The organism is Paenibacillus sp. FSL K6-2524 (genome assembly GCF_038005525.1).
Classification (GTDB): Bacteria; Bacillota; Bacilli; order Paenibacillales; family Paenibacillaceae; genus Fontibacillus; species Fontibacillus anaericanus.
In genome coordinates this window covers 917,501-975,171 of record NZ_JBBOSP010000001.1, presented here as the reverse complement: position 1 = coordinate 975,171, position 57,671 = coordinate 917,501, and the positions used below count along the sequence as shown (strand labels likewise).

Sequence of the window (57,671 nt, the reverse complement as noted above, 5' to 3'; positions counted from 1 at the left end):
GCAAATGCGTATAATTATGAATACCAATTTGATGTCCTTCCTGATGAATACGTCTTGTAAGCTCGGGATTCTGCTCAGCTTTACTTCCGAGCACGAAGAAGGTCCCTTTTACTCCCTGACGTTTAAGTACATCTAGCAGTTTGGGGGTATGTAAGGGATCCGGACCATCATCGAAAGTAAAAGCAACCTGGCGAGCAGATCGGCCTCTAATTGTGACACCTAATCCCCATATCCGCGTGATTAGGTAAGGTATGAACATATATATAATAATAAAAAGGGTCAGCGAGACGACTATAATTCGACTCATACCAAAGCCTCCTTACGGTAACGAGTCAATAAGGATTGCCTAGTCATCAATAGCATTTTCGGCACAAGCTTCTGGACATTTTGTTGCATACGCTGCTTCCCTCCAGGATGCAGAACTCTAAGTAATAACCGCAGGTAATACGTCGAGAATATACGGAATCCTTTGGATTCGAGCGGATGCAGCTCAAATCCAAGACCATGGATAATCCCACGATGGAGCAGGGTAATACCCGTTAATGCCTTTACATGAGCAAGTTCAGGATCTGTTTCCATAGCTACGCTAATCTGTTTCATAGACTTCCGCAGCATCCGTGCCGTTGATAATGCTGCACGATCGGGACCTAGCTCCTTCGAAAACTTCAAAACCTGACGGTTATCCAGATGGAGCTCTCCTACCCAATCACCGGAATGAACCCACTCCCCATCATGACATTCCACACTTTTCCCGTGATGGCGCCTGACAACTAGCTTACAAATGCCATATTTTTTACACGAAGCACTCCGAAATTTCGTAAACCATTCAAATACAGCTTCCCAAGTCATCCAAATGGATTGCATACTTTTTTTTGAAATAGATTTTAATAGATCCATAGATGGTAGTCACGTCTTTCTATTCAGATTAGTCCCATGTACCTGTCTCATGTAACCTCTGCCATCATTGTATGTAATGAATCTATCATTTATCTTTCTTCGTTCTTACTTATTTCTTAAGTTTGAAAAATAATGTTATCGCTATTTCCAACTCAGCCCCTAAGAGAAAACTAAACCTGCTGCATTAATTTCTTAAGCTTCGCTCTTGTAGAGGTTTCCGGAGCGGGTGTATAAATACTGCATCTTAAATCTGTACCACCATGAACCTGTAACGAAGTGAGCTGGAAGAGCATCTTTCTTGCCTTGGCATGTCTGAACTCAAGTAATACTTCCGGTGCTGAACTGACCTTGCTTTGATCCCACAAGCGATTAAAATCAGGATGCGTTTCTTTCATTTCACTAAGAAACTCTTCATACCATTTATCCTCTACGTATTGTCCGTAATATGCTCGGAATATTGCTAGAAATCCGCTCGCGAACTGCTCCCAATTCACAGCTAATCGCTGAAATTCCTTTCTCGTGAATAATAGAGAAATCATGTTTCTCTGCTCGGGTGGCACTTGCTCGAAGTCCAGAAACACATGAGAAGCCGCTTCATTCCATCCGACAATTTGGCACCTGCGATCGGAAACAATCGTGGGGCAGTAGGTAAGTTCTTGAAGAATAATCCTTAAGGCGGGACTGATTTCAGGAAGCTCTTCTTTAAGAAGACTTACGCCAGAAGTTGTCTCCAATGCTAAGGAAAATAAATACTTTCGCTCGTCGGGAGACAATTGCAGCGCCCTAGCCACGTTATCCAAGACGGACGATGATACCTTGATGTCCCTCCCTTGCTCTAACCAGGTGTACCAGGTATGACTAACGCCAGCTAATTGTGCGACTTCCTCTCTTCTTAGTCCAGGTGTCCTTCTTCGCCCCCCTTCGGGTAAACCAACGGACTCGGGAGTCAGTTTAGCTCTCTGCGTCTTTAAAAATTGTGATAATTCTTGAAGTCTGAGTTGAGAATTCATGGTTACACAACCTTACGTATGATTATCATGTTATAAATTATACTAGGATAAACAACAACTTGTAATAGGATATCCAGCATGACATGATAAGTATAGATTGTTATTTAAGGACGATCAAGGAGGCAATGACCATGGAAAGAGTTGTAATAACAGGAATGGGTGCGATAACCCCACTCGGGAATAATGTCGAGACCTTCTGGACTCGGTTAGCTCGGGGAGATTCGGGTATTTCTTATATTGATACTTTTGATACAACTCACTTTAAGGTTAAAATAGCCGGTATCGTAAGAGATTTTGATGCCGATAAACTATTCGGTTCTAAAGAAGCAAGACGGCTGGATCGATTCAGCCAATTTGCCTTAGCTGCTGCGGATCAGGCTTTAATCGACTCCGGGATCAACTTAGATCAAATAGATAAAGAACGATTAGGTGTTTACGTTGGGTCTGGAATCGGTGGAATACAAACGTTAATAGATCAACATCAGCTGTTAAACGACCGAGGGCCTGATCGGGTAAGTCCTACCTTGGTGCCGATGATGATATCCAATATGGCTGCGGCCTTAATTAGTATTAAACTGGGGGCATTAGGCTCATCCTTATCTCCAGTAACAGCTTGTTCCATTGGCAATACAGCTATTGGAGAAGCATTCTATCAAATTCAAGCTGGAAGGGCCGACGTCCTATTCGCAGGAGGATCGGATGCAGCAGTAACTGAAATATCACTTGCTAGTTTCACAAAAGCAACGGCATTATCGACTAGAAACGACGAACCTGAGAAAGCTAGCCGGCCATTTGATGCCGGACGGGACGGGTTTGTTATGGCGGAAGGTTCAGGAATTCTCGTTCTGGAATCGTTATCCCACGCCTTACGTCGAAAAGCTAGAATATATGCGGAGGTTATCGGTTACGGAGCTAGCTCTGACGCCTATCATATGGTGGCAACTCATCCTGAAGGTCATGGGGCATACCGCGCAATGAAATTGGCGCTGAAGGAAGCGTCCATCGAGCCAAACCAAGTGGACGTCATAAGTGCTCATGCTACTAGCACAGAGGTCGGAGATAAGTCGGAAACTGCAGCGATCAAGAAGCTTTTTGGCCAAGATGCCTATCGTATTCCTGTAACAGCTAATAAGTCGATGACGGGACATATGTTTGGTGCCGCAGGAGGCGTAGAGGCAATTGCCCTGGTAAAAAGCTTACAAACGGGGATTATTCCTCCTACCATTAATCAGCAGGAGCAAGAAGCGGAATGTGATTTGGACTACGTTCCCAATGTAGCTAGAACAGCCGATCTGACGATCGGCATGTCCAACTCTTTTGGGTTCGGCGGTCATAACGCAGTTATCGTGCTGAAAAAGTACAGTGAATAGGCTGAAGCTCATCCCCATCGAACTAGGGAATCACGTTATGTAGGCAAGCAAAAAGCTATTGATGGCAGGGAACATTCCCTGCTATCAATAGCTTCTTTTTACTTTAATGAATCTGTAATTACAAATTTATTTGATTATTTAAAAGTTATAGATTCTATGATTTTATCCACTTCAGCTTTGCTCTCATCATCAAAATGAGTAATAATAAAACTAAAAGCATACCCCTCAATGATGGCGGTGTAGTAGTTCTGAGTAACTACCAATTCGCCAGCGTCAAACCAGCACTCTAAGACAGCCATATCTTTACCACCAATTTTGACGGTGGATATCTCTTTAAACTCATAAGGGATCCCAGTATCTATCAGCGTTTTTTTCGTAGGTTCGAGATACTCCTTCCCCGCCTTCATACCTGGGACCTTCTCCGCAACAACCGTAACAGAAGGACTCGGATCCGGTCCATTCAGCGGATATTGCGAAACCAGTAGTAGATTTAATGTTTTGGCTTTAGAAAGTTCCAATTGTAACTTCTTAGTTTCATCTTCTCCAGCAATCATTTCTTGACCGGCATTCGCAATTTCATTCATTCCGGCTGCATCTTGAACTTCCCAATCTGTAGGAAAGGATAACGATACACCAAAATAATCATTAGTATAAGAACCACTTTCAGTTACCCCTAGGCTTACTTCTTTACCCTTGCCCCCGCATGCTGTTACCATTACTAAAGTTAGTATCATTATAACCGTCATAACTCCAAGCTTTTTCTTAGACATATTACCCTCCTGATACTTTTTTCCATACCAGAAAAGCTTATCATAACCTCCTTATATTTCCACCTATATAAAACTATAGGTTGTTATTACAAGGTTATTATTACAAAATGGAGTAACGACTTGCTATTGAAACGGCTTCAGTGCTGGACTGAACACCCAATTTGTCGAATATGATTTTCTTATGATGATTGACTGTACATTCTTTGATGTTGAGCTTTATTGCGATTGCCTTTACCGTTAATCCCTGCGAAATTAACCTCAGAACCTTTAACTGTCGTTCTGTTAATTTTATCGCATACTGTTCAAACAATTGGGCACTATGCTGCTCTTGGTAACTACTCAACATATGGGCCGGTATTAGCTTGGCAATGGCAACTAGCTCACTTTTCATATCTGCATTAATGGTGGACACATCGAGGTAGCCTATATTTTTCCGTCCGATATTTAACGGAGTAGAGAAGCAATGCCAGTCCTTAAAATAGGGACTTCCATGTTCTTCTGGCGGTAAATAGACCGGAGCATTATGCTTTATTGCTTCTGAAATTGCATTAACTCCACAACTTTTCTCCGAAAAATACATACCTAAGTCGATGGGTGAACCACTCATCGTATTTGCTAGATTCTGGCTGTAATCCATCGACAATAGAACGCCCTCTGTATTCGTAAGTAAGAACAGATATGGACCTGAAAGATGATCCTTGATGTTCGATATGCAATTCTGAAAGACCGTAATTAACAGTGAGTCTCTAATACGAATCCGTTCAAACTGCTGTTTCGATGCAAACGAACCTGTTAAGCTGAAACTTTCTCCTAAATGGTCTTCCCTCCATTGTTGAGGTAGAGCCCTTATCGCCTCAGGCATTACAGTTATCCTCCTTGGTGTATCTGTCTTTCGGGAAATAAATGAATACCCTTTCTTTATTTATCGGAGAATCATGGGAATATTTAAATTCGCTTATCTAAGCGTTCAAATTATAGGGAGGAATACGATTTGAAAATTGATAAAACAGAAACATGGGTCAGGGAATCACTACCCGATCCGCTAGGTGTCTCAGGGTTGGGTGGATGGTTAGTTCTGATTCAGATTGGCTTATATATTACAATCATCAGGTTAGTTGTTGTATTTTTTCAGTTTATATTGCCCATGTTTAGTTCTGGCGCATGGGAAGTGCTTACTTCACAAAATTCGATGGCTTATCATGCATTATGGGGGCCCATTATCATCTTTGAAACGGTGTACAATATCATATTTTTATTTTTTGCCGTATACATATTGATTCAATTGTATCAGAAGAAATCTATCTTCCCTCGTCTAATGATTATTTTCTATATCGCTAGTCTTTTGGCTGTCACTATTGATATTATTCTAATGTATCAAATTCCATTAGCTCAGCAGAATAGCGACGTTAGTTCTTTTAATGAGCTTTTCCGTTCTATATTCACATGCGCCATCTGGATTCCCTATTTCATCAAATCTACAAGAGTCAAAAATACGTTTACCAAATAAAATGCACTCAAACATTAATATGAAATCTTCTTGAAAATCATTTGATCGAAAATAGTAATAGATCGAGCAACATGTATCGTTGCACTAACGTCGATACTATTGAGGTGAGATGATGAGCAAAAGAAGAATAATGCTAGTCTCCTATATACTTTTACTGGTCGCAATTGTACTTGGATGTTCCAAGTCTGCTACAACAGAGGGACTATTCTCAGAACCTCCGGATGTTGTGGGATTCATTGATGAGAAAGAAATTCTGTTCATTAAAGGTTCTTACCATTGGGATCACGCTATTGCTGATGCCCCGAGTCCAGATAATTTGGTAAAAGACACAGCCGTTTATGTAGTAAAACCAAATTCAGAGCTAACATTAACATTCAAAGGTGAAGAACCTCAAGAGATCTCAGCTGGGCTCTGGGTAAATCAAAATTTCACGCCATTACCTAGAGTAAAAGATACAATCCTCCTTCCAGATAAGCCTGGAATATATGTACTGTCTATTGGAGCGAAATGGTCAGGCGACGATCGTGGTAGTTATGCTGCTGCTATCGAGGTAATAGACTAAGGGGAATAAATCCGTGGAATCACAACACGAAAAGGCCACATTGGAAGTGGCCATTTCGTGTTTTTTGGTATATTCATTCCTACTTCATTAGCTGATCACCTTCGCGCCATTAGTTCAACCCTTGTCATAGATTGCTCTCGCGCGAAGCCTTAGTTGAAACGACCGCTGCATTGCGCTTATCAAAGACGAAGATCGCAATCACAAGCAAAGCGATAAGCATCATTAGGGAATCAGCAGCTAAACTCGGTACCAGATGATCGGCGAATTGCTGAGGGGACTCCATCGAGGCTCCCGTTCCAAAGATAATTCCACTGATGGCGATACCAAATACAGATCCGAGCTGACGCGTCGTATTGCTTACCCCACTCGCTTCCCCTGCGGAATCTTCTGGAACAGAAGCTAGTAGTCCATGCGACAACGGCGTAAAGCTAAGCCCCATGCCTGCCCCAGCCAGCATCATGGGCACAAGCACATCTGTAAAAGGAAATACCGGACCCTTAATAGAGACCATAAGTGCCAACCAACTTAGACCTACTCCCTGTAACAGCAATCCAGTCATCAGTACCCTTTTTGATCCAAATCTCCCTATCGCCATTCCAGCAAAAGGTGCTGCTAACATGGTCATAATCGTCCAAGCCATCTCCCGAACTCCTGCCTCAAGAGGACTGTAACCTTGTGCCTGTTGAAGAAATAATGTCAGCATAAAAATCGCACCAAAGACGCTCGCATTCATCCAAAATCCCGCCAAAATATATGATGTGTACGTTTTGTTGCGAAACAAATCAAACTGTACGGTTGGGCTAGTTCTTCTTTTTTCCCAATAATAAAATAGAACCAGAAGCAGAAGACCAACCAATAACGACATAATTACCAAGGGATCTCCCCAGCCAAGTGGTCTACTTTTTTCCAAGCCAAAAACCAGACCAAACAACCCCGTAGTCAGCAGAATAACACCCAAAGGATCCAGTGGCTTGCGTACTCCACGAGACTCTTTGATCCAGCTCAAACCCAAAAGCAGTGCAATCAGTCCAACTGGTAAATTGATATAGAAGATCATTTGCCAAGGTGCTCCTTCCATGACCAGACCTCCAACCAGTGGGCCTACACTAAGCCCTAACCCGGAAATACCTGACCATAACCCGATCGCTAGCGCCCTTTTTGCAGGAGGAAATGCCGCGTTAACAAGTGTGAGCTAAGCGGTACGATCGCTGCTCCTCCAATCCCCTGAATCGTGCGGAACACAATGAGTGCGGATGAGGAAGTACTTAGTCCGGAGAATAAAGATCCTATTGTAAAAACTGCCACCCCAGCTAAGAACACTTTTTTCCTCCCAATAGATTCACCCAATATGCTAAAGGGGATAATTAGAACAGCAAAGGCAAGGGTATAAGCATTCATAAACCATTCTAAATCCGACAACGAAGCCCCTAGATCCTTCTGAATGGAAGGGAGTGATACTCCCAGAATTAAACTGTCCAGCATGGCCATGAACAAGGCGATACAGGTAATAACAAGTAGACGCACTCTGGCTGAGGTTGACATTTTAAACTCCTCCTCTAATTTATTTATTGATAAATAAATATAATATATAGAAAACCGCACTACGGCATAAGCTGCGGTAATTCCAAAACTGCTGAAAGAGAAATGACCAATCCATAAGCGAGGAACATACTGGCTTCGTGAGAGCTATTGTTGATTCCAGCTAATTCGAACCTATTTCTCATAGTTTCATGAAGCTGGGCATATTTTTCTCTGGCAAACTCTTTGACCTTTGGCTCTGGTGTGGCAGAACATTGCATAAGCAACAGCATCTCGTTACGCTGAGTTTCCATGAGCTCAACGAAGACATCCCCCATCGCTGCACATAACTGTTCTGCTGGGGCTTCTACCTGATTGAAGGCATATTCCATTCGGTTATATGCACGCTCCAACACAGCTAAATACAGCTGTTCTTTGGTTTTAAAGAAATGAAATACATAAGGTTGAGTGACGCCTACGGCCTCTGCAATATAGGCGGTTGTTGTTTTGTAATAGCCTTGAGTGGCAAATAAAGCAGCAGCACTCTCCATAATTTGTTCTTTGCGGTTTGCTGGTATTTCTTCTTTAATACTCAATGGAATAATTCTCCTTACATTTATTTATTACTCAATAAATAACATACATTTAGATCTCAGTCAATAACCAAGCGATTACAAACATACAAACGGAACCTCTGTCATAAATTATTTGAATGCGGATGTAGAATTATGCTTGTAACATTCCAAATGAGAGGAGATGATCTCATGGAAAACCAACCTGGGACTCAGACTAAGAACGGGAATGTACCTCAACCTATAAGGAGTGATGGAGCCGGGGCGACGGATTTGGGTCCACGGGACGTCATGCGGGATATTGAAAACCCTAACATGCTGGTTCCACCAATTACAGATGCTGGCTTGATCCCTAACTTAAAATTTTCGTTCTCTGATACCCACATGCAGTTAAATCACGGTGGTTGGTCAAGAGAGATTACAATTAGAGAGCTACCGATTGCAACCACACTTGCAGGCGTTAATATGCGCTTGACTCCTGGAGGGGTGCGCGAACTCCATTGGCATCAGCAAGCAGAATGGGCTTATATGCTCTTAGGAAGTGCACGGATTACATCAGTTGATCAAGAGGGGCGAAATTTTATTGCTGATGTTGGGCCGGGTGATCTTTGGTACTTTCCAGCTGGATTACCCCATTCAATTCAGGGGTTAGAAGAAGGTTGTGAATTTCTGCTCGTCTTCGATGATGGTCATTTCTCTGATCTAAATACCTTATCTATCTCCGATTGGTTCGCACATACGCCCAAAGATGTGCTGGCAGCCAACTTCGGCGTTCCTGAGAGTGCTTTTAACAACATTCCCTCGGATCAGGTCTATATTTTTCAAGATAATATTCCCGGCTCAATAGAAAGTCAGAAAGTTCAATCCCCTTACGGTACCATCCCGCAAAGTTTTAAGCATCAGTTACTGGCGCAGACACCTATTCGAACACCAGGCGGAAGCGTGCGGATTGTGGACTCTACTAACTTTCCTATTTCTAAAACTATCGCAGCAGCACTTGTTGAGATTGAACCCGGTGCTATGAGAGAACTTCATTGGCATCCAAATAATGACGAGTGGCAATATTACCTTACTGGCCAAGGACGTATGACAGTATTTGCAGGAAACGGCACTGCCCGCACTTTTGATTATAGAGCTGGTGATGTTGGTTATGTCCCTTTTGCCTTGGGTCACTATATTCAAAATACCGGTGATGAAACCTTGTGGTTCTTGGAGATGTTCAAGAGCGATCGATTTGTCGATGTATCATTAAACCAATGGATGGCACTTACTCCCCGTGATCTAGTTCAGGACAATTTACATGTCGGACCAGAATTGCTAGATGCACTACGTAAAGAGAAATGGCCTGTCGTTAAATATACAAATGACACTAGTAACAAGTAAGCTCTAATGCCTTTTCCTTTTCCACATTGGCTCCGTCAGAACGTTGAGGTCGTGAATATCACGGCCTCTTTGCTGTATAGCTAAATAGGTAAGGCCTATGCTATTCTTTATACGGATTTTGACGGATCATCTGAATGAAGTTCATTGCGGAAGCAGATAATGGCTCGTTTTTACGAGTACAGATGGCAATTGTATTTTTCAGATGGATCCCTTCAACATATACTCGGCATAATTCTCCACGTTCTACATATTCGCGCACAACTATTGAAGAGACAAAGTTTGCACCATATCCGGCAATAACTGCTGTAATAGCTTCGTGTAGCCCATTGAACTGCAATGAAATTGTAGGTGCGGGTGAATTGTATGTACGGCATAACGATAGTAATCTCTCTCGCGTTGAACTCCCCTCTTCACGCATGACAAAGGGTTCCTTCATCATTTCAGGTAAAGAAACCTGCTGATTCGCATATCGATGATTAGGAGCAACTACAAACCATAACTCATCCTGAAACAACTCTTCTATCTCAATTGTATCCTGATATTCTGCTGGTAGTCCCCCATAAATTGCAATATCAACATCTACATTTAGAAGCTGGTTCAAAGCATCGCTTGAATTGGTCGTGGTAATCATCATTTCAACCTGTTCATATTGCTGTTTAAACTTTGCAATCCACGTGGGTATAAGGAAATGAGCGGGTAAATACGTTGCTGCTAATCGAATACACCCGTTTGTGCCATTCCGGTATTCTTGAGCGAATTGTTCGATTTGCTGTTCTACTGCGAAGAGCCTTTTAGCAAGCAAGGAGATCTCCTCACCCGCATCGGTTAAAGCTATTCCTCTTCCATGAGGCTTAAGTAAAGTTAGCGAAAGTTCTTTTTCAAATTTCTTAATCTGAGCAGTTATAGCAGGCTGACTTATATTTAATAATTCTGAGGCACGTGTCACACTCCCGGTAGAGGAAATCACATAGAATAAGCGTAATGCATGTAGATTCATTAGATTATCTCCTTCCGTTTAATTCATATATTAAATATATGAATTATTAATTAACATATATTATATTTATTATTTTAACTCATTTACAATATAACCAGAAGATAACAATCAATGAGGAGAAGTGATAAATATGAATTTAACAAATACGTGGAATATGGTCGATCAATATATTATAGAACGTCTGATTCCCCATGATTCTGTTCTGGAGCAAGTATTAGCTGCAAATCAACAGGCAGGTTTACCACCTTATGATGTCTCTCCTAATCAAGGGAAGTTATTAAACCTATTTGCTCAAATGCAAGGTTCACAACGAATTCTGGAGATTGGTACATTGGGCGGATATAGTACAATTTGGTTGGCAAGAGCACTCCCATTAGGCGGACAATTAGTCACATTGGAACTTGACCCCGTTCATGCGCAGGTAGCAAAGGCTAATATATCTCTTGCTCAACTAGATGATATTGTAGACCTTCGAGTAGGGGATGCTTTAGATGAATTGGCTCAGATGGACTTCGAGGGAGTTGCACCTTTTGATTTTATATTTATCGATGCTGACAAACCTAATAATCCAAACTATTTGAAATGGGCACTTCATTTCTCCCATCCTGGAACTGTTATAATTGGAGATAATGTCATTCGTGATGGAGAGGTCATTAATGAAAATAATCAGGACCCCCGTGTAGAAGGGGTAAGGAAGTTTTATGATCTGTTGGCTGATGAATCTAGAATCACAGCTACTGCCATTCAGACAGTAGGTAGTAAAGGTTATGATGGTTTTGTATTAGGTATTGTAACTAGCTAAAGAAGTCCAATTATTTACCTGTCAATAGAGAGCATGGAATGACAGGAGCGACAAACGTGGGCATGATAGTATGAATTCAAGAGGAGATGGCAAACATGGAATGGCTTATCCGAATGAAGGAAGCTTTGGACTATATGGAGAGCAAGATGGAAGAGCCTTTGAATATTGACGATATCGCAAAGGTCGCTTATTCCTCCCCTTTCCATTTCCAGCGCATGTTCAACATGCTAACTGGAGTAACGGTCGCAGACTATATCCGCAGACGAAGATTGACGTTAGCCGCACAAGAGCTAGCCATCTCTAAAGTCAAAGTGCTCGATGTAGCACTGAAGTATGGATATGACTCTCCCGAGTCTTTCGCTAAGGCGTTCCGTAAGGCACATGGAATGGCACCTTCTAGTGCGCGAGAGCCAGGGATTCAACTCAAAGCTTTTCCCCGCCTCTCCTTCCATCTATCATTGAAGGGAGATAAGGAAATGGATTACAGAATCGTAGAAAAGGAAGACTTTACTGTTATCGGCAAATCAATTCAAGTTACAACTAGAGACGGGGAGAATTTACGCAAAATCCCCCAACTCTGGTTGGATGCAAACGAGGATGGTACGTCCGATAAGCTAATCGAAATTGGAGTAGACAAGGATCTACTCGGCATCTGTGCAGAAATGGATTATCCCAATGAGATGTTTTCATATTGGATCGCCGTAGAAGGACGTCCTGGAACCGACCCGCAGGGGTATGCAACTACCGTCATTCCTGCTGCAACATGGGCCGTATTTACCTCAGTAGGACCGATGCCGCATGCTATTCAAAGTGTGTGGTCACGGATCTTTCAGGAGTGGTTCCCAAGTTCGGGATACGAGCATACGGGCGGACCGGAGTTTGAACTTTATCTACCGGGCAATCCAGGCGCTGAGGATTATCAATGTGAAGTATGGGTTCCGATTAAGAAAAAATAAACCCATTCTGGCTTAAGCTTAACCTAGATACCCGTGCTTGATGTGGCGTGAATGCGTGAATATCTGGAGTGTGGATATGTCGATATGTGGATATCGGATGTGTGGATATGAGGATATCTGGATATGTGGATGTGTCGATATGAAGATATGGATGTGTGGATATCTGAATATGTGGATACTTGAATGCAAAATAACAGGAATTCATCCAGTTAATATGACTATTTATCAACAGTGGATAACTTGTCTGGAATTTCTCCATCTAATTTGACACTTTGACCCCATAGTGATGGATATCGGTTGAATTAACTGGAGTTAATCCATTTAAACGAGAATTAATGGGTTTCACCTAGCAACTTAACTGGAGTATTTCCATGTAAGTGTAGTCTGCAGCGGACTCTGGCAGTATCTATGTTACTATCCATTCAGTCAGTAGTATCCGTGCTACGGACTTCACTTGGTCAGGCACGATTATGTCCCCAGTCCAGTCAGTAGGTTTAACCCGCTATGCAAAAAAAGACAGGTCAAGTGGCAACTTTGACCTGTCTTTTTGCTTTTATTCTCCCAGTAAATATGGATTCGGTTGATGAAAAAAATTTGGAGTCACGAGCCGATCATCGAATGTGCTGTGAAATATATCGGTGGTTGCCGGGGATAACGGCGGAATAAGCCATGACCAGCGTCCGGTAACATCACGGGCTTCCTTTTTTTCATTCTTCTGAAAAGCTCCAAATTGTTGAGCCGCCGTATGGTGATCAACAATACTGACTCCGCATTCCCGAAATGAGTGCAGAACGGCGACATTTAATTCGACCAACGCCCGATCTTTCCACAACGAAACGTTTGAGGTCGTATCTAATCCCATTGCTATAGCCAAGCGAGGAAGTAAGTTGTAGCGGAACTCATCCGCCAAGTTACGTGCGCCAATTTCTGTTCCCATATACCAACCGTTAAAAGGAGCGGCAACATAGGATGTACCACCAATCTCAAGTCGCATATCAGAAATAATCGGAACGGCATACCATTTCACTTCCTCCCCACGAAACAGATCCAACTCGGGATGGCATATCGGAACTTCTAACACAATCTCTTTCGGGAGGTCAAAGACTCGCGGTTCTCTACTGCTGCATTGAATAACTAAAGGAAGCAGATCAAACGATGTCCCTTCCCCTTTCCAGCCAAGTGATTCACATACTTTCGTGAAACGAACAGACGAAGGATCTCCGATCACATTCCCACCTGGCATTTCATATCCCGCATAACGAAGCAATTGGTGATTCCAGATTGAAATCGGCTCGCCTCCTAGGGCAGCTTGCTTAAATATTGTAATAGTGGGCCGAATTTCCCCGCCATTGGTGGCAAATTCAATATGGCGCAGCAATGCTTGAAAAATCATTTCCTCACCATCCAAATCACGAGCATCGAATACATGGAGCCGGTTCCAGAACAATCGACCGATGCAACGATTGGAGTTACGCCAAGCCATTTTAGCTCCGTGCACAAGTTCCTCGTAGGTATGAGTATATGAACCATTTCGGTTGATTTCATCACTGACCTGCTGAACCCGAAATTCCGTATCGTCTGCGGTTTGTCCTAACTCATGGTAGCAACTACGGATGAACAATTCCGCTTCTTGTTGCAGTTGGTTCTCGTTATGATGTATTTCCCTATCCATATTGTGTCTGCCTCCATTGAAATTACGAGCCGCTGTCATATGTATGTTACTTCGGAGCGTCTTTTATAGGCTATTGGATATCGGTAGTCAAGTCAATGTCTGACCCGTATCGATACAGAACGGTCGTGCGATTCTCGCTCTATCTTTCAAATTTTAACTTAATGGATTGACAGTATATAACAGCAACCATATAATACTTATAATACCCAGCAGATAAGTTGGTTTATTAATTGAATTAAATCGAATTAATTTCATACATACTCAAGGAGGATTATAATATGGCTACTGTTCAAACTTTCAAAGCAACTGCGCATTTACAAGATGGAGTTCAAGTCAAAACAAGTTCCAGACACTTCGAGCTGACTATTGATGAGCCAAAAAGTTTAGGTGGAACGGATACCGGTATGAATCCCGTCGAAGTTCTGCTTGCCTCGTTAGGAGCATGTCAGTCTATTGTAGCTAGAGTCTATGCACCTAAGTTTGGTGTTAAACTCGATGATTTTCAAGTGGATGTTGAAGGCGATCTTGACCTAGATGGTTTTTTCAATAAATCTGACGTTCGCCCAGGGTATTCTGATATTCGTTATACATTCCGCATTAAAACGGATTCGCCGAAAGAAAAAGTCGAGGAATTTGTACACTTCTTAGAAAGTAAGTGCCCGGTTGGAGATACTATCGCAAACCCCGTGAATCTTAAATTAGCAAACATTATTATTGAAAATTAATCCCCCCCTTTGCTCGCAAAATAAAAAGAAGACCGGAATCCCCCTCAGTGCACAAACTGAGAAATTCAGGTCTTCTTTCTATTTACCTTTAACAGAACTAGCCGCAATACCTTCAACGAGCATACTCTACTTTTCCACTCACTCTAAATCAGGAATGGCTCTTATATATAAAGTAATCAAAATCAGCGTGCTCACTTTGTCCGGATGTATCCTGGCACTGCATACCAACGAACGCGCCTGTAAAGAAACCCCCGCCTTGAATATAATCGTCAGATAACTTATATGAATGGAAAGTAACAGGAATGATCGTCCAATCTTCTCCGTCAAATGAATAAGAATAATGATACACGTCACTCTCTACATCGACCCGTAAATACACGTATTCTACATCCTCCGGTATCACAATTTCATTCCCTTGAAGCGGTTGTATATATGTGAAATTATCACAAGCCACAAGTTCAAGGATTCTCCCTTTATCTTCATTCCACGTAATCTGACAAGATGTCCAGTTCTGAGTGTTATAGTAATTCACTAGCCCTGCCGATTGCTGAAAAGTTGTTGGGTTAAAGGTAAGTTTGGTTTCTGCAGTGAAATTAAAATGCTGCCAGCGTCTTGCTACGAAAGCTTGTGTAAACTTCGAAGTTAGTGATTCTTTCCCGTAAAGTCTTAGGTGTCCAGGATTATCACTTAGTGAGACAATATGCTCCCCGAGTGGAATCCGTAAGCTTTGAAAGTGTGAGTTAAGCGTATCCGAATTAAAATCATCCTTCTCTGGAAAACCCGGTTCCCACTGTACTTCTGCAATCTGTGGTCCTTCAATCTCAAGTGAAGGGTAATTACCTCCCACCACATAAGGCCAATCATTTCTCCACTCCAAACGTTGGATTGCTGTTTCCCTGCCTAGCGGACAATAACCCCGAGGGCCTAACAAGGCTTGCCCCTCTCTTGACAGCGGTCGACCCGTTAAGTGGACCAAGAACCATTCATTCGTATGTGTCTTCACAATCGATGCATGACCTGCCTTTTGCAACGGAATCCGAGGTGAAGGCCATGCAGTTATCAGCGGATTTTCTGGATGTACTTCGTAAGGTCCACGCAAATTCTTAGAACGAGCTATCGTAGCCGCATGCTCATAACTTGTACCGCCTTCTGCGGTCAGCAAGTAATAATAACCGTTGATTTGATATAAATGAGGGGCTTCTGTCACCCTTAAATCTGTTCCTTTGAAAATAATCTCCGGTTTGCCGATTAATCGTTGTTCGCTGGCACTATACTCTTGAAGTACAATCCCATAAAAACTATGGTTATCAACGCGATGATCCCATAGCATGTTGACTAAATATTTATGACCATCTTCATCATGGAACAGCGATGGATCAAATCCGGAGCTATTCAAATAGATCGGCTCTGACCACTCACCATCAATGGTATCGCATGTCACGAGATAATTATGACCATCCTTCCATGGTCCATCTACAACTTTGATGTCGGAATAGATGAGCCAGAACATATCATTGTTATAGGAAAGCTGAGGTGCCCACACTCCGCCAGAGTCCGGGTTGCCCATCATATTTAGTTGGCTTATTCTATTAAGTGGTCTCGCAATCAACCTCCAGTTTTTGAGGTCCTTAGAATGATAAATTTGTACACCAGGAAACCATTCAAAGGTCGATACAGCAATATAATAGTCTTCCCCTACACGACAAATGCTAGGATCTGGATTAAAACCTGTCAAAATCGGATTTTGAATAGTAGTCATTTTTTCTACTCCTTCATGAATGTAATTGAATTAACTTCCTGGTTTATTTACCCTTATTCCAAATATATAAGTGCAATCTTTCATGGTATTATAATTACATAATATCAACGATTCTACTCTGATCCCATATCCATACCACGATAGATTTTACCCAAATCAATCGAAATATTGATTTAACTTTCAATCTCATAAAAGGAGTTAGTCATTATGGAAGATATACCTGAGCATATGAGAAAAAAGTATTTACTCCCCGACATGGATTCAACTTTCCGATTATTTGCTGCACATTGGCATGCTGTTGACCGAAATTGGAAGTATCCTATTCATAAGCATCCACTTTTTGAAGTGAATTTAGTACTATCGGGAACACAGGAAATGATCGTCAATCAAACAAGCTATATACAAAATCCAGGGGATATCATGCTGCTAGGTCCGGGTGATGTCCATGAAAGTAAAGCGATTGGTAAGGAGAATATGACCTATTATTGTCTGCATTTTGATGTGGATGAACGGGTCCTCCGCGAACTTCTCTGTCGTAATAAAACATACTTTCACGCTTCGAATAGCGACTTAGCGACTGCGATTCAGCCTGCTTTAGATAAGTTGATCAAATTAACAAAAGATGAGGCAGCCCAGCGGGTTGAATCTCGCATGATGATCCTATCTGCTCTGTTCGAGCTCTTCGCTGGGATCAGTGGCACACTTTCCAAACGGGACAGTAGCGAGACCGTCCCTCGTATGTCCCAAGTAGCGTCACAAATTGCTGCAAGACTTGAACTTGCTGTCGATCAAACTGAGGATGAACGCTTAGAAGGACAAGATATTGAGACAATTGAGTCTATTGCCGCAGAGGTCGGATACAGCATGTCTTCCGTTAATCGGATGTTTACCTCTGTCTACGGCGTGTCACCTCGTCAATATATGTCTACATTAATGCTGAAGAAATCCAAATTGCTGCTGATGGACCCTGAGCTGACGATAGAAACGATCTCCGCAAAGCTTGGTTACAACAATATCGCCCATTTCAGCAGACAATTTAAGCGGTGGACCGGAGAATCACCGAGCAGCTTTCGCGGTCGCTTTTATAAGTAGCTAACTAGGATTCTTCCTCGATCATAGTCGACTCAGTTGCACAAGTTAAAATTCATGTTACAATGGTTTTAATTGTGAATCCTTAGGAGGTATCTATTTAGACATCATGTGGACCTAATTCCGTGTCGCTCATGTAATTCGATATGACGACGATTGATGCTCTGCCTGTGCGCGGAGCGGAATAGGAAACGTGTGTCTAAAGGAGAATACTCCTTTTCCGCCAGTATCAGCCCTTATTTAGGTTGCTGAGCACTGCGGATCCCCACACCCTCTTTGCCTTTATGGCTCTTTAAGAGGTGGATTTTTTCTTATTTCCGCATACCCAACGCCACAGGTGCAGCCTGTGGTTTTTTTGTTGTCTACGAGTTACAAGTCCCTCATTGCAGATTGTAAACTAAACGCAAAGTGGTGATTTTTATGACAATAATAAACTGTCGCGGTGTTAAAAAAACATTTGGCGAAATGATCGCTCTTAAGAATATTCATCTTGATATCGCAAGTGGTGATCGAATAGGTTTGGTAGGTATAAATGGCGCTGGAAAAACAACACTGGCTAACATCTTATTTGGTAGCATCCAACCAGATGAAGGTAGCGTTACCTATCACCGTCAGCAGATGAAGGTGGGTTATCTGTTGCAATCCACTTCTTATACGGTCAATACATTTTACAATATGATTAGTGACAACGATGAATTCAGCGCGGGGAGCGAATTTCTTGAACTAACTAGCCATCTCGGATTAAAAAAGGTCCATGAGTGGAATTCAGAACGTTTAAGCGGATTAAGTGGTGGGGAGAAAACGAAGCTTGCCATCGCCCATATTTGGGCCTCTCAGCCTGACTTCCTCATACTAGATGAACCTACAAATCATTTGGATTTTGAGGGCGTCGAATGGCTGATTAACGAACTAAAAACTTATAACGGTACAACGTTGATCATTTCCCATGATCGTTATTTCCTAGATCAATCTGTAGAGCGAATCCTTGAAATTGAAGAAGGGGTCTCGACAAACTATCCCGGTAATTATACATTTTATCGCGAAGAGAAAAATCGAAGACTTCAAAGCCAAATTCACCAATATGAAGAACAAAGAAAGTACGAACAAAAGATTGAAACGGAGATCGAGCGACTTAAAAACTGGTCATCCAAAGCCCATCGTGAATCGACCAAAAAGGCAGATAAACACGTTGGATTTAAAGAGTACTATAGAGTCAAAGCGAAGAAAATGGATAACCAGGTCAAGTCGCGAATCAAACGTCTGGAGAAAATTGAAATCGAAGGTGTTAAAAAACCGAAAGAAGAAACCAAAGTATCCTTTGACTGGGATAAACCAGTGAAGCGTGGTAGACGTATTATTGAGGCAGGGCTGATTAGTAAAGCCTACGCTGATAGAATTCTGTTTCGTGACAGTTCCTTTTACATCCAACGTGGGGAGAAAATCGGGCTACTTGGACCCAACGGTTCCGGTAAAACGACACTAATTCAAATGATCCTTGGTAAGGAGTCCGTCGATTCGGGAAAGCTGTGGGTTAGTCCAACCGCTAATATTTCCTACTTAACTCAGGACGTTACGGATTTGAACCCCGAGCGTTCGGTACTAAATCTTATTGAGGAGTCGCATCCCCTTCGTGATCAGTCTAGCAAAGCCCGTACATTGCTCGCAGGTATGGGATTTAATGAAGTTATGTTGAAGAAACCGATTAAGCAGTTAAGTCTCGGCGAACGGACACGGGTTAAGCTGGCTCAATTAATTATGCAAGAGCAAGATTTGCTCATTCTCGATGAGCCGACGAATCATCTTGATCTTGCCACTAGGGAACAATTAGAGAAGACCTTGTCTTCTTACAGCGGCACCCTGCTCCTTGTATCCCATGACAGATACTTTCTTGAGCAAACCTGTGACAAAATGCTCGTATTTTCGAATGGGAAGATACAAAAGGTTGAGGTTGGCTTTGAGGAATATAAGGCACAAGCAGATCAGAAGAAAACGGCAGTCAAAGACAACAAGGAAGAGTTAAATGAACAACGAATGATTATTGAAAATCGAATCGCCTACTTACTTGGTGAGATAAGTAAATTCAAGCCAGGAGATTCCTCGTACGAATCCTTGGATCAAGAGTTTAAGCAACTGATTAAGCAAAAACAGCAGTTGTTAGAGCGGTAAATGGTTTAGGTTGTGTTGCCGTACTTATTTTCGTGCATAAAATAGGGCAAAATCATGATATTTGTAGATACAATCTGACTCGGTAAACCCAGCCTCAAGCAACCATTGGAGTTGATCGTTTACAGATGCATTTCGGTCTAGCTTTCTTCGTTCTATTGCGGATTCTACGACTTCAGTAGTTAGGCCATTCCGGCGAATGGTATCCTCCCATTGCTCCTTATAATAAAGATCGAAATAAGGTGAGGAACCGGAGGCCTGATCCGCATTAACGAAGATCCCGCCCTCCGTTAGGAGATTAGATACATTGAGAAACAGTGTTCTTTTATCCTGATGGGATAAGTGATGTATAGCTAACGAAGAAATGACAACGTCATACTTCTGCCCCTCAAAATTATAAGTCGCAAAGTCTGCTGTAATATACTGAACGTGAGAATCATCTCTGAATCTGTGACGAGCCCCTTTCAACATCTCTTCACTCAGATCTATTAAGGTTAACGACGCTTCCGGGTATTTCTGACGCACATACGATGAGAAAAGTCCTGTTCCCGCCCCTAAGTCTAATATTCGCGGGGCCTGCTGCTCTGTGTTGACTACAGATACCGCCATGCTGTAGAAATCATCGAAACACGGTATTAGCTGCCGACGCTGAAGGTCATAATTTTGTGCTACAGCATCAAACTGTCTCTTTAATAAGTCGCTCATCTCATCTCCACCATTCTTTGAAAATAGAGTTATTCCCTATATTACTGTTGTTATAGAATAAACAGAAATATACAAAACGTATGATCTCAATAGGATTTACCTATACAAGCACAAAAAAGGAGTGGCACATACGCTTAGGTATGCACCACTCCTTTTGTTTCTTCACATCATCATTATTTCTGGTGTTCCACCTTAACTCGTTTAATAAAGAAAGAACAGATCAGACCCACAATAGCGACACACATTCCGAAGATAAATGCGCCTTGCACCCCATGTGTGAATGCCGGAAGTAGATTTGCTGGATCTTCTGGGTTCGTAACACCACGCAGATAGCTCTTCTGACCTGCTGCCATAACACTAACGGCAAGCGCCGTGCCAATTGCACCAGCCACTTGTTGTAATGTGTTCATAATGGCCGTACCATCAGGATATAATTCACGAGGAAGCTGATTAATCCCGTTGGTTTGCGATGGCATGAAAATCATAGAAACCCCTATCATCAGTGTACTATGCAGTACAATTATGAATGCGTTGGTTGAGGTTACTGAAATACTGGAGAAGAACCACATCGCGACAGTAACAATGATTAGACCTGGGATAGCCAGCCACTTTGGTCCATATTTATCGAACAAACGTCCCATGATCGGTGACATAATCCCATTAATAATACCACCTGGTAGTAAGAGCAGTCCCGCTTTGAACGCTGTATACCCTAGCCCTGTAATCAAATACATAGGAAGAATCAACATAGACGATAGAATAATCATCATACAAAGAAACACCATAAGCACCCCGACAGAGAACATCGGGAATCTGAATGCACGTAGATTAATCATTGGCTGCTTCATCATCATTTGGCGAATCCCAAATAGAATTAGCGAAACAGCTCCTACAATGATTGCAATGATAACTTTCTGACTACCCCATCCTTCACTTTCCCCTGCACTACTGAAACCGAAGACAATACCACCGAATCCAATAGAAGACAACACGATTGATAGGGCATCAATTTTGGGCTTCGTAATCTTCGTTACATTCTGCATAAATAGAATGCCACAAATAAGTGCAATAATAAGGACAGGTAAAGCCAACCAGAAGATCCAGTGCCAGCTAAGATTCTCAATCAAAAGTCCTGCAACAGTTGGCCCGATCGCTGGTGCAACCATAATAACTAGACCAATCATTCCCATTGCAGCACCACGTTTTTCCGCTGGGAAGATTACCAATATGGTATTGAACATAAGTGGCAATAATAAGCCAGTTCCAATCGCTTGAACCACTCTTGCCAGCAGCAAGACCTCAAAAGATGGAGCTAGGGCGGCCAATATTGTACCTAAAATGGAGAAGCAAAGTGATGTAATAAACAACTGTCTAGTTGTAAACCACTGAAGTAAAAGACCTGAGACCGGAACAAGAATACCTAACGTTAGTAGGTAACCTGTAGTTAACCATTGTGCCGTTGCCGGCGTAATACTGAGGATTTGCATTAAGTCACTTAAAGCGACATTTAACGCAGTTTCACTAAACATACCGATAAATCCACTCAGTAATAATGAAATCAAAATAGGCAATACTTTAAGTTGCTTATTGTTGATCTCAGATGTTCCTTGCATAGTTGCTTCCAACTTTCCATCCTCCTAATATCTATATCTGTCTATATAATAAAAACATAAATCAAGATATTGTGCCAACAATAAATTAATTTTTAATTATTTTTAATCTTTCTGATAAGTCTTCACTCCTGATAATGGTTATCTTTTCGCCATATTTTCTGTTCACTTATCCGAAAAATTATTTCGGTGCGTGTAGCGTATGAAGTTGCAGCATTTGTTTTTTTGGTATATTTTTATCTTCATGGAGGAATGTATGATGAAAAATTTTCAGCTTATGTTAGAGAAGTATGCAGAGCTTGTCATCAAAGTAGGCGTTAATATTCAGCCAGGGCAAGTCCTGATCGTTCAATCCCCTTTGGAGACTGTCGACTTTACACGCTTAGTGGTGTCTAAAGCCTATGAAGCTGGGGCCAAATATGTTCAAGTGGAATGGGAAGATGAACAGGTTACACGCATCCGGTATGAGAAGGCGTCTGATGATTCTTTCAGCTACTATCCGAAATGGCAGGCCGACATGATGGAGCAACTCGCCGAGGGTGGCGGAGCCATTTTACATATTAAGGTTCCTGATCCTGAACTATTCCGCGGCATCGATTCATCCAAGGTATCCACGGCTGTCAAGGCAGCAGCGATCGCACGGGAGAAATATCAAGGTTATGTACGCAGTAATAAAGTGAGTTGGTCATTAATTAAAGCTCCAACTCAGGCTTGGGCCAATAAAGTATTCGCTGACTTACCAGAAGAAGATCGAGTTGCGGCAATGTGGGATGCTGTATTCCTCATGAACCGTGTGGGCGATGACGATCCAGTAGCGGCTTGGCGTGAGCATATTGGTGAACTGAAGAAAAGACAGCATTACATGAACACGAAACGTTACAAGAGCCTACATTATCGTGCACCTGGAACGGATCTGCATGTTGAGATGCCAGAAGGATATTTGTGGCTCGGTGGCGGCGATGAGAAGGAAGATGGCGTTTATTTCGTGGCTAATATGCCTACCGAAGAGATTTATACCATGCCTCACCGTACAGGTGTGAACGGCACCGTGACAAGTACGTTACCACTTAATTTGAACGGACGACTCGTCGAAGGCATTAAGTTAACTTTCAAGGATGGTAAAGTAATCGAATATGATGCTGAATCTGGCCGAGAGCATTTGACTTCATTGCTCGATACCGATGAAGGTGCATCTTATCTTGGTGAAATGGCACTTGTGCCTTATGATTCCCCCATTTCTCGCATGAACCGGGTATTCTACAATACGGGTGTTGATGAGAATGCGTCCTGCCATTTTGCGCTTGGTAGTTCTTACCCTGTCAACATTGAGGGCGGAACCAAACTAAGCAAACAAGAGCTACTCGCAAGAGGAGCCAACGTCAGCCTGACGCATGTCGATTTCATGATCGGCTCTGCTGAGCTAGAAATTGATGGTGAACTGGCCGACGGAACAATGGAACCGGTATTTCGTAAAGGGAGCTGGGCTTAAAACTAAAAAGGGAGCTGCCTGGATAACTACTTATCCGGACAGTTCCCTTTATCATCTTATAGATTTAATGTAGGAAAGGCTTTGCCCCGTTTAACAATCTTCGCATCGTACATATTAACCACTGTACTAATGATATAAGAAGGCGGTTGCTGGCTTTTCTTATCACGATGCCCTTGTATATGTGCATTGCTCTTCTCCCAGTTCTTCCAAGCATCCTGGGATTCCCAGCGAATAACGACAATGACCTCTTCATGTTCTTTACTCTTTCTATTCACCATGATACTGATATCAATAAGGCCCTCCATGTTATCAAGTGGACTCTCTCCACTAAATCTGGAAACCACTTTATCACTATTTCCCTTCTCGACCGCTATCGTTCTCGTTTGAATGAACAAGTACATCGCCTCCTACGAAATAATCATCTCAGAATAAATGAAGTATATGCCCATATTAATTGATAGTGATTATCATTGTCAAAGAAAGCTGGCAGATTCGCTACTTTCAACTTCCAATTTTGCCTCTACTTCTACTTGGCTAGGCATCTCTTTACCATATTTGATAAATATCCACACGCCTAGTAAAATAAGCATGCCTGCTCCAAGTTGAAGCGGGGTAAGCATCTCTCCAAGTAATAACCAAGCCAGCAGTGAAGCAAATACAGGCTCCCCCAATACGGCCATCGACACGGCAGCGGCGCTAATAAATGTCATCAGCCAATTGAATAAATAATGTCCGAATAACGTAGGAACGATGGCGAGCAGCAAGAAAATGCCCCATTCTTTTGGAGCGTATCCGGTAAACGGGATGCTGTAAAAGATATTGTACATAGCTAATAATGTAGCTGCGATCGCAAAAACCCAAAAGTTGTATACAAATACTTTCATCTCTTTCAGTGCATACTTTCCTACAAGTAAATGGGCGGCGATGGCAATCGTTCCGAGTAGAGACAGCAGATCACCTCTGAGTGCCTCGCCGGACAATTTAAAATCACCCGATCCAATGGCGATCGAACCGACCAATGCTATACTCATCCCTATGATCATGGCTCGGTTAATCCGGGCACCAAACAAGAAGAAGGAACCAAACATCACGATAATGGGTTCCAGTGTTAATATAACAGTTGAGCTGGCAACTGACGTTAAGCGTAGAGATCCCATCCACAACAGAAAATGAAGACCTAGCATAATACCTGATAATATTAAGAGCTGCCATTGCTTCTTACTTAACCGGAGTATATCATCACGGTATTTCCACAATAAAGGCAACATGAGTAAATTCGTCAAATAAAGGCGATACATCGCAATGACCGACACCTCAGCGCTTGACCAGCGTACGAAGATAGAAGAAAAAGAAATAGCGATAATACCAATAATATAAAAGATTTGAAATGATCTTGCTGACTGAGTATTCTGGTTCATTGAGTATGCTCCTTGAAAGGTCTAGTTAAATGCCAACTCACATTATAGCTAAATTTTAGTTCCAATTATATAAAATTCTCCATGCCAGGTGCTTTTCTCTCAATACGTCCTTATAAGCTTTTTCAAATCTGCTCACCATGGTACAATATTTTGACTGACTATCGCTGAACGCCTAGTCAAATAAACAAGAGATCGGATATAACCTTATGAAATCAATCAGACTACTACGATCGTTTAATTTCTTATATTTTGCTCTACTCGCTATGTTCATTCCGTTTCTGCCCGTGTTCTTGGATAAGCAAGGATTAACTCCTGCCCAAATTGGATTTATCATTGGTAGCGGAGGCATCATTACGATAATTGCTCAGCCTTTATGGGGCATGATTAGTGATCGAACTAGGACAGTACGCAAAGTACTAATGCTACTACTGTTGTGCTCCAGTGCATTGGGATATATGTTGTTTGCATCTGATAGTTATATTGAGCTCATCATATTTGCTATGCTGGTATATTTCTTCCTAATGCCGATTGATCCTCTGACCGAAAGTTTAAACTTTAGATTGTCTGAATCTGCCGGAATTAGTTACGGATCGATCCGGACCTACGGCGCATTGGGCTATGGAGTCATGGCTTTGTGCTCAGGCTACATCATGTCTTATCTGGGTGCAAATAGTTTAGCTTATCTCTTTACTGGGGTCGCTCTAGTAAGCTTTATCGTGATCTTAGGCATTCCTGATGCTCCTGTTACTGGAAAGCCTGTTACAGTAAAATCGTTGAAAAATTTTCTAAGTAACAAGGAAACGTTATTGTTCCTTATCCTTGTCTTCATATGTTCTGTTCCTGCACGAATGAACGATACGTTCCTCGGTGTTTACATTTTGGAACTAGGTGGTAGTACTGAGTTAGTCGGGCAAGCCTGGTTTATCGCAGCAATCAGTGAGATTGCGGTATTCGCTTTAAGCTTTTGGTGGTTACGAAAAGGTAAAGAACTGATCATCATCTCCATAGCTGCTGCTTTTTATTTCTTGCGATTTTTCATCTCAGTGTGGATTACGGATCCCTACCTACTGGCATATTTACAAGTTCTACAGTTACTTACGTTTCCGATCTTCTACTCCGCAGCAATTCAATATTTGTACCGTATAGTTCCAGAGGAATGGCGTGCGACAGGACAAACCGTTCTGGCCCTTCTCTTCTTCGGGGTATCGGGAATTATAGCTTCCTATGCTGGTGGAGCTATTTATCAAACTTTGGGCGCGCAAGCACTGTTCCTAATCATTTCCGTCATGTCATTTATCGGTATGTTGTTCGGATTGGTACTCACACGAAAATATGGAAGCCGTTCGCATGAAGAAGTAGACCCAGGATAAGCTATTGCCGCAACAAAAAGACCGCTCACTGGGATAACGGGACTGACCCCCGTTTGTGAGACAGGGATCAAAACACCTTGCAAGTTTAAACTGCCAGTCGCCGAAAATCAATCGGTGACTGGTTTTTTAGTTTTGTTTGAATACGAACTGAGTTATAGTAAATAATGTAGTCTCGAACGGTTTGTTCAACGATTGCCGTCGTTGTACAAGTGAGCCCTTCGAGGTAAAACGTTTCAGACTTTAGCGTGGAATGAAACGATTCGATGGTGGCATTATCAGCGGGCGTTCCTTTACGGGACATGCTCATGGTAATGCCTTTTCCTTTTACGGCCGCCTGATAAGCCTCCGATGTATAAACGCTACCTTGATCGCTATGGAGCATCGTACCTGGTAGAGGAGGCAGTTGGTTTAACGTATCCAATACAAACGCGATGTTTTGCTTGTCGGCTATACTGTAAGCCACAATCTCACCGTTAAACAAGTCTAAGATACTCGACAGGTACAATGTTTTTCCGCCGAAGGGTAAATATGTAATGTCCGTGACAAGTTTTTTCATCGGTAAATGGGCTTGAAATTCACGCTTTAACAGATGTTCTGCTAGATACGCGGGCTGTCCCGTTGGTTTACGTTTCTTTATCCTAACTCGACACTGCAACCCTTCATGCTGCATAATCCGTTGTACACGTTTATGATTGATTGTTTGTTCCAGTCGAAGCAACGCGGTTACTTTTCGGTATCCATAGCGAAATTTATGTTGCATACAGAGTTCCCGGACCTTCTCTACCACGTGATCTTTGCACTCGGTGTCATACGCTGATTTCCAACGGTAGTACGTTGTACGAGGGAGCCCTAACCATTCACAAGCTTGGGTAACGCTCACTTCTCCTCGGATAGACTCGATCCATTCCACTACAATCTTTGGTGACACCTCCTTTGCATCTCCTTGTACTTTTTTAGTACATCTAATTGTTGTTTCAAAAACCGATTCTCAGCTTTTAGTTTCTCCAGTTCTGATGCATACTCGGGTCCTTTGCCGTAGCTGTATTGTTTGCCCACGGGTTGCTCTAGCCGATTCCATTCACCACTGCGATACCACCGCATCCAAGTTTTCACTTGTGTCTTATTTCGTATGTTGAGTTGTTCCATAACTTCTTTTACCGGAATGCAAGCCAATCTCATTTCAATTGCTTTCATTTTTACTTCTACAGGGTAGCTAACTCTTGTTGCCAACGCAAAAACACCTCCAAGTTTGTCTCCATATCTTACGACATGGTTGAATTCTCTTGAAGGTGTTTTAATTTGTCTCACGTTAAGGGGTCAGTCCCTAACCCTCGTAAGCGGTCTTCTTGTTATTACAATTAAACGTTACATTTGCACTTAAAGTGCTGCTGCTGTGTCCAAAGCAACTTGGATCATATCGTTGAATGATGTCTGACGTTCCTCTGACGTTGTCTCTTCACCAGTGATCAGGTGATCGCTAACGGTAAGGATAGACAATGCATTTACTTTGTGTCTTGCAGCTAGCGTGTACAGTGCTGCTGTCTCCATTTCAACACCTAGGATCCCGTAATCCATCAGCTTTTGAACATAGGTTTTATCATCACGGTAGAACATGTCCGAACTAAACACGTTCCCAACATGAGGGTTAAGCCCACGTGAAGCTGCAAGTTCATAAGCTGAGAGCAGCAATGGGAAACTAGCGATCGGAGAATAGTCAAAACCTCCGAATATATGGCGATTCATTGAGGAATCGGTACAAGTAGCTTGCGCCAGTATAACTTCTCGAATACGCACATCTGCCTGCATTGCACCGCATGTACCCACACGGAACAAATTATGTACATTATATTGTGTGATCAGTTCATTGGCATAAATACTAAAGGATGGAATTCCCATTCCTGATCCTTGAACAGATATTCTCTTGCCTTTATAATTTCCGGTGAAACCGAGCATACCGCGAACCTCATTGTAACAAACTACATCCTCAAAATAGGTTTCAGCAATATACTTGGCACGAAGTGGATCACCTGGTAGCAATATCGTTTCCGCAATATCCCCTGGTTTGGCTGCAATATGAATACTCATCGATAAATTTCCTCCTTCAAACTATTAAAAGAAGCATAAAGTTACAACATGTAACACCCTTAGCTTCTCCCTATATCATACCGTAAATACAAAGAAATCGCCAAAATAGTGACAGGGATCTATTCCTCGTATTACATTTCTCACTTACAATGAGATCGGAGTTGTGTTAATATAATATTTGTTCAAATATTCAAAGTTTCATATATATGAATATAGCATGATTGATAAGGAGATATATGAAATGGATCGAAGCGTTCAACAGTTTAAGGCTGAGTTTTTCAAAGCGCTGGCTCACCCCATGCGTATTCGCATTTTAGAGGTGCTAAGTCAGAAAGAGCAAAATGTGAATGAGCTTCAGACTATCCTTGGTTCAGAAGGTTCAGCAGTTTCTCAGCAGCTTGCTGTTCTTCGCGCTAAAAATTTGGTCAACAGCGTCAAGGAAGGCACTACGGTCGTCTATTCACTCAGAGATCCACTGATTAGTGATCTACTCGTGGTAGCTCGGCAAATATTTGATAACCATCTAGTGGAGTCCATTACACTCCTTGAAGATATGCGTAAACAGAACTAGGGTACCCAATGTTTCTCCGCTGGCAGCGGGGACTCTTTTTTATGTTCCAAAATGAAAAAAGAAAACTTAGAAAAGAAGGGTTACAGAAAATGAAGTGGACAGGACGATTTAGTGGTTATTCTGCAGATGCGTTTCGCAAGGATTTGATATCTGGCTGTATTGTCGGGATCGTTGCTATTCCGCTAGGAATGGCTTTCTCCATTGCCTCAGGAGTGAAGCCTGAATACGGACTATACACCACCATTATCGCAGGAATTCTTATATCGCTCTTCGGAGGATCAAGGTTCCAAATTGGCGGGCCTACCGGGGCATTTATCCCTATTTTACTGGCAATCGTACTGCAATACGGCTATGAAAATTTATTAATCGCCGGTTTTCTTGCAGGCATCATCCTCGTTCTGATGGGTGTATTTCGACTTGGTGCATTAATTAAGTTCATTCCACGTCCTGTAACGATTGGATTTACTGCAGGGATTGCCGTAACCATCTTTAGCGGTCAGATATCCAATTTTCTCGGGCTTACAGGAGTAGGGCGACACGAATACTTCTTACCCAACATGGCAGAGATTATCAAGCGCCTTCCTACTCTGAATATATATAGCATCTTGACTGCCTGCATCTGTATGGCTGCGCTTGTACTAACGCCTAAATACCTACCCAAGGTGCCTGCTTCATTAATAGGCATCATTGTCTCCACGCTATCTGCCGCTTGGTTATTCCCTGGCCAAGTCACAACGATCGGCAGTGCCTATGGAGCTATCCCCGGTGGTCTACCGGGCTTTCACCCCATTTCACTGACATGGGATCGCATTGTCCTGATGATTCAACCCGCCCTCATTATCGCTATGCTCGGTGGTATTGAATCACTACTCTCAGCTGTTGTGGCAGATGGAATGACCGGGACACGCCATAACAGTAATCGTGAATTGATTGGGCAAGGAATTGCTAACATCGTCACTCCCCTTTTCGGAGGAATTCCAGCCACTGGCGCCATTGCACGGACGGCAACTAATATTAAGAGTGGAGCTACTTCACCCTTTTCCGGAATCATCCATGGCATTATTGTGTTATTCGTCGTAGTATTATTTGCTCCCTACGCTTCAAGAATTCCCTTAGCCAGCATGGCTCCGATCCTTATGCTCGTAGCTTGGAATATGAGTGAGCGCAAGTCCTTTGCTCATATGTTAAAGACACGTAGTGGGGATTCTATCATTCTTGTTGTTACCTTTTTACTGACCGTATTCACCACTTTGACTACCGCGGTAGAGGTTGGTTTAATCCTGGCTGTGCTTCTATTTGTCAAACGAATGAGTGAAACGTTAACGGTAGACAAAGTGCTACCCGACCCTTCCTCTGCTAATGAGAAAATCAAAGCACATATGGTAACAGAAGATCACGATTGTCCACAAATTGGTATATTCAACGTTGAGGGCCCCTTGTTCTTCGGCGCTTCCCAAGCTTTCGAAGACTCCGGACTCCAGTTAACGGGGAGACATCAGAAGGTCGTCATGCTTCGTATAGGCAAGGTTCCATTCATGGATACGACGGGCGAAGCCAATTTCACTAGACTCATCAAGCGTCTACACCACAAAGCAGTAACCGTGATTGTATCGGGAATTCAACCGCAGCCACGTGCACTTCTGAGTAAGACAGGAACCCTCGACATCATCGGTGAAAATCGTATCTTCGAACAAACGGGAGATGCATTAAACGCTGCAATTAACCTGATTCAGGTTGATAAATGCAGTGGGTGTAAACATTTTGCATTTCGAGAATGCACGGAGTTAAGTAGAAAAGCTCCCCTTCATCAAAATATTTCCTAGTCCTGTTGATTGCATGTAGGATATCGGATTACTAATAATAAAGGGAACCCTTCAGGGGCAATGTCATTAAGATAAGCTCAAAACGAAACCGAGAATAAAAATGAAATCCGAAACGGCATGGGTAAAAGAACTGTGCCGTTTTTTTTTGCGCAAGCAAGAAAAAAAGCGTACAGCAAACAAAGCGGATGAAATACCCGCTTAAAAAATGTTCATGTGAAACGAATTATGCTACTCTGTAAACGAAGCTAACAGCTGATTTATAGCGAATTTTGCGCGTATTCTTCTGCCCTGGGCGAATGGGTCGAATCGGCAAAATGTTTTTGCGAATCAGTCCTTCAACATCGGGCGGGGATCCATTGTCTCTTGAGTGCAGGAAATGTCTACAAACGTGAACGGCGACCGTGAAGTTGACTTGGTATTGATGCCGTTTATTCATTTGAGAAATGACTACGTGCGAGGTAATCATTTCAGTGAAATTGTACATGATCATTCTTGCGAAAATCTCTTGGGTGATGGACTCTCGCTTCTTTGCGTGAAAACTCGTCAGACCGACTGTGTATTTTAATGCCCTGAAAGAGGTTTCTATACCCCATCGCATGTTATAAATAGACCTGAGTTCATCGGGTGGGAAATCAGTGCTAGAAAGATTCGTAATGACGGTTTCATAAGCGCCACTCGGCAGGACGAAACGAACAACCCGAAAAAAAATGGGATAAAACAAGTTCTCATGCAAATCCAAAAAATCAAAAGTAGACGTGGAAGGGACGAACTTGTAAATTTCGGGATGAGCCTTGATCTCTTTGGTTTGTTTTTTGGTGAGTGTCAGATAAACGTCCATATCAAACGTTCCACCAGAGGGCAAACGCAAGCCTGAAAGAATACCATTAGAATCTAAATCCTTTACCCGAATAACATAGTTCCACCCTTTGCGTTCAATATGCGCAAAATTGTTGTAACTTTCATAACCTCTATCGGCAGTAACAATGGTTTTGTCTTTAATGGAGGAACGGTCAACCATATCTGCTAGTGCTCTTCTCTCGTTACACAACCTTCGTGGCTGAACAATGGCATCCACGTAAAGTCTGCTGCACAAATCATAGGCTGCATTCAAATGCAGAAGGTTATAGCCTTTCGTGTTCGGCTGACTTTGAAAATAGGTGTCCGTATCCGCAGAGTCTGTTGCGATATGCAAATCGGAACCGTCAACAGCAAGTAATCGATACCCTCGGTAGTGCTTGATATCCGTATAGGTTTGCGTAAATTTGTGAAACAAGAATTCCAGAGCTGAAGGCAGGATTTTATTTCTCTGCTGGACAAAAGCAGAAGTGGTCGCGGTGTTTACGTCATAGCCTTGCGATTCTAAGAGTTCCTTATACATGCTGTTCCCACCCATGGAGATCAAGAGTTGCATAACCGTTTCAAAGGGTAGCTTTTTCTTTCGGGTAAAGTCTTTTTCAGGGTTTTTGACATAAGGTGCTGGTGCGGCTGACATTTCTCGTAGAAGGGATGTCAGCGTTTCTTTTAGTGAATTCGCATACTCATTCATTGGCGTAACCTCCTCGTTTTTTCAAGGGGCTACGCCACACATTTCAATCTACTTGTCAAGTTCTATTTCTCAGTTTCGCGCAAAAAAAAGAGCAGGCTATCTTTTCGATAACCTGCTCTTTTCTTAATTTTTGGACCTATGCTTTAACTTAATGACATTGCCCTTCAGGGTTCCCTTTATCGTCTACCACACTTATATAAATGCCGTTACTGTCTTTCTAAACCTTATAATTTTTACGATATTTTAACGGAGCCATCCCCGTGATTTCCTTAAAGATACGCCCAAAGTGAGTCAAACTCTCAAACCCTACTCTTTCCGCAATCACAGCTACTTTATCACTCCTGTGAGTCAAAAGCGTACATGCCTCTTTAATTCGGACATTGTTGAGATACTCAGTGAATGTGAATCCCGTATTCTCTTTGAAGGTTTTACAGAAATACGAAGGACTGATATAAAACTTTTGTGAAATTTGTTGTATCGTGTGCTGCTCATCGTAATGACGATTGAGATAATCTACGATTTCAAATATTTTTTTGTGCACTAGGTTAACTTCGCTCAAAGGAGGATCGGGAATGGAATCCATCTTACGATAAATAAATAGCAGGAGCTCGAATAACAGCATTTTCAGATAAAATTCATATCCAGGAGGTTTCTGAGTATATTCATGAATCATCTTGTCAAATCGTTTCTCAATAAAACCTTGTTCCTGTCCCGATAGATTGATCAATGGCAACCCCTTGGCAAAGCTGGACAATACATCGATAAATTGATTATCGGGAAAAATCCCCCCCATAAATTCCTTCTTAAACTCCAACGTAATACGCTCGAAAGATTCCCCACTTGAATTAACAAGCTTATGGATCACGTTCATATTAATGATTACAAGTACACCACCAACCACTTGATAGGCTTTATCATCGATAAAATAGCAAATATCCCCCGAAACCAAATAGAATATTTCATAACCATTATGATAATGACGTGAGGGCATGCTTGAGTATAGTTTCTTCTCCCGGTCAATGTGAAATAAGGCGGCTTCATAAAAATCAGATTCCATTATACTCACTCCCTCACTCCTATTAAATATTTAAAATTTGTAAGATAATATATGTAGAAAAAACGAAAACCAAGTAAGATATGTGATGAAAATGATATTATCATACGTTATAGTTTGTTTCAAGACAAAGGATAGAAGGGGCGGTGATCTGTCAAGATACGAGAAATAATAAAGTAAAGTTATCATTGCTTGTGCTTGAATTGCCAACAAAAAAGTAAACTACGAGGTGAGGCACAATGAAAAAATCATTCATAAAAAAGAATACTATGGTGGGTCTGATTCTTATCTTAGCAACATCAGCTTTATTAAGTGCTTGCTCGGACAAGCCAGGGTCGGAGACTTCTGGCAACTCCAACAATAATTCGGTAGAAAGCAACCAAAAGGTAGAAATTGTATGGGCTATGGCTGCAGATCCAGATAAAAAGGCCTGGCAGGATGCAATGGTTTCTACTTTCGAAGAGACACATCCCAACATTACGGTCCGTCTGGAGAATATTCCTTACGATCAATTCGACCAGAAGTTGACGACTATGATCTCCAGCGGCAAAACCCCTGATGTATGGAACCCCAATCAAGCAGACAGTGGTTTTGCTACCTATATGAAGATGGGAGCTCTTAAAGATCTGACGCCATATATAGAAAAAGGTGCGCAGGAACTCGATACCATGGACCCTAACCTTCTCGACATTTACAAAATCGATGGCAGAAATTACGGTATTCCCCTTGTAAGTAATGCCACCTATTTATACTACAACAAAGATTTATTCGACCAAGCTAACCTTCCTTATCCAACGACAGATTGGGACGACACCTCCTGGAACTACGATAAAATGCTAGAGGTTGCCGGAAAATTAACCCATGATGTCGGGAACGTTCGCAAGCAAGTATTCGGATTCTCCAGTGCGCTCAGCCCTAACGCCATGGCATGGTCATTTGGAGGAGATTTCTTCAAACCGGAAGCTTATGAAACCGCTTTAATGGGTGAGCCAGACCTGTTTAATCCAAACAATATTGAGGCATTGCAATTTAATGTCGACTTAATCAATAAATACAAAGTGGCTCCGGATCAACAAACGGTAGATGCTTCTGCACAACTTGGTGATCCATTCCTAACAGGAAAAGTAGCTATGTATATTACTGGCGGATGGGGACTCGGCTCCTACAAAAGCGCCGAATTCAATTGGGGCGTAGCCGCGGTTCCTTATCATGAAGGACGAAAAGTAACACTTTACGTGGATCCGTGGAGTATCTCGGAATCCAGTAAACATCCAGATGAAGCTTGGGAATTTGTCAGACATCTCGCAGATCCCAAAGAAGGCGGAGGAGCTTACCGTTATATGAACGAAGTAGGCAGAACTCCAGCTGACTCCAGTCTGTTTGAACTATGGTACGAACAAATGGGCAAACAAATCGGAATGGAACCAGCTGACTTCAAACAAGTTCACGAAGGTTCAATCAAATACGGCCGTGAAGCGGAGAACCATCTCATCGTGAAATTTAACACTATTTTTGAAACGATGAAACAAACGATGTCTACCGTATGGAATGGCAAGAAGAGTATCGATAACGGACTCAAGGAACTGGACCAAAATCTCCGTTCACTTAAATTAGACTAGCAGCAAATAACTCGCGAACAATTTAACTTGAGGACCCACCTCATCACGGGTCCTTAAGTAACGGAGGTGTAGTAGTGGTAAAACTGTCAAAGGAAGTGAAACGGGAAGAACGATCTTTTTGGTTGTTTATTGCTCCCTGGTTCATTGGCTTCATACTCTTCACAGGTGGCCCGATGTTGATATCCCTTCTTCTCTGCTTCACAGAATATAATGTCATATCTTCGCCAAAATTTGTGGGTCTTGATAACTTCCGCGTGTTGTTCCAAGACAGACTATTCTATAAATCTTTATTTGTAACTGTATATTACAGTTTACTAGCGGTTCCATTTACAATTGTTACTTCTCTGGTCATCGCCGTAATGCTTAATCAAAAAGTTCGGGGCCAGGCACTGCTAAGAACACTATACTACGCCCCAAGTATTATATCCGGAGTTGCCGTCTCCTTCCTATGGTCTTGGCTTCTCAATCCACAGTTTGGGGTCGTGAATTCCTTACTCTATGATTGGTTTGGCATTGAGGGACCCGGCTGGTTTACCAGCTCGGCAACAGTAGTTCCATCTATGGTTCTTATGCAGCTTACCGCTTCTGGAGGAACAATGGTTATCTTTCTTGCCGCGCTACAATCGTTACCTGCTGACTTGTTCGAAGCAGCATCAATCGACGGGGCTAGTAAGCTCAGAATGTTTGCAAAAATTACGTTGCCCTTACTCTCTCCCGTTATTTTGTTTAACACCATAATCAGCATCATTGGATCGTTACAGGTATTCACTCAATCATACGTCATTACCAAGGGCGGGCCCGATTGGAACTCCTACTTCTATGTATATTACTTGTTCGATACTGCCTTCAAGCAATTCCGTATGGGGTACGCATCCGCTCAAGCATGGATCTTGTTTGCAATCATATTTGCCCTCACCTTAATCACACTACGTGGTTCGAAACGACATGTCCATTATGAATATGAAGCTAAGAAATAGGAGGCGCATTACTCATGAAACGAAAAACATACGCATATAACGAGTTGCGTCCTGTTTCGAAAGTTGCTGTTTATCTACTGTTATATGGGGGCGTCCTATTGTTCTCATTTCCGTTATTATGGATGATTCTAACCTCCCTTAAATCATTAGGAGAAATCCATAAAATTCCGATGACCTGGATTCCAGCTAAAATTCAATGGAGCAACTACAAACAAATTTTTATCGATGCTCCTATGGGCAACTACTTGTGGAATTCAACCTGGTACACATGTGTGACGGTGTTTGGAACCGTACTGACTTCTTCCCTCGCTGCGTTCGCGTTTGCGCGGTTGCGTGCGCGTGGTGGTACTATCTTATTTGCACTAGTCCTCAGCACCATGATGATTCCAAGCCAAGTTACACTTATTCCGCAATACCTAATATTTAACGAGTTGAATTGGACTGATTCCTACTTACCACTCGTTGTCCCTGCTTTTACGGCCAGTGCATTTACCATTTTTCTATTGCGTCAATTTTATATGGGAATATCCAGAGAACTAGACGAGGCAGTAAAAATTGATGGTGGAAACCGGTTTGTCATGTACTACCGGATCATGCTTCCGCTATCGCTTCCCGCTCTAGCTACCGCTGCGGTGTTGGAAATGATGTCGAGATGGAACGATTTGTTCGGACCACTCATCTATTTAAACAACGGGAGTAAATATCCACTATCCCTTGGGTTAGCTAATTTCACAGCGGCCTATGGAGCAACACCATGGCAATTATTAATGGCTGCATCCGTAGTAGCTGTTCTCCCGTTATTAATTCTTTTCTTCATGGCTCAGAAATATTTTATTCAAGGCATCGTCACTTCCGGCTCCAAAGGATAGTGAATCAAAAAACAAATTTAAATATGGATACGGAGGATTTTTATTATGAGATTTGATTTCCATACTCACCACGAACGTTGTGGTCATGCTACAGGAACTTTACGGGAATATGTTACAGCCGCTATCGAGAACAATTTACAAATCATTGGTCTTGCAGATCACTTACCATTATTCGCAGAACAAGAAGATCATCCTTCACCAGGTGGGTGTATGGCCAAAAGCGAGTTTCCCAATTATGTAAATGAAGTGCTTCAACTAAAGCAAGAATTTGCCGGAAAAATCGACGTGCTTCTTGGTGTAGAAGCTGACTTTATTCTTGATTGCTTAGGGTTATATCGCAAAATCCTTGCCAGTTATCCGTTCGATTATGTTATTGGCTCAGTGCATGAATTCGCTGGGATTGGCCTCTATGATTCCGAACATTGGGATCAATTAACCAACCAAGGTAAACTCGACTTAAAGAACAGTTATTACTATCATGTTGCTCAGTCCGCAAAATCAGGATTATATGACATCTTAGGACATGTGGATGCCTTGGACCGCTATATGCCCGATTACAAAACGTATCAAACAGAAATCGCAGATGAGACGCTTCAAACCATAGCTGAGAATGATATCGTCATCGAGATTAATTCTTCTGATGAGCATTGGGTTCCTAATGGAGTACTTTTGGAAAGAGCATTACATTACGGTGTAAAAGTGACCTTTGGATCCGATGCCCATGAACCTGAACGTGTTGGAGACCATTTCGAGGAAGTAAGAAAACATTTACTTGAAGTCGGCTACCGCGAATGGGCCATATTTAATCAAAGACAAAGAACTATGATTTCTCTCTAATCTATGTGTGAGAAGGATTAATTTTCTATAGGTTTTGAGAGAAGGAGTATCCATCATGAGCAACCCCTGGTTCATTAGTAATAGTGTCATCTTGGTTCGCCTGTTATTATCTGTCCTGATGGGTGGACTTATAGGATTCGAACGTGAACACAATAACCACCCTGCAGGTTTTAGAACTCATATTCTCGTATGTCTCGGTTCTAGCTTGATCATGATGTTATCCATCTATGGTTTCTCTGATTTTATTGGTGAAACGAACGTACGGCTTGACCCTGCTCGGCTTGCGACCGCTGTGATTACTGGGATCGGTTTTCTTGGAGCAGGAACGATCCTGTTTACAGGCAAATCTATCACAGGCCTAACCACAGCAGCTTCTCTTTGGGTTGTTGCTGCTATGGGACTTGCCATTGGCGCTGGATTTTATTTTGCTGCGATAACCGTTACTTGTCTGGTGCTGATTATATTGTGGATGTTCAACAAAGTAGAACGCCGTTTCCTACAAAGCAAACAAATCCGGACCCTTACTATCCAAGCTACCGCTACTGAAGATATACTTGATAGTGTCTGTAATCGGTTAAACGACTTCGCGATCAAGACTCAAAAAATGACTTTATTAGAGAAAAGGCTTCCCATAGGTGAAGCAGATCAAATAGAAGTCCAAGTTCAAATCATTGTTCCAAGATCGATGGAACCTGACATAATGATCTCAGAGATGAGAAAGATCGGTGGCATTCACGCCATTTCCGTCGAATAATAAGTTGAATAGCCGGAAATCTCCACCTGCGAGATTATCCGGCCATTATTATTTATCATGTTTCAAAATAAATTCATCTTGCTTAACACCATCTACATCATAAGCCTCGTACGTTAACGTGTTATCGCTGATTGTAATACCAGCAAACATCCCTTTATTATTCTGAAAATGCACAGCTTGATAATATTGATCGCTCTTCTTTTCATTGAACTTTGGACCTGTTGTATTCGTAGTGACATACACTGTCCCTTGACCTTCATCTACAATTTTCCCATTCTTCAAAGGATAGGACCGCGAGTATTCATGATTATGACCCTGCAGCACCAGATCGACGCCATATTCATCGAATATCTTCACCCAATCTTCTATTTTCTCATAAGTATTACCGCCGTATGCCGGCCGATGTATAGCCACGATGGTCCAATCTTTATCATTATTCTTCAAGTCCTCGCGTAGCCACTTCTTCTGTGCTTTAATGCCTGATTCCGTATTGAGAAATACAAAGTGAGCATTCCCGTAATCCATCGAATACGTTGTTCCAGGAATGGAGCCTTCCGCCCCGTTGTCTGGCAAATTAAAGTGCGACGTGAAACGCTCAGCAACACCATCTACTTCATCATGATTACCCGTAACTGGAAAAAGTGGGATTCGATTGAGCCATTTATCTACTTTACTAAAAAAATAGTCCCATCCCGCCTCGTCCTCAGGTTCTTCTGTTAAATCGCCGTTGTGTACAATAAAGCGTGTATCCGGAAATAGGTTAAATGCCTGATTTAATGTTTGGCCCCAGAACTCAAAATCTGCTTCTGTTTCCCCTTGTGTGTCCGTCACATTAATCCAAGTGAATGTCTTGACTTCATCTTCCTCTGTCTTAAAAACTGCTGGCTGACTCCAACCATCGCTTTCCCCACTGCCTACCCTATATATATACTCCGTTCCTGGTTCCAGGCCCGTAATATTCACCTTATGGATACCTTGCTTTTTACCGTTTCCAGTATCGATTGACGTAGAACTAGCAGTCCATCTCAAAGCACCTTCGGCACTTAAATCTGCTGCATTAGTCCCTCTAGCGATTTCGACTACTCCTTGTATTTCGGGGTCCTCTGTATACCAGGTAAAGGCCCTAGTTGTACGTGCATCTTCCTTCCACGTAGTGACCAAAGACTTAGGAAGCACGGTGGTTTCTGATTGAAATCTTTGAATTACAACTACTCCAGCGATCAAGAGAATACACACGATTATGATCCAGTAAGACTCTCGACTTATGTTCAATCTATTCACTCCCTTTGTATGAGAATAAAGATACTTCTACTTCTCTAAGAATGTCAAATTCCATATCCTCTTATACTGGTTTGTCAACGCTGTGTAAAAACTTTCAGTTTACTTTCAGTTAGCCTTAAGTAAGAAATCAGGAAGGGCAGTTAGGATGGGTTATGTAACAAATGGCGGAACTTTGATCTTCACACGGAAATGAGGTGCATTAGTGAACACGAAATTAAAATATCGCCACGAGCTTAAGTTTATGATTAATCGCCAGCAATATTTTATCATACGCCAAAGGCTGAAAAGTATTGTAGAGCAGGACGCCCATGTAGGCCCTACCGGAGAATATCATATTCGAAGCTTATATTTCGATGATATCAACAATACGGCTCTTCATGAAAAATTGGGTGGGATTCGTGATCGGGCCAAATATAGGATTCGAATTTACAACAACTCGGACAACCTGATCCATTTTGAGAAAAAAGTTAAGTTTAATGATTACATCGCAAAGTTAAAAGAACCGTTGACGCGGGATATGTACAACTCTATCGTCAGTGGAAATTTTGAGGTGTTAAACGTTCCAGACAAGCCTTTGTTGAGAGAATTATATTACGAGATGAGAAACAACTTACTGCGGCCTAAAGTAATTGTCGACTATGTACGCGAACCTTACGTTTGTCACAACGGCAATGTACGAATCACATTTGACAAAGAGCTCCGAACCGGACTGAATTCCATTGATATTTTTGACGAAGCCTTGAATTCTGTACCTGCGATCGATGATCATTTGATCATTCTCGAAGTGAAATATGATGAATACATTCCGGAATATATCCGGGCTGCATTGCAGCTTGAGGGGCTAAATCAACAGTCCGCTTCGAAGTATGTCATTTGCCGCAAGTATTTAAAAACCAACACATGGGAGGATTATTAATTAATGGATACAACGACTACAGATACAACAGTAAACTTTGGAGATATCATAAAAAAGTCTGTCACTAGTAGTTTCTCGACAGATATCAGTATAGCCAAAATCTTAATCACACTTGGAATTTCTTTTATTATTGGACTCTTTATCTTCATTCTCTACAAACGAGTATTTAGCGGTGTGCTATATTCCAAGAGTTTCAACGTTTCGCTCATAGGTATGACTATGGTAACTGCTATGGTTATCATCGCTATCAGTTCTAACCTAGTCCTGTCCCTCGGTATGGTCGGTGCCCTGTCGATTGTCCGCTTCAGAACACCTATTAAAGACCCTACAGACTTGATCTTCCTATTCTGGGCTGCTGTCGCAGGTATCGTGACTGGAGCAGGGTTCTTTACCTTGGCTGCTATCGGATCGGTGATTATTGGTTTAGTTCTGTTCTTCTTTATTAAAAATACATCAACAGATACACCATACCTACTTGTCATTAACTGCACAGGTGATGAAAGCGAACAATTGGTTCATAGCCAAATTGGTTCACTCGTCAAACGTTATAATGTGAAACAAAAAACAGTTTCTGCAGGCAATATCGAGATTACGCTTGAAGTTCGTCTTCGCGATAATGAAGGACGTTTTGTTAACCAGATTTCGCAACTTGGTGGTGTCAAGAACGCGGTACTGATCAGCTATAACGGGGACTACGTGTCCTAATCAGTGGAGGTGAAGAAGATGAAAACAAAGTGGTCCTCGCTTCTTCTCTGTCTATGCTCCTTGCTGCTGATCTTTGGACTCGTTGCCTGCGAAGTAACGAATACCTCCTCTACCACCGTTGGTACTAACACAACAAGCACAACAGAAGAAACCAAAGTATCTGCGGAAGAACAGAAGCTGGATGAAGAAGTTTTTCCCAAGGACAAAGTCGTTGATGTTAAAATTACCATCGATGAAGATGAGTTTCAAGACATGCTCGACAATGCGAGTAACGAAGAAATAAAGACCGCTTCCGTTGATTATAATGGACAGCATTTCGATAATATCGGTATTCGCACAAAAGGAAACTTAACTCTACGTAGCGTGATCCAAATGACCGATTCGGATCGATACAGTTTCAAGCTCTCATTCGACGAATTTGTCGATCAAACGTTGGGTGGAATCAGTAAGATCAATCTAAATAATAACTACAGTGATGCAACAAGTATGCGTGAATTTCTCACCTATGAACTCGCAGAAACAATGAGACTCCCTACTCCTAAGCATTCTTTTGTTAACATTTACATCAATGATGAACTGTGGGGATTCTATCTAGCTGTCGAGCAGATTGGTGACGCCTATCTGGAGCGGAATTTCGGTAATTCTTACGGTGCGTTATACAAAGGAGAAATGACCGGAAGCGGAAGTGATTTGCTCTGGATAGATGATAATCCAGATTCCTATACCGGCTTGGTGCTTAAATCAGACACCACTAATGGAGACATCCTCATCGATATGATCAATGAACTTAATAATGGTTCTGATTATGAGAAGTACATTGATGTCGAAGAAGCATTAAAATACATTGCTCTAAATGTTGTTACAAACAACATGGACAGCTATATAGGTGGCAACAAACAAAACTACTACCTCTATGAAGATGATGGTATCTTCTCCATCCTTCCATGGGACTATAATATGGCCTTCGGAGGAATGGGTGGCGGTGGTGGAATGGGCGGTGGTTTCGGTGGAAATCGACCTGGAGCCCAAACGGACACCAACGCTAGTAATACGGCAGTTCCTGATAACGTAACTGCCGACAGCAAAGTAGATCAAGGAGATGCTGTGGGAGGTAACGAGGCGGCTCCCAACGGGGCTGCTGGAGGTGCTATGGTAGCTCCCGACAACGCTGCTGGAGATACTGCGGTGGATCAGGGTAATGCTCCGAATGGAGCTCCGACTCCTCCTGATCAAGCAACTGGTGATGGACAGACTCCTCCGGAAATTCCCGATGGATTCGATCCAGAAGCAGCCAATGGCGGTGGACTTAGCAAAACGAATCTTCTAATCGATGAACCTACGCAAGGTGCGGTTGCTGAACGTCCCTTAGTTGCTAAATTGTTGGAAGTCGATGAGTACAAGGAAATGTACCACAATATCATTAAGCAAGCCGTGGAAGGTTTTCTTGAGAATGACACCTTCACCGCCAAAGTCGAAGAGCTTTCTAACATGATCTCATCCTATGTAAAGGCTGATCCAAGTGCCTTTTACACATATGAGGAATATGAACAAGGCGTTACCCAGTTGATCGCGACTAATGCTAGTCAAGTAGAGAATATATCTCAGCAGCTTGACGGTACGATTGCTTCATCCGGTGATGGTTCCGGTAGTGGCGGTGCCATGGGTGGTGGCGGTGGTATGAGAGGCGGCGCTCGGGGCCTAGCCGCGCAGGGCGCTGATGCGACGGGCCAAGCTCCTCAAGGCGTTCCTGCCACGCAGGGCGCCGATGCGACGGGCCAAGCTTCGCAAGGCGATCCTGCCATGCAGGGCGCCGATGCGACGGGCCAAGCTTCGCAAGGCGATCCTGCCATGCAGGGCGCTGATGCGACGGGCCAAGCTTCGCAAGGCGTTCCTGCTGCTCAGGGCGCCGATGCGACGGGCCAAGCTTCGCAAGGCGATCCTGCTGCGCAGGGCGCTGATGTGACGGGCCAAGCTTCGCAAGGCGATCCTGCTGCGCAGGGCGCTGATGCGACGGGCCAAGCTCCTCAAGGCGGTTTTGGTGGTGGCCGTGGTCAAGGTGACAGACCTATGGATATGGGTAACGGCGGTGGACAATGGGGTGGTTTTGGTGGAGACCCATCAGTGCAGCAACAGGATAATTCCAACAATATCATCACGGCGGGGATATCCCTTCTTATACTCATATTGTCTTGCTTGTTCGTAGCCTTTTACAAACGAAAACGACTATAGAAAACACAAAAGAGACAGTCCCAACTGTTACGAATCATAACTTGGGACTGTCTCTTTTTTTAATCTCTTTGATTTAAAAACATGTGGTATAAGATCCCCTGTGCGGCTAGCCGGACACTGAGTACGCTATTTACTCATAAATGCCCCAAAATTCACACTTTGCGGACATGACTTCCGTTATTCACCAAATATACGGATAAATCAGCGCCTTATATAGCAAATAACGTATCCTATGTCCGGTATCGCTTCTAAATGGGTACTTTTGAGCGAAATAAGCTCCCTTATGTCCGCCTAGCTGCCGTGCCACAACTTGATCTCGGTTAGATATCCCATGTGCGGTTTGCCGGACACTGAGTATGGTTTGTAGTACCACTTGTTCTATGATTTATGTACTGCGGTTTGTACTACGTTTATACTGCGGCTTGTACTACGATCTGTACTTCGGTTTGTGCTGCGATCTGTACTTCGGCTTGTACTATCACCTTTGTTCGGCGATCGTGCTACGGATATTGGTCTACTGCTTATGGCTTTGATTCATGCATAGCTAGTTCTTCGTTTCTTGTATGGCTTATTCTTCGATTCGTGTTTCTCTTATGCTTCAATTCATTTTTGGCTTGTTCTTCAATTCGTGTTTCGCCTATGAGTCAATTCATTTTTGGCTTGTGCTTTAATTCACGTTTGGCTCGTGCTTCAGCTCGTACTGGCTTGCTATGGCTTATACCACTGTTTCTACTTAGATGATTTTTCGTCAATCACATACCCAACCCTGACGACTACTTGCCATATAGAATGATAAAAAAACACCACTTACCTGTTTAAAATTACCGCCTTTGGTTAATAGTAAACATCAAGAAAATCAATAATTTAGGGGTGATTCGTATGGGTTTTTTATGGTCATTAATTATCGGTGGCGTCATCGGATGGTTAGCAGGATTAATTATGAACAGAGATGTTCCAGGTGGAGCCATTGGCAATATTATTGCTGGTTTCGTTGGAGCTTGGCTTGGTAGCATCATTATGGGTAACTGGGGACCAGTTATTGGGAATTTCTACTTTGTCCCTGCTCTAATAGGTGCCATCGTGCTTGTGCTTATAGTTGGTGTAGTCATGGGCTTCATGAGAAAGAGTCGTTCATAAACATATCTTTAACTTGAAACGGACTGCTACACACACTGTGGCAGTCCGTTTTCCTGTTGCCTCTCCGTCCCCATCATGCTCCTTCTTCGCGGAATTCAGAGGGTGTCATCCCCGTCACCTTTTTAAATACTTGAGTAAAATATCTTGGATCCTGATACCCAACGAGCGGGGCCACCTGATAGACTTTTACATTACTGTTCTTCAGAATATATCTCGCCTTCTCTATCCGACACTGAGTCAGATATTCCAAAAAAGTATATCCCGACACTTGTTTAAACAACATGCAAAAGTGGCTTATGCTAAGATCAGCCAACTCTGATACTTCTTCTATACTGAGATCCTTATGATAGTTATTAGAAATGTACTCTTGTGACTTACTAATGACCGCCTGAACGTTCTCTCTAGAATGATTGCCCACGCTTTCCATAATCCATTTTCCAAAATTAACTTTGAGAACATCCATTATTCCACTTAATGTCTCTTGAGAATGCAGTTCCTGCAATAAACCCTCTAGTGACCACTCCAATAGGAGATTCATTTGTTCAAACTGTCGATATAAAACCACAGTCAGTTCAACAATCATCCGTTCTGCCATTTCCTTAGTAGGAGCATAAGTCTCAAGATAGCTCTGTGTTTCATCAAACAGAATTAACATCCGCTCTTTATTCAACGTGCGAATACATCCCAGAATTTCTGTCTCAAGTCGCTTAGGATACTTGGCTTCTGCTGGATCGCTCACCACGTCAGACCCGCTATCGACAAAAACACCCTCCTGCCCTCGATAAAATCGCCGATACAATGCCTTGACTGCACTTTGGTATGCGCTGCTGAGTTGCTCAATTCCTACCGTGCTTTGACTAAATCCAACAGAGCAAGAAAGCTTGGTGTTTATTTTGATTTGCTGAATAATGTCACTTCCGAGGCTTTCCTTCTTTCCACTTTGTGAGCTAGGAAATAATAATATCCACTCTCCACTATGAAAAGGAAACACAGTAAGCCCCCCATGCTCTAGCGACCACTCGCCCAGAATATTACGAATCGCAAACAGCCATAATCTTTTCTCTTCCATCGTCCATCGTTCATCCAGCTTCATAAAATGATCCAATTGAATAACAGCCATGAAAAAATCTGACTCTAGCTCACTATTTTCCAACCAACTCATATGTTGCAGCGGACTGCTATTCCCATCGATAAATTCCGCAAACATCCGTTCACGAGCTAATGTGGATAACATCTGAACCGAGTGAAGCAATTTATCATTTTCCATCTGTTTCTCTAAAGCTTTCTTAGCACGTAAAATCATTTCAATCAATTCATCGTGATCAATCGGCTTCAATAAATAATCGAACGCGCCTTCTCGGAGCGCTTCCCTTGCATATTCAAACTCTCCGTATCCACTAATAAAAATAAATAACCGCTTAGAGTTCTCAGCCAAGACTTCCTTCATCAAAGTGATCCCATCAATCCCTGGCATACGAATATCGCTTATAATCATATGCGGCGACAGCTCACGAACTAACCGAAGCGCTTCTTCTCCATTCCTTGCTTCACCAACAATAGTTAGTTTTAGTTCATTCCAAGGAATCGCCACCTTCAAGCTACGCAGGATGATCGGTTCGTCATCTACCAGAATTACACGATAATTATCCTCTGATGTTTCCATATCAAGACACCTCCAGGGTGATTATTAGGGCGAGGAATTTGTCCGTTGCAGCCAGTATTCCTGGGAGGATTTCTGAGTCTCCTCCAAAGCTTCTTTAGCGGATATTTTTCCGGATATCATTTCCTCGATTACCCGCAAAAAGGATTTCTTAACTTCCGGTGACAATATATTGTCATAGGGTACGAAGCTCTGATTACTTTGCTCCATTAACCTAATTACCTGTGCAAATATAGGCCCCGTCTTATCTGAATCGTACGCCACTTTAATCGCGGGTATTCGTAGTCCTTCATAAACTATACGGCTTTGGACTTCCTTCGTATAAAATGCCTGCAACAATTGTTCCGCAGCTTCCTTCTTCGCAGCTTCCATATTTGAAGATAATCCAATTCCTATTGTGTATCCACCTGCAATTGACTTACTATCCTTAGCCTGCAGAGAAGGAAATGGAATCACACCAACCTGATCTTGAAAATCTGCCGGTGCATCCTCATTATGAAAAAGATTAATATCCCAGTTACCATTCAGATACATCGCAGCTTTTCCGCTTGTGAACAGCTTAATCGCGTCTTCAGTTGACAAAGAATTAGAGGACTGGCTGAATGCCTCTTGCTGAATCCAAGTTTCCAACTGTTCAAATGCCTTTATATAATCAGGATTACTAAAGCTCTTTGTTACTTCCCCCTGCACTAATTCATTGATCAGATCAGGTCCAGCATATCGATCCATTAAATAGTGAGCGAAAATGGCCGCCGGCCAACGATCTTCATTTCCAAGTGCGAAAGGTATATATCCATTCTTCTTCAAAATCTCAATCGCCGTATTTAATTGGGCCAACGTCTCAGGTTGTTCGATCCCCAATTTATTAAAAATAAATTTATTGTAATAAAGAGGTTCAGCGTTTCCCTCAATCGGCAAACCATAAATCCGATTATTGAACGTCCATAGCTGCAGGTCTTGAAATTGATCCTTAAGTCCGCTTTCCGTAACAACATCACTTAAATCCATCAGCCGGTTGGATCGAACATACGGCTCAATTTCCGCTCCTCCAAACAAAACGAACATATCCGGCGGAGTTCCAGTCACCATCTCACTCTTTAGCTTCTGTTCCCGGTGGACCGTTTGGTCCATCCCTTCGAAATTCACCTTAACATTCGGGTGAGATTCCTGGAAATTTCGAACGACATCCTCAAAAATGCCCAGCATTGGTTTGTCATGCTCCTTGATCCAGAAATGACGAAACGTCAGCGTTATTTTCTCCGTCTGGGTCTCTTCAATCGGTTCACGATTGCCTGTGGCAATGAACAGGACAGAGGCCATGAGAACGACGGAATACAGCAATATCCAGCCCCAATTCATGATCCATTTCATGACGTTTCCCCCCTTCAAGGTAGTATTTTGGGTATACGGATTCGAATGGTAGACCCAAAACCGGGGGAAGAACAAATCAGAATGCCATAATATCCACCAAATCGGATGCTGAGACGCTCATGGACATTTTTAAGTCCAACGCCGTTCTCACGGTATTTCTTCAAATTGCCCCGATCCTTACTCCATAAACTTAAGAGTGTAGCCTGATCAAAGCCTGGACCATTATCACTTACATCAATCAGAATATCGCGTACATCTTCTCTCACTACGATGGAGATAAATCCGTTGTCCTCCATTTGTTCAATGGCGTGGTATAATGCATTCTCCACAATAGGCTGAACAATCAGCTTCTGAGTCACAAAATATTTCATAGACTCAGGAAGTTCAATTTCATAAGAAAATTTATCCTCGAAACGAAACTTCTGAATATCAAGATAATGACGAACATGCTCCAGTTCCATACTAAGTGGAATAAGCTCTTGATTCTCACTAATACTAATTCTCAAGAGCTTGCCCAGGGAAATAACCATTTTGCTTATATTCCTATTGCCTTGCAGCACCGCCATAGAATTAATCGATTCCAAGGAATTATATATAAAATGGGGATTAATCTGGGCTACCAACGCCTGTAATTCCGCTTCTTTTTTCCTCGCTTGCTCTGTCTGGACCTGCTGAATCAATTCCATGATTTGTGTACTCATCCGGTTGAATCCATCGATTAATAAGTCAGTTTCATCCTCTGTCTTTACATTAGATGTGATCGGAATGAATATCCCCTGCTGCACGCGCTTCATCCCGTTAACTGAACCTATAATACTGCGAACCAATCTTCTAACGAAGTAACGATCAAACAAAAAGGCAGATATTAAAGAGAATAACACCAAAATAATCGCTATATTCCGAATAGACACCGACTCCGAGGAGATGAGTTTATTCGGAGTAATGGCCACTAGATACCATTCCTTATTGTGTGACGGTAAGTAAGTGATCAATGATTTCTCATTTAAGTATTTATCTACATAATAGCCCTTGCCGTTCGAATAACCATCTGCTAAGAATGGAAATTGTGTTTGTTCTCCAATATGTTCACCAGACTTATCAAAGACAATTTTCCCTTGCTTGTTCACCAAAAGAATATCTCCTTGTTTGAGCATGGCGGCCTCCCAAAAGACCTGATCCAAAATGTCTGGTTTAACGTAAATAACTAACGCCCCAATATCCTCTAGTGAGTAATAATCTTTGATCAGACGGGCCTGAATAAGTACAGGTTTACCTGTAGAGGCGGAACCGTTTTCACCTGGACCTACCCAAATTGGACGACCCTCGGCTGCTTTCATCGCCTCATACCAGCTTTGCATTTTCAGATCATTAAATGACATTGACTCATTATATTGATACAGCAATCGGTCGTTTGAATACAATCCGAATGAATTGATCATAGGGTGATTTATTTGATTGTTTATAATTTGCTTATTCTCATAATCAACAACAAAATTTTGCATCTTCAATGTCTGTTGAATAACCGGTTGCGTAATAGCTGAGTTAGAAATCGTCGTTATTTCATTTAGAGCATACTTCAAATTACGGTCACTTTCCTGTAGAGAGATCCAATAGAAATTAATCGACTTATCCTCCATCGATTTAGAGAAGCTATAATACGATACGGCCCCCATGAGGATAACCGGAATAAACACAAGAAGAATAATAGCTAGTAGGATTTTTCGACGGAGTTTCATTCCCTGTCCCCCCCCTCTCATAATCACTTACTCTATTATTCTTCATAATGTTACAAATTCCTTGCTACCTATTGTTGAACATTAATTTCGAATTGATTTCGATTGCATAAATATGCCCTCGACTAACTTTTTATGGCACCTGAAGTCAGACCAGCAATTATCCACTTGCTAAACAGTAAGAACACAATAAGTAGTGGCAAAGTTGCCGTAAATGTAGCGGACATAATCATACCAAAGTCCAAACCATCTTTGTTGGTGAACAATTGTTGAAGCGCAAGCTGAATCGTATAGTGCTCTTTATTCTTTAAAACAACAAGTGGCCAGAAAAAGTCATTCCACACATTCATGAAATTAAGTATACCAAGAGTTGCCATTGCTGGAGTCACCACCGGAATAGCGATATTCCAGAATATTCGAAAATGACCCCCACCATCAATCCGCCCTGCTTCGATTAATTCCGAATGTACGGCAGATGTAATATACTGTCTCATCCAGAATATTCCGAACGCATTAACCATTGCTGGTACAATCAATGCTTTATAGCTATCAATCCAATGCAGTTTCGCCATGATTACATACAATGGAAGAACACCTAGTTGAGCTGGTACAAGCATCGTTGCAATAACAAAGACAAACAACACCTTTTTTAATGGAAATTCATACTTGGCAAATGCATAACCCGCTAATGTGCAGAGAAATACAACAGAAATAGTTACCGCAGATGCAACTAACACCGAGTTACCCAAAGCTCTGAAAAAGTCAGTACGCTCCAACACACGTTGAAAGTTATCAAAGAATTCGAATCCCGGTGTCAATAAAGGTGGAACATGAAAAGCCCCCGTTTTATCATTTGTTCCGATAACGAACATCCAGTAGAACGGAAAGATGGACACAAGAGCCCCAGCAACCATAAAGAGATAAAAGAAGATCTTTAATACTATTCCCGCATCATCGGGTTTTTTCTTACTAACAACCGCTAAGCTCATGCTTGTTTCCCCCCTGTGTCTCCACCCAAACGGTTAGATATGACCATATTAAGGACGGAGAAGAAAATAGTAGCGATTAACAGCATGACTGCCGATGCAGCTGCAGTTCCAAAGAATCCATTACTAAATGCCTCATTGTACAAATAAGTAACCATCGTGACTCCCTCCTGACGAGTGGCACCTGTCCCACCCTGACCGAGGAAAACGTATGGTTCTGTGAAAAGTTGGAGTGCACCGATCGTAGAAATCAGTGTGACAAATAGAATAAATGGCCGTAGCAATGGTAGTGTAATATAAATTAATTGCTGACTTCTATTGGCACCATCGATTCGCGATGCTTCGTAAATATCCGTAGGAATACTTTGTAGACCCGATAAGAAAATGATGGCATTGTAACCCATCCAACGCCACATAACCATGGTCGAGATAGCAATTTTCACACCCCAGTAGCTGGAGTTAAATGCTACACTATCAAATCCCAAACTATTTATTACCCAGTTAATCATACCGTTATTACCGAACATTGTGCTAAATACTAGAGTTACGGCAACAATGGAAGTAATATTTGGCATGAAGTATAACAAACGGAAGCTCTTTTTAAAGCGATTCATCGCTGAGTTGAGCATTACAGCCACAAATAATGCCAATATGAGCTGCGGCACAGTTCCCATCAACGCCATAATCAGCGTATTGCCGAAAGAAATCCAAAAGGTTGGATCGCCTATAATTAGATCGTAGTTTTTAAAACCTACATATTTCATTGGACCTAATGCGTCCCACTTGAAAAAGGATAAATAGATTGTGAAAATAATCGGATATAGGCCAAATATTGCAAATAAAATAAAAAAGGGCGATATAAAAGTATAAGCTGTTATTCGGCTTCGTCTAGTTTCATTTAGAAACGGCTTTTTACTTTTAACGCGTTCGACCGGCACTGCTGTAGCTGGTTCAGCCATTGATGCACCTCCAAGGAAGTTATTGATAGATAAATCCAAATTCGCAAGAAGATACTAATCTTCTTGCGAATTTGGAGAAAACTCTTGCTACTTCAATTCATTAGCTGCGTTCTGCAAGTTTCTTAGCTTGATCAACTGCATTATTCCACTCTTTTGTAGGATCAGCTTTTTGCTCTAGAACGTTTTTAAGTGCATTTTTGAAGAATGCATCCGTTTGGTCATGCAACGGTCCATAATATACAGGCTTAATGCGATTTGCCGATTTAGCATATTCGCCTGCGATCGCTTGACCACTAAAGAAATCATCTGTTTTTGTGAAAGCAGGATCATCATATAGTGCTGGAATTGAAGGGAACAATCCACTAGCTTCAAACGATTTTAATTGGTTCTCTTTGTTGACCATCCATGAAATAAACTCGTAAGCTTCTTTCGGATGTTTACCTTCTTTAGGAAGAGTAATAAAGGAACCGCCCCAGTTACCTGCACCTTCTGGAAGTTGAGCAATTTTCCACTTACCAGCAGTGTCAGCAGCATTGCGGATCGTACCAGCCATCCAAGCAGGTCCAAGCATTACTGCAAATCCGCCATCAGCGATGGATTGATTCCATTCAGGGGACCAAAGTAAAGTGTTACCAACCCAGCCCTCTTGAATACCTTTCACTGTAACATCATAAGCCTTTTTGACTTGTGGATTAGTATCTCCGATAAAGGAACCATCTGTTTTACTATAGTAAATTTGATCCTCAGATTGGTCACGAAGTCCGTTATATAGCAAGTCAGTTAAGTCTGTGAAAGGTTTGCCTGTCTTTTCCGTAAATTGTTTTCCTACTGCAGCAAATTTATCCCAAGTATCGATTGCTGCTGAGAATTGATCAGGATCAGTTGGCAATCCAGCTGCTTCAACGACATCTGTACGGTAATATGCTACTGTAGGGCCAATATCAGTAGGAAGACCTAATTGGAATGAGCCGTCGATCGATGAGGCTTGTTTCCATTTCCAATCAAGGTAGTTGCTAGCAATATCTTTTGCTCCAAGATCGTTCAAATTATAAAATTTATCTTGTGCGTTAATAAAACGCTCCATGAATCCGATTTCAAGCTGAAAGATGTCAGGGGCACCAGAGTTGGCAGAAAGGGCAGTCGTCAAGTTGTTATGATGCGCCGTTTGGTCTGCTGTATTTTGAAACTTAAATGTGACATTTGGGTGTAGAGCTGTGTATTCCTTAGCAAGTGCTTCATAGTTAGTCGTTCCTAGTGACCAGAAGCTAAGTACAACGTCCTCCGCCGGCTCTGTCGTTTCGGCTGGTGCTGCTGCATCCGTCTTCGTAGTTTCTGCAGGTTTGTTTGCAGTATTGTTAGTCTTGTTGTTGTTACCTCCACATGCTGCTAGTGAGGCAACCATTAGAACAGCGATCAATAGTATTGCCCAAGATTTGCTTCTTTTCATTCTTTTATAACCCCTTCCCTTATTACATATTTTTCTTTTTTAGTCTAACGTAAATATCTTCGCTTTTTGAGGAGGTAATATTGCGAATTATGGTTGGAATTTTTACGGTACTGAATTATCGACGCAAAAAAAAACGACCTAAGTCGGCTTAAATACCGCATTAGGTCGTTAAAAATTTAATTTTTCGTATTTTTAAGTAGAAATCACGTTATAAACTAGTTACATCAAACCAATAACTTCACCTTGTTTATCCAAATAAATATGCTCTGCAGCTGGTGATTTAGGTAGTCCTGGCATCGTTACTATATTGCCTGTATGGACTACAATGAAACCAGCACCTGCCGAGACGGATACTGCTCTAACATGTAAGGTAAACCCTTCTGGAGCACCTAATAGTTGGGGCTGGTCAGAGAATGAATACGGGGTCTTGGCCATACACACAGGCAATGAATTGAACCCAAGCCGTTCAATTTCCTTGATCCCCCGAACTGCGGCCGGTGAAAATGAAACTCCTGCACCGCGGTATATTTCCTGAACAATCTTCTCTATTTTAGATTGAGTGTCCATTTCGTCTGAGTATAGGCTTGTAAAAGCAGTCTTTTCTGCGTCTAAAATCTGGGTAAGTGTTCTAGCTAAATCAATACCGCCCTGACTACCCTCAGCCCAAACCTTCGAAATTTCTACCTTAACTCCAATGGATTTGCAGTAATCTATAACTTGATCTATCTCTTCCGCTTGATCCGATGCAAAGTGATTTATCGCGACCATCACGGGTACACCGAATTTTTGGATATTTTCTATATGTCGTTTCATATTTGGCAAACCTAATTCTAGCGCTTTGGGATTCGGTTGATCCAGTTCTAACTTAGATGCTCCACCATTATATTTAAGCGCCTTGACTGTGACCACAAGTACAGATGCTGCTGGAGTCAGTCCAGCTTGTCGACATTTAATGTTAAAAAATTTCTCAGCACCCAAATCAGCTCCAAATCCAGCCTCCGTTACAACGATTTTAGCCAATTTCAGAGATAGTTTGGTAGCTATGACACTACTGCATCCATGTGCAATATTAGCAAATGGACCACCATGGACTACCACTGGAGTCCCTTCTATAGTTTGTACTAAATTAGGCTTGATCGCGTCCTTAAGCAACACAACCATCGCACCTACTGCCCCCAGCTGTGCGGCAGTCACCACTTCATCCTTCTCATTATAAGCGACCAGCATTTGACCAAGACGTTTCTCTAGATCCGCTAGGTCCTTACTCAGACATAATACTGCCATAATCTCAGATGCTGTCGTAATCATAAAACCCGTCTCTTGAACTGCCCCGTTCCCAGCTCCAAGACCTGTCACGATATTTCGTAAACATCTGTCGTTCATATCCATAGCGCGCTTCCACAAAATCCGTTGTGGATTTATTCTTAGCTCATTTCCATGAAAAATATGGTTATCAATCATAGCCGAGAGCAAATTATGAGCTGAAGTTATAGCATGGATATCACCGGTAAAGTGAAGGTTAATATCTTCAGATGGAACAATCTGAGCCTTATTACTTCCTGTTGCTCCACCCTTCATTCCAAAACAAGGTCCTAATGAAGGTTCTCTAAGCGCTCCAATAGTTGGTTCTCCTATCGCATTTAGCGCCTGAACAAGTCCAATCGTTGTAAGTGTCTTCCCCTCGCCAGCAGGTGTAGGATTCATTGCTGTCACCAAGACTAGCTTCCCATCAGGATGATCCTGTAATTCGTTACTGAGTGTTAAATCCAACTTGCTCTTATATTTACCATACAACTCTAAATATTCCTCATTGATTCCAAAAGATTGTGCAACTTCAACAATAGGTTTCATTCTAGTAGACTACCTCCAGTAATTCTAGCACTGTAATCACAGATAAACATACATTTCATATTGTACATCAAATGGGGTAAAGTATGCAGTGGGAAATGAAAGATAATCTCAGAAGATTCCCCCAAAGTAGTTAGCATTAAAAAAAGAAGCCACTACCGAATTACTTCGGTAGTGGCTTCTCCATTATTGCTTGGCGGCGTCCTACTCTCCCAGGACCCTGCGGTCCAAGTACCATCGGCGCTGGAGGGCTTAACGGTCGTGTTCGGGATGGGTACGTGTGGAACCCCTCCGCCATCGCCACCAAACGTGGTTCAAGGTTTAATCCTTGAAAACCGGATACGAAACAAAATTGTGTGTAAGTGTGTGTACACCCGTATGTCTGCGAAGAATGAATCTCGTAACATGTAGGATAAGCCCTCGACCGATTAGTACTTGTCAGCTCCATACATTACTGTACTTCCACCTCAAGCCTATCAACCTCGTCGTCTTCAAGGGGTCTTACTAATTGGGAAATCTCATCTTGAGGGGGGCTTCACGCTTAGATGCTTTCAGCGCTTATCCCTTCCGCACGTAGCTACCCAGCTATGCTCCTGGCGGAACAACTGGTACACCAGCGGTGCGTCCATCCCGGTCCTCTCGTACTAAGGACAGCTCCTCTCAAATTTCCTACGCCCACGACAGATAGGGACCGAACTGTCTCACGACGTTCTGAACCCAGCTCGCGTACCGCTTTAATGGGCGAACAGCCCAACCCTTGGGACCTACTTCAGCCCCAGGATGCGATGAGCCGACATCGAGGTGCCAAACCTCCCCGTCGATGTGGACTCTTGGGGGAGATAAGCCTGTTATCCCCAGGGTAGCTTTTATCCGTTGAGCGATGGCCCTTCCATGCGGTACCACCGGATCACTAAGCCCGACTTTCGTCCCTGCTCGACTTGTCAGTCTCGCAGTCAAGCTCCCTTTTGCCTTTGCACTCTTCGAATGATTTCCAACCATTCTGAGGGAACCTTTGGGCGCCTCCGTTACACTTTAGGAGGCGACCGCCCCAGTCAAACTGCCCACCTGACACTGTCCCCGAACCGGGTCACGGTCCTAGGTTAGAACTCCGATACGATCAGGGTGGTATCCCAACATTGCCTCCATAGAAGCTGGCGCTCCTACTTCTTAGGCTCCCACCTATCCTGTACAAATCGTATCAAAGTCCAATATCAAGCTGCAGTAAAGCTCCATGGGGTCTTTCCGTCTTGTCGCGGGTAACCTGCATCTTCACAGGTATTAAAATTTCACCGGATCTCTCGTTGAGACAGCGCCCAAGTCGTTACGCCATTCGTGCGGGTCAGAATTTACCTGACAAGGAATTTCGCTACCTTAGGACCGTTATAGTTACGGCCGCCGTTTACTGGGGCTTCGGTTCATAGCTTCGCCTTACGGCTAACCACTCCCCTTAACCTTCCAGCACCGGGCAGGCGTCAGCCCGTATACTTCGCCTTACGGCTTCGCACAGACCTGTGTTTTTGCTAAACAGTCGCTTGGGCCTTTTCACTGCGGCCCCCTCGTGCTATTCACACTACCGGGGCACCCCTTCTCCCGAAGTTACGGGGTCATTTTGCCGAGTTCCTTAACGAGAGTTCTTCCGCGCGCCTTAGAATTCTCTTCTCGCCTACCTGTGTCGGTTTGCGGTACGGGCACCTTCTCCTGGTTAGAGGCTTTTCTTGGCAGTCTGAGATCATGACCTTCGCTACTATAAATTTTCGCTCCCCATCACAGCCCAGCCTTACAGTGTGCGGATTTGCCTACACACAAGCCTCACTGCTTAGACGGACACATCCATCAGTCCGCGTCACTACCCTACTGCGTCACCCCATTACTCATAACGGATTACGGTGGTACAGGAATTTCTACCTGTTGTCCTTCGACTACGCCTTTCGGCCTCGCCTTAGGTCCCGACTTACCCTGAGTGGACGAGCCTTCCTCAGGAACCCTTAGGCTTTCGGCGGATCAGATTCTCACTGATCTTTTCGTTACTTATACCGGCATTCTCACTTGTATACTCTCCAGCACTCCTTACGGTATACCTTCAACGTATATACAACGCTCCCCTACCCCTGATACATAGTATCAAGCCATAGCTTCGGTGGTGTGTTTAGCCCCGTTACATTTTCGGCGCAGAGTCACTCGACCAGTGAGCTATTACGCACTCTTTAAATGGTGGCTGCTTCTAAGCCAACATCCTGGTTGTCTGTGCAACTCCACATCCTTTCCCACTTAACACACACTTGGGGACCTTAGCTGATGGTCTGGGCTGTTTCCCTTTTGACAATGGATCTTAGCACTCACTGTCTGACTCCCGGATATGAGTCTATGGCATTCGGAGTTTGACTGAGCTTGGTAACCCTTGGCGGGCCCCGCACCCAATCAGTGCTCTACCTCCACGACTCTCTACTCCGAGGCTAGCCCTAAAGCTATTTCGGGGAGAACCAGCTATCTCTGAGTTCGATTGGAATTTCTCCGCTACCCCCACCTCATCCCCGCATTTTTCAACATGCGTGGGTTCGGGCCTCCAGTGCGTGTTACCGCACCTTCACCCTGGACAGGGGTAGATCACTCAGTTTCGGGTCTACGTCCACGTACTATAATCGCCCTATTCAGACTCGCTTTCGCTGCGGCTCCGGCTTCTCACCTTAACCTTGCACGGGAACGTAACTCGCCGGTTCATTCTACAAAAGGCACGCCATCACCCATATAGAGGGCTCTGACTTTTTGTAAGCACACGGTTTCAGGATCTATTTCACTCCCCTTCCGGGGTACTTTTCACCTTTCCCTCACGGTACTGCTTCACTATCGGTCACTAGGGAGTATTTAGCCTTGGCAGATGGTCCTGCCGGATTCATACGGGGTTTCACGTGCCCCGCACTAC

The 57,671-nt window shown here is 42.7% G+C and carries 48 protein-coding genes, 2 rRNA genes and 1 pseudogene (2 of these 51 running past the window's edge); 23 read left to right on the top strand and 28 right to left on the bottom strand.

The features are described 5' to 3' along the window. The 3 genes from NST85_RS04210 to NST85_RS04200 form a co-directional block, all read right to left on the bottom strand. Positions 1 to 307, bottom strand: partial view of a polysaccharide deacetylase family protein gene (locus tag NST85_RS04210; protein ID WP_341188618.1) — the 5' end (the start) only. Its footprint begins 407 nt before the window's first position; 307 of the gene's 714 nt are visible here — the first part of the coding sequence; its start codon is at positions 305 to 307; the stop codon falls past the left edge of the window. After that, positions 304 to 897, bottom strand: coding sequence for a YkoP family protein (locus tag NST85_RS04205; RefSeq protein ID WP_127194280.1), 594 nt, complete (start codon positions 895 to 897; stop codon positions 304 to 306). Before NST85_RS04205 ends, NST85_RS04210 begins: the two co-directional genes overlap by 4 nt. 170 nt (positions 898 to 1,067) lie before the next feature. Beyond that, on the bottom strand, positions 1,068 to 1,907 hold the full coding sequence (locus NST85_RS04200; protein ID WP_307401668.1) for a helix-turn-helix transcriptional regulator: 840 nt from the start codon (positions 1,905 to 1,907) through the stop codon (positions 1,068 to 1,070). A 131-nt stretch (positions 1,908 to 2,038) separates the two neighbouring features. Here NST85_RS04200 and fabF point away from each other — a divergent pair, with 131 nt between their 5' ends. Then, entirely contained in the window at positions 2,039 to 3,277 is a 1,239-nt protein-coding gene (gene fabF, locus NST85_RS04195; RefSeq protein WP_127194282.1) for a beta-ketoacyl-ACP synthase II, read from the top strand. A gap of 134 nt (positions 3,278 to 3,411) precedes the next feature. Here fabF and NST85_RS04190 read toward each other — a convergent pair whose 3' ends face one another. After that, entirely contained in the window at positions 3,412 to 4,047 is a 636-nt protein-coding gene (locus NST85_RS04190; RefSeq protein ID WP_127194283.1) for a hypothetical protein, read from the bottom strand. Between the two features lie 100 nt (positions 4,048 to 4,147). After that, positions 4,148 to 4,909, bottom strand: coding sequence for a LuxR family transcriptional regulator (locus NST85_RS04185; RefSeq protein ID WP_127194284.1), 762 nt, complete (start codon positions 4,907 to 4,909; stop codon positions 4,148 to 4,150). Positions 4,910 to 5,038: 129 nt separating this feature from the next. Between NST85_RS04185 and NST85_RS04180 the strand changes: the two genes are divergently transcribed. Together NST85_RS04180 and NST85_RS04175 are read left to right on the top strand one after the other, a co-directional pair. Beyond that, complete coding sequence (locus NST85_RS04180; protein WP_170220273.1) at positions 5,039 to 5,554, top strand: DUF2569 domain-containing protein; 516 nt, start codon at positions 5,039 to 5,041, stop codon at positions 5,552 to 5,554. A gap of 130 nt (positions 5,555 to 5,684) precedes the next feature. Then, complete coding sequence (locus tag NST85_RS04175; protein WP_341188617.1) at positions 5,685 to 6,116, top strand: hypothetical protein; 432 nt, start codon at positions 5,685 to 5,687, stop codon at positions 6,114 to 6,116. Positions 6,117 to 6,240: 124 nt separating this feature from the next. Here the strand turns inward: NST85_RS04175 and NST85_RS04170 are convergent. Beyond that, a pseudogene (locus NST85_RS04170) lies at positions 6,241 to 7,598 on the bottom strand (MFS transporter). Between the two features lie 119 nt (positions 7,599 to 7,717). Further along, positions 7,718 to 8,230: a TetR/AcrR family transcriptional regulator gene (locus tag NST85_RS04165; RefSeq protein ID WP_341188616.1), complete on the bottom strand. Its 513-nt coding sequence runs from the start codon at positions 8,228 to 8,230 to the stop codon at positions 7,718 to 7,720. 168 nt (positions 8,231 to 8,398) lie between these two features. On the opposite strand from NST85_RS04165, the gene NST85_RS04160 reads away from it, so the two are divergent. Beyond that, positions 8,399 to 9,589 (top strand): oxalate decarboxylase family bicupin, encoded by a 1,191-nt coding sequence (locus tag NST85_RS04160; protein ID WP_341188615.1) that lies wholly within the window; start codon positions 8,399 to 8,401, stop codon positions 9,587 to 9,589. Positions 9,590 to 9,689: 100 nt separating this feature from the next. Here NST85_RS04160 and NST85_RS04155 read toward each other — a convergent pair whose 3' ends face one another. Continuing rightward, entirely contained in the window at positions 9,690 to 10,586 is an 897-nt protein-coding gene (locus NST85_RS04155; RefSeq protein WP_341188614.1) for a LysR family transcriptional regulator, read from the bottom strand. A gap of 130 nt (positions 10,587 to 10,716) precedes the next feature. Here NST85_RS04155 and NST85_RS04150 point away from each other — a divergent pair, with 130 nt between their 5' ends. Both NST85_RS04150 and NST85_RS04145 read left to right on the top strand, forming a co-directional pair. Next, positions 10,717 to 11,388 (top strand): O-methyltransferase, encoded by a 672-nt coding sequence (locus NST85_RS04150; RefSeq protein WP_341188613.1) that lies wholly within the window; start codon positions 10,717 to 10,719, stop codon positions 11,386 to 11,388. A 95-nt stretch (positions 11,389 to 11,483) separates the two neighbouring features. After that, on the top strand, positions 11,484 to 12,344 hold the full coding sequence (locus tag NST85_RS04145) for an AraC family transcriptional regulator (RefSeq protein ID WP_341188612.1): 861 nt from the start codon (positions 11,484 to 11,486) through the stop codon (positions 12,342 to 12,344). Positions 12,345 to 12,897: 553 nt separating this feature from the next. Here the strand turns inward: NST85_RS04145 and NST85_RS04140 are convergent. After that, positions 12,898 to 14,016 (bottom strand): nitric oxide synthase oxygenase, encoded by a 1,119-nt coding sequence (locus NST85_RS04140; protein WP_341188611.1) that lies wholly within the window; start codon positions 14,014 to 14,016, stop codon positions 12,898 to 12,900. Positions 14,017 to 14,294: 278 nt separating this feature from the next. Between NST85_RS04140 and NST85_RS04135 the strand changes: the two genes are divergently transcribed. Beyond that, a complete protein-coding gene (locus tag NST85_RS04135) occupies positions 14,295 to 14,741 on the top strand; it encodes an OsmC family protein (protein ID WP_341188610.1) in 447 nt (148 codons plus the stop codon). A gap of 148 nt (positions 14,742 to 14,889) precedes the next feature. Here NST85_RS04135 and NST85_RS04130 read toward each other — a convergent pair whose 3' ends face one another. Beyond that, positions 14,890 to 16,500, bottom strand: a complete 1,611-nt coding sequence (locus tag NST85_RS04130; RefSeq protein WP_341188609.1) for a glycoside hydrolase family 43 protein — start codon at positions 16,498 to 16,500, stop codon at positions 14,890 to 14,892. A gap of 207 nt (positions 16,501 to 16,707) precedes the next feature. Here NST85_RS04130 and NST85_RS04125 point away from each other — a divergent pair, with 207 nt between their 5' ends. Both NST85_RS04125 and abc-f read left to right on the top strand, forming a co-directional pair. Continuing rightward, complete coding sequence (locus NST85_RS04125) at positions 16,708 to 17,592, top strand: AraC family transcriptional regulator (protein ID WP_341188608.1); 885 nt, start codon at positions 16,708 to 16,710, stop codon at positions 17,590 to 17,592. Between the two features lie 417 nt (positions 17,593 to 18,009). Continuing rightward, the gene (gene abc-f, locus NST85_RS04120; RefSeq protein ID WP_341188607.1) at positions 18,010 to 19,755 is read left to right on the top strand and encodes a ribosomal protection-like ABC-F family protein; all 1,746 of its coding nucleotides are present in this window, start codon (positions 18,010 to 18,012) and stop codon (positions 19,753 to 19,755) included. A gap of 24 nt (positions 19,756 to 19,779) precedes the next feature. Here abc-f and NST85_RS04115 read toward each other — a convergent pair whose 3' ends face one another. Together NST85_RS04115 and NST85_RS04110 are read right to left on the bottom strand one after the other, a co-directional pair. After that, on the bottom strand, positions 19,780 to 20,457 hold the full coding sequence (locus tag NST85_RS04115; RefSeq protein WP_341188606.1) for a class I SAM-dependent methyltransferase: 678 nt from the start codon (positions 20,455 to 20,457) through the stop codon (positions 19,780 to 19,782). Positions 20,458 to 20,630: 173 nt separating this feature from the next. Next, positions 20,631 to 22,070 (bottom strand): DHA2 family efflux MFS transporter permease subunit, encoded by a 1,440-nt coding sequence (locus NST85_RS04110; protein ID WP_127194315.1) that lies wholly within the window; start codon positions 22,068 to 22,070, stop codon positions 20,631 to 20,633. A 256-nt stretch (positions 22,071 to 22,326) separates the two neighbouring features. Here NST85_RS04110 and NST85_RS04105 point away from each other — a divergent pair, with 256 nt between their 5' ends. Beyond that, a complete protein-coding gene (locus tag NST85_RS04105) occupies positions 22,327 to 23,556 on the top strand; it encodes an aminopeptidase (RefSeq protein WP_341191066.1) in 1,230 nt (409 codons plus the stop codon). Between the two features lie 56 nt (positions 23,557 to 23,612). Here NST85_RS04105 and NST85_RS04100 read toward each other — a convergent pair whose 3' ends face one another. Both NST85_RS04100 and NST85_RS04095 read right to left on the bottom strand, forming a co-directional pair. After that, complete coding sequence (locus NST85_RS04100; RefSeq protein ID WP_341188605.1) at positions 23,613 to 23,951, bottom strand: antibiotic biosynthesis monooxygenase; 339 nt, start codon at positions 23,949 to 23,951, stop codon at positions 23,613 to 23,615. A gap of 78 nt (positions 23,952 to 24,029) precedes the next feature. Next, positions 24,030 to 24,974 carry a DMT family transporter gene (locus tag NST85_RS04095; protein ID WP_341188604.1) on the bottom strand — a complete coding sequence of 315 codons (945 nt, stop codon included), beginning with the start codon at positions 24,972 to 24,974 and terminating at the stop codon, positions 24,030 to 24,032. A 206-nt stretch (positions 24,975 to 25,180) separates the two neighbouring features. Between NST85_RS04095 and NST85_RS04090 the strand changes: the two genes are divergently transcribed. Continuing rightward, on the top strand, positions 25,181 to 26,344 hold the full coding sequence (locus tag NST85_RS04090; RefSeq protein ID WP_341188603.1) for an MFS transporter: 1,164 nt from the start codon (positions 25,181 to 25,183) through the stop codon (positions 26,342 to 26,344). Between the two features lie 85 nt (positions 26,345 to 26,429). Here the strand turns inward: NST85_RS04090 and NST85_RS04085 are convergent. Both NST85_RS04085 and deoD read right to left on the bottom strand, forming a co-directional pair. After that, positions 26,430 to 27,574, bottom strand: a protein-coding gene (locus tag NST85_RS04085; RefSeq protein WP_127195319.1) for an IS3 family transposase whose coding sequence is annotated in 2 segments (ribosomal slippage) — positions 26,430 to 27,280 and positions 27,280 to 27,574 — 1,146 coding nt in all. Because the reading frame shifts where the segments join, the coding sequence is not laid out codon by codon here. A 147-nt stretch (positions 27,575 to 27,721) separates the two neighbouring features. Continuing rightward, positions 27,722 to 28,429 (bottom strand): purine-nucleoside phosphorylase, encoded by a 708-nt coding sequence (deoD, locus tag NST85_RS04080; RefSeq protein ID WP_127194301.1) that lies wholly within the window; start codon positions 28,427 to 28,429, stop codon positions 27,722 to 27,724. Positions 28,430 to 28,670: 241 nt separating this feature from the next. Between deoD and NST85_RS04075 the strand changes: the two genes are divergently transcribed. Together NST85_RS04075 and NST85_RS04070 are read left to right on the top strand one after the other, a co-directional pair. Then, positions 28,671 to 29,000 (top strand): ArsR/SmtB family transcription factor, encoded by a 330-nt coding sequence (locus NST85_RS04075; RefSeq protein WP_127194302.1) that lies wholly within the window; start codon positions 28,671 to 28,673, stop codon positions 28,998 to 29,000. A gap of 89 nt (positions 29,001 to 29,089) precedes the next feature. Next, a complete protein-coding gene (locus NST85_RS04070; RefSeq protein WP_341188602.1) occupies positions 29,090 to 30,823 on the top strand; it encodes a SulP family inorganic anion transporter in 1,734 nt (577 codons plus the stop codon). A 223-nt stretch (positions 30,824 to 31,046) separates the two neighbouring features. On the opposite strand, the gene NST85_RS04065 is transcribed toward NST85_RS04070, so the two are convergent. Beyond that, positions 31,047 to 32,369 (bottom strand): IS4 family transposase, encoded by a 1,323-nt coding sequence (locus NST85_RS04065; protein ID WP_341188262.1) that lies wholly within the window; start codon positions 32,367 to 32,369, stop codon positions 31,047 to 31,049. A 217-nt stretch (positions 32,370 to 32,586) separates the two neighbouring features. Further along, the gene (locus NST85_RS04060; protein ID WP_127194304.1) at positions 32,587 to 33,426 is read right to left on the bottom strand and encodes an AraC family transcriptional regulator; all 840 of its coding nucleotides are present in this window, start codon (positions 33,424 to 33,426) and stop codon (positions 32,587 to 32,589) included. A gap of 236 nt (positions 33,427 to 33,662) precedes the next feature. Here NST85_RS04060 and NST85_RS04055 point away from each other — a divergent pair, with 236 nt between their 5' ends. The 5 genes from NST85_RS04055 (at position 33,663) to NST85_RS04035 (ending at position 38,479) form a co-directional block, all read left to right on the top strand. After that, positions 33,663 to 35,042, top strand: a complete 1,380-nt coding sequence (locus NST85_RS04055) for an ABC transporter substrate-binding protein (RefSeq protein WP_127194305.1) — start codon at positions 33,663 to 33,665, stop codon at positions 35,040 to 35,042. Positions 35,043 to 35,116: 74 nt separating this feature from the next. Continuing rightward, a complete protein-coding gene (locus tag NST85_RS04050) occupies positions 35,117 to 36,019 on the top strand; it encodes a carbohydrate ABC transporter permease (RefSeq protein WP_246054393.1) in 903 nt (300 codons plus the stop codon). 14 nt (positions 36,020 to 36,033) lie between these two features. Continuing rightward, the gene (locus NST85_RS04045; RefSeq protein WP_127194306.1) at positions 36,034 to 36,888 is read left to right on the top strand and encodes a carbohydrate ABC transporter permease; all 855 of its coding nucleotides are present in this window, start codon (positions 36,034 to 36,036) and stop codon (positions 36,886 to 36,888) included. A 45-nt stretch (positions 36,889 to 36,933) separates the two neighbouring features. Next, a complete protein-coding gene (locus NST85_RS04040; protein WP_127194307.1) occupies positions 36,934 to 37,725 on the top strand; it encodes a histidinol-phosphatase HisJ family protein in 792 nt (263 codons plus the stop codon). Between the two features lie 55 nt (positions 37,726 to 37,780). Then, positions 37,781 to 38,479 (top strand): MgtC/SapB family protein, encoded by a 699-nt coding sequence (locus tag NST85_RS04035; protein WP_341188601.1) that lies wholly within the window; start codon positions 37,781 to 37,783, stop codon positions 38,477 to 38,479. A gap of 48 nt (positions 38,480 to 38,527) precedes the next feature. On the opposite strand, the gene NST85_RS04030 is transcribed toward NST85_RS04035, so the two are convergent. Beyond that, positions 38,528 to 39,751: a metallophosphoesterase family protein gene (locus tag NST85_RS04030; RefSeq protein WP_341188600.1), complete on the bottom strand. Its 1,224-nt coding sequence runs from the start codon at positions 39,749 to 39,751 to the stop codon at positions 38,528 to 38,530. Positions 39,752 to 39,962: 211 nt separating this feature from the next. Between NST85_RS04030 and NST85_RS04025 the strand changes: the two genes are divergently transcribed. The 5 genes from NST85_RS04025 to NST85_RS04005 all read left to right on the top strand — a co-directional run bounded on the left by NST85_RS04025 (position 39,963) and on the right by NST85_RS04005 (position 44,747). Further along, positions 39,963 to 40,676, top strand: coding sequence for a polyphosphate polymerase domain-containing protein (locus NST85_RS04025; RefSeq protein ID WP_341188599.1), 714 nt, complete (start codon positions 39,963 to 39,965; stop codon positions 40,674 to 40,676). Between the two features lie 3 nt (positions 40,677 to 40,679). Continuing rightward, on the top strand, positions 40,680 to 41,381 hold the full coding sequence (locus NST85_RS04020; RefSeq protein WP_341188598.1) for a DUF4956 domain-containing protein: 702 nt from the start codon (positions 40,680 to 40,682) through the stop codon (positions 41,379 to 41,381). 18 nt (positions 41,382 to 41,399) lie between these two features. Continuing rightward, positions 41,400 to 43,610 (top strand): CotH kinase family protein, encoded by a 2,211-nt coding sequence (locus tag NST85_RS04015; protein ID WP_341188597.1) that lies wholly within the window; start codon positions 41,400 to 41,402, stop codon positions 43,608 to 43,610. Positions 43,611 to 43,983: 373 nt separating this feature from the next. Next, complete coding sequence (locus tag NST85_RS04010; RefSeq protein WP_341188596.1) at positions 43,984 to 44,154, top strand: hypothetical protein; 171 nt, start codon at positions 43,984 to 43,986, stop codon at positions 44,152 to 44,154. A gap of 335 nt (positions 44,155 to 44,489) precedes the next feature. Continuing rightward, positions 44,490 to 44,747, top strand: coding sequence for a GlsB/YeaQ/YmgE family stress response membrane protein (locus NST85_RS04005; protein ID WP_127195226.1), 258 nt, complete (start codon positions 44,490 to 44,492; stop codon positions 44,745 to 44,747). A 73-nt stretch (positions 44,748 to 44,820) separates the two neighbouring features. On the opposite strand, the gene NST85_RS04000 is transcribed toward NST85_RS04005, so the two are convergent. The 9 genes from NST85_RS04000 to NST85_RS03960 all read right to left on the bottom strand — a co-directional run. Next, positions 44,821 to 46,410: a response regulator gene (locus NST85_RS04000; protein WP_127195227.1), complete on the bottom strand. Its 1,590-nt coding sequence runs from the start codon at positions 46,408 to 46,410 to the stop codon at positions 44,821 to 44,823. Positions 46,411 to 46,434: 24 nt separating this feature from the next. Next, positions 46,435 to 47,778, bottom strand: a complete 1,344-nt coding sequence (locus NST85_RS03995) for an ABC transporter substrate-binding protein (RefSeq protein WP_127195228.1) — start codon at positions 47,776 to 47,778, stop codon at positions 46,435 to 46,437. 14 nt (positions 47,779 to 47,792) lie between these two features. Further along, the gene (locus tag NST85_RS03990) at positions 47,793 to 49,514 is read right to left on the bottom strand and encodes a cache domain-containing sensor histidine kinase (RefSeq protein WP_127195229.1); all 1,722 of its coding nucleotides are present in this window, start codon (positions 49,512 to 49,514) and stop codon (positions 47,793 to 47,795) included. A 122-nt stretch (positions 49,515 to 49,636) separates the two neighbouring features. Beyond that, positions 49,637 to 50,500, bottom strand: a complete 864-nt coding sequence (locus tag NST85_RS03985; RefSeq protein ID WP_127195230.1) for a carbohydrate ABC transporter permease — start codon at positions 50,498 to 50,500, stop codon at positions 49,637 to 49,639. Continuing rightward, the gene (locus NST85_RS03980; RefSeq protein WP_127195231.1) at positions 50,497 to 51,456 is read right to left on the bottom strand and encodes a carbohydrate ABC transporter permease; all 960 of its coding nucleotides are present in this window, start codon (positions 51,454 to 51,456) and stop codon (positions 50,497 to 50,499) included. Before NST85_RS03980 ends, NST85_RS03985 begins: the two co-directional genes overlap by 4 nt. A gap of 100 nt (positions 51,457 to 51,556) precedes the next feature. Next, positions 51,557 to 52,903: an ABC transporter substrate-binding protein gene (locus tag NST85_RS03975; protein ID WP_127195232.1), complete on the bottom strand. Its 1,347-nt coding sequence runs from the start codon at positions 52,901 to 52,903 to the stop codon at positions 51,557 to 51,559. Between the two features lie 219 nt (positions 52,904 to 53,122). Beyond that, positions 53,123 to 54,754 (bottom strand): formate--tetrahydrofolate ligase, encoded by a 1,632-nt coding sequence (locus tag NST85_RS03970; RefSeq protein WP_127195233.1) that lies wholly within the window; start codon positions 54,752 to 54,754, stop codon positions 53,123 to 53,125. Between the two features lie 188 nt (positions 54,755 to 54,942). Next, a 5S ribosomal RNA gene (rrf, locus tag NST85_RS03965) occupies positions 54,943 to 55,059 on the bottom strand. Between the two features lie 100 nt (positions 55,060 to 55,159). Beyond that, positions 55,160 to 57,671 (bottom strand): 23S ribosomal RNA (locus NST85_RS03960); it runs 419 nt beyond the window's last position.

What these genes read in the sequence shown, in the direction of transcription:
- NST85_RS04205 (WP_127194280.1), bottom strand. Translation starts at nt 897, where the DNA reads ATGGATCTATTAAAATCTATTTCAAAAAAAAGTATGCAATCCATTTGG.
- NST85_RS04200 (WP_307401668.1), bottom strand. Translation starts at nt 1,907, where the DNA reads ATGAATTCTCAACTCAGACTTCAAGAATTATCACAATTTTTAAAGACG.
- fabF (WP_127194282.1), top strand. Translation starts at nt 2,039, where the DNA reads ATGGAAAGAGTTGTAATAACAGGAATGGGTGCGATAACCCCACTCGGG.
- NST85_RS04190 (WP_127194283.1), bottom strand. Translation starts at nt 4,047, where the DNA reads ATGTCTAAGAAAAAGCTTGGAGTTATGACGGTTATAATGATACTAACT.
- NST85_RS04185 (WP_127194284.1), bottom strand. Translation starts at nt 4,909, where the DNA reads ATGCCTGAGGCGATAAGGGCTCTACCTCAACAATGGAGGGAAGACCAT.
- NST85_RS04175 (WP_341188617.1), top strand. Translation starts at nt 5,685, where the DNA reads ATGCTAGTCTCCTATATACTTTTACTGGTCGCAATTGTACTTGGATGT.
- NST85_RS04160 (WP_341188615.1), top strand. Translation starts at nt 8,399, where the DNA reads ATGGAAAACCAACCTGGGACTCAGACTAAGAACGGGAATGTACCTCAA.
- NST85_RS04155 (WP_341188614.1), bottom strand. Translation starts at nt 10,586, where the DNA reads ATGAATCTACATGCATTACGCTTATTCTATGTGATTTCCTCTACCGGG.
- NST85_RS04150 (WP_341188613.1), top strand. Translation starts at nt 10,717, where the DNA reads ATGAATTTAACAAATACGTGGAATATGGTCGATCAATATATTATAGAA.
- NST85_RS04145 (WP_341188612.1), top strand. Translation starts at nt 11,484, where the DNA reads ATGGAATGGCTTATCCGAATGAAGGAAGCTTTGGACTATATGGAGAGC.
- NST85_RS04140 (WP_341188611.1), bottom strand. Translation starts at nt 14,016, where the DNA reads ATGGATAGGGAAATACATCATAACGAGAACCAACTGCAACAAGAAGCG.
- NST85_RS04135 (WP_341188610.1), top strand. Translation starts at nt 14,295, where the DNA reads ATGGCTACTGTTCAAACTTTCAAAGCAACTGCGCATTTACAAGATGGA.
- NST85_RS04130 (WP_341188609.1), bottom strand. Translation starts at nt 16,500, where the DNA reads ATGACTACTATTCAAAATCCGATTTTGACAGGTTTTAATCCAGATCCT.
- NST85_RS04125 (WP_341188608.1), top strand. Translation starts at nt 16,708, where the DNA reads ATGGAAGATATACCTGAGCATATGAGAAAAAAGTATTTACTCCCCGAC.
- abc-f (WP_341188607.1), top strand. Translation starts at nt 18,010, where the DNA reads ATGACAATAATAAACTGTCGCGGTGTTAAAAAAACATTTGGCGAAATG.
- NST85_RS04115 (WP_341188606.1), bottom strand. Translation starts at nt 20,457, where the DNA reads ATGAGCGACTTATTAAAGAGACAGTTTGATGCTGTAGCACAAAATTAT.
- NST85_RS04110 (WP_127194315.1), bottom strand. Translation starts at nt 22,070, where the DNA reads ATGCAAGGAACATCTGAGATCAACAATAAGCAACTTAAAGTATTGCCT.
- NST85_RS04105 (WP_341191066.1), top strand. Translation starts at nt 22,327, where the DNA reads ATGAAAAATTTTCAGCTTATGTTAGAGAAGTATGCAGAGCTTGTCATC.
- NST85_RS04095 (WP_341188604.1), bottom strand. Translation starts at nt 24,974, where the DNA reads ATGAACCAGAATACTCAGTCAGCAAGATCATTTCAAATCTTTTATATT.
- NST85_RS04090 (WP_341188603.1), top strand. Translation starts at nt 25,181, where the DNA reads ATGAAATCAATCAGACTACTACGATCGTTTAATTTCTTATATTTTGCT.
- deoD (WP_127194301.1), bottom strand. Translation starts at nt 28,429, where the DNA reads ATGAGTATTCATATTGCAGCCAAACCAGGGGATATTGCGGAAACGATA.
- NST85_RS04075 (WP_127194302.1), top strand. Translation starts at nt 28,671, where the DNA reads ATGGATCGAAGCGTTCAACAGTTTAAGGCTGAGTTTTTCAAAGCGCTG.
- NST85_RS04070 (WP_341188602.1), top strand. Translation starts at nt 29,090, where the DNA reads ATGAAGTGGACAGGACGATTTAGTGGTTATTCTGCAGATGCGTTTCGC.
- NST85_RS04065 (WP_341188262.1), bottom strand. Translation starts at nt 32,369, where the DNA reads ATGAATGAGTATGCGAATTCACTAAAAGAAACGCTGACATCCCTTCTA.
- NST85_RS04060 (WP_127194304.1), bottom strand. Translation starts at nt 33,426, where the DNA reads ATGGAATCTGATTTTTATGAAGCCGCCTTATTTCACATTGACCGGGAG.
- NST85_RS04055 (WP_127194305.1), top strand. Translation starts at nt 33,663, where the DNA reads ATGAAAAAATCATTCATAAAAAAGAATACTATGGTGGGTCTGATTCTT.
- NST85_RS04045 (WP_127194306.1), top strand. Translation starts at nt 36,034, where the DNA reads ATGAAACGAAAAACATACGCATATAACGAGTTGCGTCCTGTTTCGAAA.
- NST85_RS04040 (WP_127194307.1), top strand. Translation starts at nt 36,934, where the DNA reads ATGAGATTTGATTTCCATACTCACCACGAACGTTGTGGTCATGCTACA.
- NST85_RS04035 (WP_341188601.1), top strand. Translation starts at nt 37,781, where the DNA reads ATGAGCAACCCCTGGTTCATTAGTAATAGTGTCATCTTGGTTCGCCTG.
- NST85_RS04020 (WP_341188598.1), top strand. Translation starts at nt 40,680, where the DNA reads ATGGATACAACGACTACAGATACAACAGTAAACTTTGGAGATATCATA.
- NST85_RS04015 (WP_341188597.1), top strand. Translation starts at nt 41,400, where the DNA reads ATGAAAACAAAGTGGTCCTCGCTTCTTCTCTGTCTATGCTCCTTGCTG.
- NST85_RS04005 (WP_127195226.1), top strand. Translation starts at nt 44,490, where the DNA reads ATGGGTTTTTTATGGTCATTAATTATCGGTGGCGTCATCGGATGGTTA.
- NST85_RS04000 (WP_127195227.1), bottom strand. Translation starts at nt 46,410, where the DNA reads ATGGAAACATCAGAGGATAATTATCGTGTAATTCTGGTAGATGACGAA.
- NST85_RS03995 (WP_127195228.1), bottom strand. Translation starts at nt 47,778, where the DNA reads ATGAAATGGATCATGAATTGGGGCTGGATATTGCTGTATTCCGTCGTT.
- NST85_RS03990 (WP_127195229.1), bottom strand. Translation starts at nt 49,514, where the DNA reads ATGAAACTCCGTCGAAAAATCCTACTAGCTATTATTCTTCTTGTGTTT.
- NST85_RS03985 (WP_127195230.1), bottom strand. Translation starts at nt 50,500, where the DNA reads ATGAGCTTAGCGGTTGTTAGTAAGAAAAAACCCGATGATGCGGGAATA.
- NST85_RS03980 (WP_127195231.1), bottom strand. Translation starts at nt 51,456, where the DNA reads ATGGCTGAACCAGCTACAGCAGTGCCGGTCGAACGCGTTAAAAGTAAA.
- NST85_RS03975 (WP_127195232.1), bottom strand. Translation starts at nt 52,903, where the DNA reads ATGAAAAGAAGCAAATCTTGGGCAATACTATTGATCGCTGTTCTAATG.
- NST85_RS03970 (WP_127195233.1), bottom strand. Translation starts at nt 54,754, where the DNA reads ATGAAACCTATTGTTGAAGTTGCACAATCTTTTGGAATCAATGAGGAA.